This is a genomic window from Aeromonas sp. ASNIH4, from assembly GCF_002934425.1.
Lineage (GTDB): Bacteria > Pseudomonadota > Gammaproteobacteria > Enterobacterales > Aeromonadaceae > Aeromonas > Aeromonas hydrophila.
Window position 1 is genome coordinate 4,927,367 of record NZ_CP026217.1, and the last position, 42,634, is coordinate 4,970,000.

The window sequence follows — 42,634 nt, forward strand, 5'->3', positions numbered from 1 at the left end:
CCTGTGCGGCGTTGTCCACCACGCCGTCGTCGCCAGCCTGCAGCAGCAGCAGAGGCGTCTTGATGGCGCCAGCCTCGGCCACGGCGGCGTCCGCCCCTGTCAGCCCCTGATAGATCCAGTGGGCGGTGGCACCCCCCAACTTGATCTGCGGGCGCTGCTCATAGAGCTCGCGGAAGGCCTGATAGCGGGCTTCGCTGTGGCTCAGACCATTGTCGGCAAAGTCGTGGCTCTCGTACGGGCCCTGACCCGGGCCGTAGGGAGGCTCGCCCAGCCAGCCGCCGACCGTGCCGATGGTGGCTGCCAGCCCCTTGGCCAACCACTTGGGCAGGCCGCCGAGATTGATGCCCATCATGGGGGAGGAGAGCGCGGCCGCCTCGATATCATCGGGCCAGCGCTCCAGATAGCGGGCCGAGATGGCGCCGCCCATGGAGTGGGCCAGCAGGAACAGCTTGGCGGGTTGGTCCTGGGCGATGACCTCGTCATGAAACTGCTTGAGATCGAGTACATAATCGTCGAACTGGTCGACATATCCCTTCTCCTGGTCGGCCAGCAGCCGATCGGACAAGCCCTGGCCGCGGTGGTCGATGAGGTAGAGGCTGTAACCCTGACGCCACAGATCCCAGGCCAGCTCCTGATACTTGAGGTAGCTTTCGACCCGGCCGTTGACGATGAGGATGGCGCGATCGACCTTGGCCTGGCGCAGGGCGGCATAGCGGAGGGTGACCCCGTCCTTGCCCTTGAAGGCGCTCTCGACGGCGTGCTGGCGCCAGAAGTCGGGCAGGGTCTGCTGATGAAGGGTGGCGACGTCGGCTTCCGGCGTCAGCTGATAGGGATTGTTCACGGCGAGGGCTCCAGCAGAAAACAGGGTCAGGGCCAGCAGGGGCAGGTGGTTAAGCTTCATCAGCGTACTCTTCCGAGGGGTCATCTGATTGCTGGGCGGCCCAGCCCTTGCGGGTCAGCTGCATCTGCTGCCACCACTGCTCGTCCGCCAGGATTTCGCCGGCCGGGCCGAGCTGGGGGTAGGGCATCTCTTTCTCTTTGCAGAGCTGGGCATAGATGGGGTAGCCCCCCTCGAACAGTATGCTGTTCTGCTCCTCCAGGTCGAGCGGGCAGCCGCGCTGGTAGCAGCCGGCCAGTTCGCGCTGGCGTTGGGCCTCATAGAGGATGGCGGCGGCGGCCACCGAGACGTTGAGGGACTGCACCATGCCCACCATGGGGATGACGATATGGTGATCGGCCAGGGCCAGCGCCTCTTCGCCGATGCCGTGCTTCTCCTGGCCCACCAGGATGGCGGTGGGCTTGGTGTAGTCGATGGCGCGAAAATCTACCGAGCTATCGGAGAGGTGGGTCGCCAGGATCTGCATGCCGGAGGCTTTCAGCTCGGCCACCGCGCTGCCGATGTCCGGGTGCAGCTTCACGTCCACCCAGTTCTGGCTGCCGCGAGCGGTTCCCTTGCGCTTGTGGATCCAGGTTTTGGGCCAGACCGCGTGCACCCGATGGATGCCGATGGCATCGGCGGTGCGCACGATGGCGGCCAGGTTGTGCGGCTTGTGGACCTCTTCCATGCAGACGGTCAGATCGAGCTGGCGCTGGGCCAGCATGTCGGTGATGCGCTTGAAGCGTTCAGGAGTCATATCGGTTTCTATGTCGTGAGGTGTGTGCACGCATCGCTTGCATGCACAGGAGCAAATCGGGCTGGCGGGGCCAGCCTGTCGTAAATTCGTTCGACGCGTTTCGCTGTCATGTCGGCTCTGCCGGCACCGGGTTTGTCCACTCGCCAGGTTGAACGAGCGTGCCTGCGGCGGTGGGACAAGCTTGTCTCTTGAAAAGCAGCAGGCGGCTTGCGCCGCCTGTGGTCAGTTTTTCTGTCGGCTCACCTTGAGCACGTTCGGCATCACCCGGATCTTGCGCATGATGTTGGCAAGGTGGATCCGGCTCTTGGTGGTGATGAGCAGGGTGACCAGATAGACCCGGCCATCCTTCTCCTCGGTGCTGATGGCGTGAATGTTGGCGCCGGTGGCGGCAATCACGTTGGCCAGCTCCGCCAGGGCGCCCTGGTGGTTGACGATCTCGATGCTGATGCCGGTGCGGAACTCCTGTTCCTGCTCCTTGTCCACTTCCCACTGTACCGGCAGGTACTTGTCCGGTTCCTTGCTGTAGCCCTTGATGTTGCGGCAGGCTTCCTGGTGGATCACCAGCCCCTTGCCCGGGCTGATGTGGGCGATGATGGCGTCTCCCGGGATCGGGCGGCAGCAGTTGGCGAAAGTGACCAGCATGCCGTCGGCACCCTTGATCGGCATCTTCTTGCTGCTGGACTTGGGCTGTTCTTCCGGCGGCAGTTCATCCCCCAGCATGCGGCGCGCCACCATCACACTCATGGCGTTGCCAAGGCCCACGTCAGCCAGCAGGCCCTGCAGGTTTTCATGCTTGGTGTCGGCCAGCACCTGCTTGATGCGTGGCTCCGGGATGTCTTCGATGTTCTTGGCGCCGAGCGCATGGTTGAGCAGGCGGCGACCCAGCACCACCGACTCTTCGGTGCGCAGGTTCTTGAGGAACTGGCGGATCTTGGAGCGGGCCTTGGTGGTCACCACGAAGTTGAGCCAGGCCGCGTTCGGGCGAGCCCCCGGTGCCGTGATGATCTCCACCGTCTGGCCCGAGTGCAGCGGGCTGCTGAGCGGATAGGGGTGGCGATCGACCCGCGAACCGACGCAGGCGTGGCCAATGTCGGTGTGCACCGTGTAGGCGAAGTCCACCGGAGTGGCCCCGGCGGGCAGCTCCATGATGCGTCCTTCCGGCGTGAACACGTAGATCTCGTCGGGGAAGAGGTCGGTCTTGACCCCCTCGATGAATTCAAAGGAGCTGCCGGCACTCTGCTGCAGCTCGAGCAGGCTCTGCATCCAGCGCTGGGCGCGGATCTGGGCGGTAGTACCCGAACTGTCGCCATCCTGTTTGTAGGCCCAGTGGGCGGCGACGCCCTTGTCGGCCATCTGATCCATGAACTCGGTGCGGATCTGCACCTCCACCGGTACCCCGTGCGGCCCCACCAGGGAGGTGTGCAGCGACTGGTAGCCGTTGGTCTTGGGGATGGCGATGTAATCCTTGAAGCGGCCGGGGCGGGGCTTGTAGAGACTGTGCATCTGGCCCAGCACCCGGTAACAGGTATCTATGTCCTTCACCCTCACACGAAAGGCGTAGATATCCATTACCTCATGAAATTGCAGCTCTTTTTTCTCCATCTTGTTGTAGATGGAGAACAGGTTCTTCTCGCGGCCGCTGACCTGGGATTCGATACCAGCCTCGCGCAGCCGGCCCTCAATCTCGCTCTGGATGGAGTCGATGATTTCGCGGCGATTGCCGCGGGCGCGGCGCACCGATTCGCGCAACACGCGCGAGCGCATGGGGTAGAGCGCCTCGAAGCCCAGCTCTTCCAGCTCGTTCTTCATGGTGTGAATACCGAGGCGGTTGGCGATGGGGGCGAAGATTTCGAGGGTTTCCCGGGCGATGCGGCGGCGTTTGTCCGGCCGCAATGAGCCGAGCGTGCGCATGTTGTGGGTGCGGTCGGCCAGCTTGATCAGGATGACCCGGATATCCTGGGTCATGGCCATCACCATCTTGCGGAAGTTCTCGGCCTGGGCCTCCTTGCGATCGCGAAACTTCAGCTTGTCGAGCTTGGAGACGCCCGCTACCAGCTCGGCGACGGCATCGCCAAACAGCTCGGCCAGATCGGCCTTGGTGACAGGGGTATCTTCGATGACGTCGTGCAGCACGGCGGCCATCAGGGTTTCATGATCGAGGCGCATGTCGCCAAGAATGCGGGCAACGGCAACCGGGTGGGTGATATAGGGCTCGCCGCTGGAACGCATCTGTCCCTGGTGAGCATCACGGGCCACCACATAGGCTTGCCTGAGCTTCTCCACCTGCTCTGGTGGCAGGTAGGAACTGGCTATTTCTTTAAGATTTTCAAATAAATACAAGACAGTCCCCGCAGCGGTGAAACGGCAATCCGTGGATATAGAGGGTATAGTCCTGAGTTTGCGAGGTTTTCGAGCGGTTGTAAATGGGGGAGAACAGTCGGCACCCGGGCGGGCGCCGACTATAAGAAATAACTGACTTAACCGCGGCCTTCGGCGATGGCAGCAACGGCAGCCAGCTCGGCGGCTTCCTGCTCTTGCTGCTCGTAACGGTCCTGGGTGTCCATCACCTGGTTGTTCACCAGACCCAGTTCGATCTCGCGCAGGGCGATCACGGTCGGCTTGTCGTTCTCTTCGTCAACCAGGGGATCTTTGCCTTGAACCGCGATTTGGCGGGCGCGGCGGGCGGCGACCAGCACCAGGTCAAAACGGTTACCTACCTGTTTTACAGCATCTTCTACAGTAACGCGTGCCATGCAGGACTCCAGTGTTTGGGCTTTCTCGGTTTAAAAAAGCGGTGTTTAAAAATGACGCAAAAGTTTACTTGTTTTTGGCCTATTCTGCCAGTAGCTGTTGCAGCAAGTTTTGTTGGGCCTGCTGCTGCTGGCGCAATTCCAGCCGTTGGCACTCGATGACAGCCCTCAGCTGGAACAGTGCCTGCTCAAAGTCTTCGTTGATGATGACATAGTCATACTCGTCATAGTGCACCATTTCGGCAATGGCTTTCTCCATTCGGCCCTTGATCACCTCGGCACTGTCCTGGCCGCGGCCGATCAGGCGGCGCTCCAGCTCTTCGCGGCTGGGCGGCAGGATGAAGATGGACTTGGTCGGCATCTGTGCGCGGATCTGGCGGGCGCCCTGCCAGTCGATATCGAGGAACACGTCGATCCCCTGCGCCAGGCAGGCTTCGATGGCCGCGCGGGAGGTGCCGTAGTAGTTGCCGAACACCTCGGCCCACTCCAGAAAATCGCCGCGCTCGATCAGCGCCTTGAACTCTTCCACCTTGACGAAGTGGTAGTGCACCCCGTGCTCTTCGCCGGGACGGGTGGCGCGGGTGGTGTGGGAAATCGACAGCTGCATCTTGCCTGCGCTGTTGTGCTGGGTCAGCAAGGCATTGAGCAGGCTGGATTTACCCGCTCCGCTCGGGGAGGAGATGATATAGAGAGTGCCTTGTTGCGCCATGTCTGTACCTTTAAGCGAGACCGTGTTTTGGTTGTAGCAGAGGCCGCCGTCTTGTGCCCGAAAGGGAGACAGCCAAATCCGAAACGCGGAAAATTCTTGAATTAAGAGGGATGTAAAGGCGGCGAATTTTAACAGAAGGTGGCGGATAAAAAAACGGCCGGAATCATATTCCAGCCGATCAAAGTATTCGTAGCTTGCTGCGGGAGCGTCACCCACATCAGCCGCCATTCTGTCTGCCGCCGTGTGGGCGGGCCAGCAGATTATCCCTGCTTCACTGCTCGGAAATTCCGAGTTGCTGCCCGGCGGGCAGCTGGCGATCGGCGCAGAGCCGGTCGAAGGCGGCGATGACCCGCTCGCGGGTGATCTTGCTCATGGCGTCCGGATCCTTGAGGCGGGTGCGCCAGCCGAGCTCGGCCAGCGGTTTGCCGGTCTCTTGCTCGACCAGCTCCTGATAGACGCTGACCGCGTAGTCACGGCACAGATAGGGGCCGGTACGGTCCGGGTTGTGGTGGGCATAGAGGCCGAGCACCGGCGTACCCACCAGGGTCGCCATGTGGGTGGGGCCGGTATCGGGGGCCAGCACCAGGTTGGCCTCCTTGATCAGCGCCAGCAACTGCTTGAGGTTGGTATGCCCCACCAGATCCACCGGCTTGCTGTGGCTCAGCCGTTGAATGTCGGCGGCCAGATCCCGCTCCAGTTTGGCCGGCCCGCCGCACAGATAGACCTGAAAACCCTTGTCTGCGGCGTGATCCGCCAGCGCGGCATAACCGGCGGCAGTCCAGTTCTTGAATGCCTTGCTGGCGGCGGCGCAGATGAGCAGGGTCGGCTTGCCGTCAATCTTCTCTTTCGCCCAGGCCTGGTGCTCGGCGCTGATGGGCAGTTGCCAGTCCGGGGTCAGATCCTGGATGCCGAGCTCTTTGGCGAAGGCGAGAAAGCCGTCCAGTACGTGGGGCGAGGCGGGGGATGGCACCTTGTGATTGGTGAACAGCCACTGGCCGTCGCTGGCCCGCTCCCGATCAAACCCCAGTTTGACCTTGGCCTTGATGCCGAGGGTGGCGATGCTGGCCCGCATGGCCGCCTGCAGGTGCAGCAGGGCATCGAATTGGCGCCCCTTGAGGGTCTGCCAGAGCTCGCGATAGCCGCGCCAGCCCTTGCTCTTGTCGAAGGCGATGACTTCGACCCCGGGCAGATCGGCAAAAAGCGTCGCTTCAATCTTGCCGGTGATCCAGGTGATGCGGGTCGTCGGCCAGGCCCGCTGGATGACGCGCACCAGCGCCAGCGCGTGGCAGCAGTCGCCGATGGCGGAGAGCCGCAGGATGCAGATGGAAGAGGGCGGCGTTTGGAACAGCGGCATGATGTGGCGCAATGGTGGCAAAATGGATGGATGGCATTATGCAAACTCCCCCGTGGATTGTAAAATTGCGCACGACCGGCAGCCGGTGCCCCTGACAAGGCCCGTGTTGCCGTTGCCTGCCCTTGCCTTGTGTAGCCATGACTGACCGACCGGAATCGCCAAAAATGCAAATTCAGACCGAACACAACCAGATCTGCTGGTACGCCGAAGGGGCGTTTCGCGACCCTTCTCCCGAGCTGTTTGATCCGGCCTGGTGGCAGACACATCGCCAGGTGGTGGGGTCTTCCATCGGCCGCGGAGTGACCTGGTTCGTCAAGGATGAATCCCGCCACCTGGTGCTACGTCACTACTATCGCGGTGGCATGGTGGGCAAGGTGGTGCGGGATCGCTTCTGGTTCGAAGGGGTCGAATCGAGCCGGGCCATGGCCGAATACACGCTGCTGGCCAAGTTGAGCGCTCAGGGATTGCCGGTGCCGCGCCCGTTTGCCGCCCGGATGGCCAAGCAGGGCCCCTTCTATCGGGCCGACATCCTGATCGAGCGCATTCGTGGCGCCAAGGATCTGGTCGCCCTGCTCAAGCAGGGGCCGATCGCCGGCGAGGTGTGGCACAAGGTGGGCCAGACGGTGCGCCGGTTGCACGACGCCGGGGTCTATCACGCCGATCTCAACAGCCACAACCTGCTGCTCGACAAGGAGGGCAAGGTGTGGGTGATCGACTTCGACAAGGGGGCCATCCGCTCCCCCGGCAACTGGCAGCAGGCCAATCTGGAACGGTTGCTGCGCTCCTTCAACAAGGAGTCCCAGTTGCATACCAGTTTTCACTTCGTACCGGAGAACTGGCAGGCCCTGATGAACGGCTATCAAGGAAAAGCGAGCTGACCCTGTTGCTCGGCGCGAGAGCCAATGTTACTTATTGAGAAGGTCTTCAGATTCGGTGTCGAGGCGCTCGATGGACATGCTCAAGGCTCCCCTCTGGGAGGCAATTACCCGGTTTGATCTGGCGCTGATGGCGGATGCCATCGCCTTGCTGGAGGCAGGGCTCTGGAGCTGGAGCCCGCAGCAGGGCGTGCAGCGGGATCTCTCCTGTCTGCGGCTGTTGGGATTGAACGAAGCCGGTCTCGACGATCTTGGCTGGCTGGAGCGGGTGCACCCCGACGATGTGGGGAACCTGCAGGAGGCGCTGACCGCCTGCCAGAGCGGGAGGGTGGCCCAGATCCGGCTCGAATACCGCATCCTGCATCACGACGGCCACTATGTCCGGCTGGAGGAGCGGGCCAGGCGCGATGTTCACGGCCAGGTGCTGGGGGTGGTGCGTCTGCTCGACTCACAGACACTGCTGGTGGAGGAGCGGCACGGCACCGATCCCCTCACCGGGCTGGAGAGCCGCAGCCACTTCGAGCTGTTGCTCGATGAGCGGCTGGCCAGCGAGAGCGGCAGCTTCAGCTTGTTGCAATTCAGCGTCGATCACAGGGCCAAGATCCAGCAGCTGTTCGGCGAGGTCGCCTGCGATGCCATGCTGGCCAAGCTGGCCCGTATCGTGCGTCACGAACTGCGGCGGGAAGATCCCTTCGCCCGCTGGGACGAAGACGGCTTCATCCTGATGCTCTCCCAGACCGATCGGCTGAGCGGGCTCGAGATTGCCGAGCGGCTGCGGCTAGAGATCGCCGATGCCAGCCTGCTGCCGCAGCGCCCGGTGACCGTCAGCATCGGGCTGGTGCAGAGCCAGGCCGGCGAGCAGATCGATCACCTGCTGGCCCGGCTGGCCACCTGCCACGGCCAGGCCAGACGGGAGCACAACACCGTCGTCGGCTGATTTTTAGTCAGCGCTCACTTACCCCATGACGCTGGCATACCCAGAGGGAGGCCAGCATCAGCAGGCCGCCCAGGGTGAGCCTGAGCAGGTCGGTATCCTTGCCCCACAGCAGCAAATTGACCAGCAGACCCGCCGGGATCAGGGCGTTGTTCATGATGGCCAGCACACCGCTGCTGACCTGGGTCGCCCCCTTGTTCCACAGGAAGTAACCAAGCCCGGAAGCGCCTATCCCCAGCCACAACAGAATGCCCCACTGCAGGGTACTGGTGGGGTATTGCGGCGTGCCCAGCAGCAGCCAGGCGGGCAGGGCCACGACCAGGGCGCCCAGATAGAAGCAACCGAACACGGCGAGCTGGGGGGGCTGTTCCTTCTCCCGTGCCAGCAATACCTTGTAGCCGACCTGGCCGATGGCGAAGCAAATGTTGGCACCCTGCACCACCAGGAAGCCCAGCACGTAGCTCTCGGTCAGCCCGTCGAAGCGGATGACGGCCGCCCCCAGCACTGCCAGCAAGGCTCCCCACAGATAGGTGGGCTTGAAGCGCCGCTCCAGCAGGTCATGGATCAGGGTGACGTAGATGGGGGTGAAGATGGTGAACACCAGCACTTCCGGCACCGTCAGCAGCAGGAAGGAGTGGTAATAGAACAGATACATGATGCCGAGCTGGGTGGCGCCGAGTGCCATCAGCTTGACGACCAGATCGGGTCTCAGCCAGCGGCGGCGCAGGAAGGGCAGAAACACCAGGCTGGCGAGAGCGATGCGGGTCAGCACGGAGAAGTAGGCATCCACCTGGCCGGCGAGGTAGACACCGATCAGGCTGAAGGAGAAGGACCAGAGCAGGGTGACCCCTATCAAGTAGTTCATGTGATTGAATTGTCGTCAGTTGTCAATTTGGAGGGCGCTATGATGGCCGAGTTGGAAGGCGCGATCCAGCGTTTATGGGCGCTGTTGCCACAGATCGGAGCATTTGCCTTCGAGGCGAGCAACGGGGTGGGCTCCGCCACCGACTGGAACGGGCGGGGCGAGGGAGAGGTGACGGTGACCGATCACCAGGAGGGTTGGCTGTTTGCCGAGGCGGGCCGCTACACCACGCCCCATGGCCGGGTGCTGACCATGCACAACAGTTTCTGGTGGCGGCGCAGTGAGCGGGGGGTCTCGCTCTCTCATCTGCGCTACGAGCAGCCGGTGGTGTTGTTCGAGCTGCTGCCTCAGGCGGATGGTCGCTGGCTCACCGCCGAGCCCCACCTGTGCGGCCAGGATCACTACAGCGCCGAGCTGACGCCGACCGGGGACGGCTTTCTGCTCGGCTGGCAGATCACCGGCCCGCGCAAGAACGAGCGGCTGAGTTATCGCTATCGGGTGTGACGGGCGGCAGGACGGGGCAAGGTAGGCATAAAAAAACCGGCGCAGAGCGCCGGTAGAAGGGACAAATCGGAGGTTTTTTTGAAAAACGGTCCCAAAAACAGGAGAGATACACTCTCGTCACACATTCAGAGATGGATGTCAGGCACTCAGCGCATAGCTCAGCATGGCTTGCAGCTTGCTGTCGAAGAACCAGGGCAGCAGCACCATCAGCAGTCCGAGCAGACCCATCAGCCGCTGGCGATACTGCCAGCCGGCGATCACCACTAGGCCGCCGCAGAGCGTGGTCAGGATGCCTGACATAGGGCAGCCTCCCGCTGGACGCGGCGCTGCTGGGCCCACTGGTTGAGGGCGACCGAGCCCAGGATCAGGGCCAGTGCCACGCCGGTGGTGGACTGGATCTGTTCGCCGAGGAACAGGGCACCCAGCATGACGCCGAACAGCGGCACCAGGTAGTTGCTGAAGGAGGCGAAGGTCGGGCCCGCCTTCTGGATCAACGCCATGTAGAGGAAGTAGACCAGACCGGTACAGAACACCCCGAGCACCGTGACGGCGCCGATGGCATGCTGGCTCGGCATGGTGAGCGCGCTCAGATCGGTGACGAACGGCGCGGCCAGCAGCAGCTGGATGGCCGAAGAGATCAGGATGTTGCGTGCCACGATCACCGGGTGGTCCTTGGCGAAGCGCTTGATCATCAGCAGGCCGATGGCGAAGCAGCTGGCCCCGAACAGGATGGCCATGGCGCCGAGCAGGCCGGCATTCATGCCGCTGGCCAGTTTCGGCCAGAACAGCACCAGCACGCCGACGAAGCCGATGATTACGGAGACGAGACCGCCCTTGGTGATTTTTTCACCGGAAACCAACAAGGGTGCCATCAGGATGGTGACAAACGGGATACAACCCATTACCACGGCGGCGATGGCGCTATCCACATACTGTTGACCCCAGGCCACCATGATGAATGGCAGGGTGGCATCGAGCAGGGCGATCAGCATATAGGTACGCCACGGGGTGTGTTCGCTCTTGAGACGCATGAACAGGCAGAGCAGACCCAGGGTCAGGCTGCCACACAAGGCGCGACCCGCTGCCACCATGATGGGGGGCAATTCGGTCACGGCCTGATGCATGAAAATGAACTGGGAGCCCCACAACAGGCCTATCGCCAGCAACAACAGATAGCTACGCATTTTAATCTCCGATGTAATTCGCCTGCGCATTCTATGCAATCTGCTACTATGCCAAAAATGAATTGTCGTCATCCGACCATGGCCAATATCGATGGAACTGCCCCTTTCTCGCCTCGACCTCAACCTGCTCACCGTGTTCGACATGCTGATGCAGGAGCGCAACGTCACCCGTGCCGCCGAGCGGCTGCACCTCTCCCAGTCCACCGTCAGTCATGCGCTGGGGCGGCTGCGAACGGCGCTGGACGACCCCCTGTTCGTGATGAGCCGGCGCGAGATGATGCCGACCGAGCGCGCCAAGGCGCTGGCCGGCCCGGTGCGCCAGGCGCTGGCCATGCTGGAGCAGGGGTTGCGGCAGGCCAAGGGGTTCGACCCCGCCAGTGCGCGGCGGATCTTTCGCATCGCCACTCCGGGCTCGGTGGAACACGGCCTGGTGCCGGCGCTGGTGGAGCGGCTGCACCGGCATGCCCCGCACTGCCGGCTGGAGGTGTGCGAGCTGGCGGACAGCGACTACGAGCGGGAGCTGGAGAAGGGGGAGCTGGATCTGGTGATCGGCTTCGCCGATGCCAACCACCTCTCGCCCCGGCTGTGGCGCGAATCCTGGTTCAACAACCCGCTGGTCTGTCTGTCGCCCCTTGGCAGCGAGCTGCCGGATGTGCTGGGGCCGGACGATCTGGTCAGCCGGCCCCACATCCACACCTCCAGCTGGGGTCATAGCCAGGCCATGGTGGATCTCTGGCTGGCCCGCTTCGGGGTGGAGCGTGAGCTGGGGGTACGCCTGCCGAGCTTTATGGCGGTGCCGCCGCTGATGGCCACCGGCCGCTATCTGGTGGTGGTGCCCGAGATGATCGGGCGCCACTTCTGCCGCTACTATCCGCTGCGTCTGCACCAGCTGGACCCCGACATCCCCATCGTCTACCTGATGGCGGGCCACCCGCTCACCGCCCATGACGAGGCGATCGGCTGGTTCAAGGGGTTGTTGCACCGGCTGGCGTTCGAACGCTACGGCGCGGATGCGCTCGGCAGCCCGGCGCAGCGCGGGGCGGATCAGTTCAATCCGGCGAAGTAGTCGAGCCCCATCGCCCCCTTCACCTCGGCCAGCACCTCGTCGGTCAGGGCGCGCGCCTGCTCGGTGCCCTGCTGCAACAGGCGCAGCAGCTGGCGCTTGTCGGCGATGGCCGCCTCACGCCGCTCCCGCATCGGGGCGAGCAGGGTCTGCAGGCAGTCGTTCAGCACCTGCTTGCAGCGCATGTCGCCCAGCCCGCCGCGCTGGTAGTGGGCCTTCATCTCGGCCACCAGTGCCTTGTCGGGGTGGAAGGCATCCAGATAGGCGAACACCGTATTGCCCTCCACCTGACCCGGATCGCTCACCTTGAGGTGGTTGGGATCGGTGTACATGGCGAACACCGCCTGCTTGATCTCGTCTGCCGACATGCCGAGCTCTATGGTGTTGCCGAGGGACTTGGACATCTTGGCCTTGCCGTCGATGCCGGGCAGGCGGCCGGTGTCGCTCAGAATGGGCTGGCACTCGGTCAGCACCTCTTTGCCCACCAGAGAGTTGAAGCGGCGAACGATCTCGTTGGTCTGCTCCAGCATCGGCAGCTGATCCTCGCCCACCGGCACATGGGTGGCACGAAAGGCGGTAATGTCGGCGGCCTGGCTGACCGGATAGATCAGGAAGCCGGCCGGCAGGCTGCGCTCGAACCCTTTCTGCTGGATCTCTGTCTTGACGGTGGGGTTGCGCTCCAACCGGGCGACGCTGACCAGGTTGAGGTAATAGGTTGTCAGCTCGGCGAGGGCGGGCAGGGCGCTCTGCAGGCAGAAGGTGGTCTTGGCCGGGTCGAGGCCGGCGGCCAGGTAGTCGGCCATCACCTCCAGCACGTGATCGGTCACCTTGGCCGGGTTGTGACCGTTGTCGGTCAGCGCCTGCAGATCGGCGATCATCACGAACTGGCGATAATGGTGCTGGGCTGCGACGCGCTGGCGCAGCGAGCCGACGTAATGGCCGATGTGCAGCTTGCCGGTGGGACGGTCGCCGGTCAGGATAACGGGGTTGTGCATGTCACTCTCTCCAGTTGGGTGAGCCGGGAGGCGACAAAGGGATGAAAACAATGACCGCCTCTCGGCGGTCACGGTGTTTTCTTTGGGAAATCTTACATAGAAAAGCAGTGCCGCCTGTTTAAGAGCAGCACCACCAGTAGTTGTGATGGAATGAGGTCATATTCATGGCAAATCAAACTACGCCTGTTTAATCACTTCTGCAAGGGGACGACCAGCAGATCACAGGGCACGGTATTCATCAGCTGGCGCGCACTCGAGGTGAGCAGGCTCCAGAAGCTCTGGCGATGGCCGCACACCAGCAGATCGATCTGATAATCCCTGACTGCCTGGTTGACCCGCTCGCTCAAATCCCCGCAGATCACCAGCTTCTTCTCGATGGGGTAGTCCACCGAGGCCAAGAAGGCTTCCAGCTTCTCTTTCGCTTCGGCGATCACCTGATCCTGCACGTTGTCGATGTCGATATCGATCATCTCGGTGTAGAGATCCTTGAGGTCCACATCGACATGGATCACCGACAGCTTGGCGCCGTTGGAGCGGGCCCGGTCGACCGCCTTCTCGATCACCTTGCGGTTGTCTTCCGATAGGTCGATCGCGGCCAGTATGTGTTTGTAATAGGTTCCATTCATGGGAGTTCTCCTCACTGATCCTGAGTCCACTATACCAATGTCTGCTGAAACTAAAATGGTGTCCCTGGCACAGTTTTGGGATTTAAAAGAGTTTCTTATGGAGCTTGTCGCCCACGACAGCCAATAAACTGGCTATAAATCGAACAGGAGTTTGAAGTCGGTCACACCCACCGGCTTGCCCGCAGCCGGTGACAGGCATAGGATGTGCCCGTGCTTCGCAATGAACACAAAACAACAAAAAGCATCTGAATACCGCTTTGGGGAGCCTCGCGCTCCCTTTTGTTTTTCTGCCGCCTTCCCGCCGATATTCCGCCCGACATCAAGGTAATCCCGTCTCGCTTGGTTATGCTGTAGCCAGTTCCTTTGGCAGATCGTCGCCGGCCATTGAACACCGGCTCCCGGTTGGATACGGGTCGGTCTGCACTGTCATTTTGCGTATCGTATTGATTCCTTGGAGACTCCTTGATGATCATTCACCCACAGATCCAGGGCTGCGTCGCCCGCAACTGTCATCCCATCGGCTGCCGTGCCGCCGTGCTGCAGCAGATCGAGCGGATCCGGGCGGCGGGCCCGTTCAACGGGCCGAAACGGGTGCTGGTGCTGGGCGCCTCATCCGGCTTCGGGCTGGCGTCGCGCATTGCCCTGACCTTCGGAGCCGGGGCCGACACCGTCGGCGTGTCGTTCGAGCGGGGCCCCTCCGACAAGGGGCCGGGCAGTGCCGGCTGGTACAACAACATCTGGTTTCGCAAGGAGGCGGAGCAGGCCGGCCGCATCGCCATCAATCTGATCGGGGATGCCTTCTCCACCGGGATGCGCCAGCAGGCCATCGACACCATCCGCCAGCAGCTGGGGCAGGTGGATCTGGTGATCTACTCGCTGGCGAGCGGCATCCGGGTGTTGCCTGACGGCACGCAAGTGCGCTCCGTGCTCAAGACCACCGGCCGGCCATTCAGCGGCTGGGGGCTGGATCTGGAGCGCGATACGCTGGTGCAGCAGTCGCTGGATCCGGCCACTCCGGAGGAGATCCGCGACACCGTCACCGTGATGGGTGGCGAGGATTGGCAGCTCTGGCTGCAGGCGCTGCAGCAGGCGGATTGCCTCGCGCCCGGCGCGCAGACGGTGGCCTACTCCTATATCGGCCCCGAATCGACCTATCCCCTCTATCGGGACGGCACCATCGGTTATGCCAAGGAGCATCTGCATGCCACCGCCGAGACCATCAACCTGCAGCTGGCGGAGATTGGCGGCCACGCCTGGGTGTCGGTCTGCAAGGCGTTGGTGACCAAGGCGAGCGCCTATATTCCGGTGCTGCCGGTCTATCTGGGCCTGTTGATGGGGGTGATGAAGGAGCGCGGCGTGCACGAAGGCTGCATCGAGCAGATGCAGCGGCTGTTTGCCACCAAGATGTACGGCCCGCAAGGGGTGGTGGCCGACGGCAACCGGCTGATCCGGATGGATGACCACGAGCTTGACCCGGCCATTCAGGCCGCCGTCTCGGCGCTCTGGTCCAAGGTGACGCCGGACAATTTCCACGCGCTGGGGGATTTTGCCGGGCTGCGCCAGGACTTCATGCAGCTCAACGGCTTCGAGCTGCCGGGCGTCGACTTCGGCGCGCCGGTGGATCTGGCCTCGCTCAGCGAGCTGCTGCCCTAAGCCTGGGGGCTGAAGTCAGGCCACGCTGCTGGCCAGCGCCTCCGGCTGCTCCAGGTTGAGCGGCTCCGCGGCCAGGATGGTCTGGTTGCGGCCCTGGCGCTTGGCCTGATACATGGCCATGTCGGCTCGGTGGATGAGCTGACCCAGCTCGTCGTCGGCGGCCGAGCGACCGGCTACCCCGATACTGATGGTCATGCGGGGTGTGTCGATCTGACCGATGCGCTGGCGTAGTTGCTCTGCCAGATACCAGCAATCCGCCGCCGGCAGCGGCACCGCTACCAGAAACTCCTCGCCGCCCCAGCGCCCGACCAGTTGCAGGTCGGGTGCCCAGGATCTCAGCTCCCGCGCCAGCCGCTGAATAGCCCTGTCTCCCGCCTGATGGCCGTGGCGGTCATTGATCTGCTTGAAGTGATCGATGTCGATGATCAGCAGGGTGAGCGGGCCCTCTTGCTGCCACTGGGTGGCCAGCCGTTCCAGCAGGGCGCGGCGATTGGGCAGCTCGGTCAGCTGATCGAAGGTGGCCAGCTTGTAGAGGTGGCGCGAGCTGCGATGTAGCCGGTGGGTGGTGACGCCCAGCAGCAGCAGGGCGCTGGCCAGCAGGCCGACCAGCGCTAGCTGGTAGTGGCGGGCGCTCTGCTGATGCAGCAGCTGCTGGCGCTTGTTCTCGTTCTCCTGTTGCAGCACCCGGTTGCTGGCCTCGCTGCGGGCCAGGTCCATCTCGGCCTGGAAGGCGGCGGCATGCTGGCTCAGGGTCTGGTTGAAGTGCTGCTTGTAGTCGTTCACGTATTCATTGAGCGCCTGGTAGGCCTCGGGGTAGCGCCCCTGATCCGCCAGCAGGCTGGCCTGCAAGGCCTTGCTGCCGGCACCGGCAGGCCCCTGGGTGGTCAGCAGTTGCAGCGCCAGCTGCTTCTCGCCGTTGCCCTGCAGCGCCCTGGCCCGGGTCTCCAGCAGGCGCACCCCGGCTTCCGGGTAGCCCAGTTGCTGATAGAGCGCCTGCGCCTCGTCCAGGGCGCGCAGGGCGCCGGCCCAGTCGCGCTCGGCATTGAGCGCCATGGCCTGATAGCCGAGGATGATGGCACGGTAGTCCGGCGCCAGCGCCGGGTTGGCCAGCAGATTGTCCAGCAGCCGTCTGGCCTGGGCGGGGCGATCGGTATCGATATAGAGCCGCGCCATGTTGGCCCGGATGATGGTCTGGCTGTTGGGTTCGTCCAGCTGCACCATGCGCTGTAGCGCTTCCAGATAATAACTTTCGGCCTCCCGCGCCAGATTGAGGTCGGCGTAGAGGTTGCCGAGGGTCATCAGCAGGCGGGCGCACTGCAGGCTGGCGATGGTGGAGTCCGGTATCGTCTGCTTGAGGCGAAAGGCGGTCTTGAGCTCGGCGATCGCCGCACTGAGCTGCTGGGTACGATAGAGCGCGAGGCCGTTCAGGGCGTGCCACTCGGAGGTCTGCTGCGGATGGCCGGCGACGGCAGGTTTGAGCTGCTCCAGCAGGGTGAGCGCCTGATCCGGCGCTTCGGTATCCAGGGTGAGGGCGATCTGCTGCAAGCGGAAGTCGAGCAGGCGCAGAGTCTCCTGCTGGGCACTGGCCAGCCCGCGGGCACGGGCGTTGTCGAGCAGGGCTTGCGGATAGCGCCCCAGCGCGGCCTGGGCCAGGGCTCTGGCGTAAAACTGCTCCATGTCCTGCTGCGGGTTGGCGTCGAGGCGTTGCAGATAGCCGACGGGATCGCGCGCCGCCTGCAGTTCAGCCTCTTTCAGCAAGGAGGGAGTGGCCTGCAGCTGGGTCATCCAGAGCAGCGCCAGTGCCATTATGAATCTCATTGAATCCTTTCCCCGACCACTGGCGCCATCATAATGGCTGAATCCACCTACACCATGTTTCTTTGCTTCTCTATAACCGTATGGGGGATAGGATGAGGCGAAAAGCTGTCACAACTGAGAGCTCGGGCAGCGGTATCTGGTTGCTTCATAACGAAACTGTGGCGACAATCGTGACCAAATCACAGTGGAGAATCATCATGTTGGCCAAAGCCATGATCGAGAAGTTGAACGAGCAGATTAATCTTGAATTCTATTCCTCCAACCTCTACCTGCAGATGAGCGCCTGGTGCGAGGACAAGGGCTTCGAGGGGGCGGCCAACTTCCTGCGCCAGCACGCCGTCGAGGAGCGTCAGCACATGGAGCGCCTGTTCACCTACGTGAGCGAGACCGGTGCCATGCCGCTGCTGGGTGCCATCGATGCCCCTCCCCACGAGTTCAAGTCGCTGGGTGACATCTTCCGTACCACCCTCGAGCACGAATACCACATCACCAAGTGCATCAACGGCCTGGCCCACGTGGCGTTCACCACCCAGGACTACTCCACCTTCAACTTCTTGCAGTGGTACGTGGCCGAGCAGCATGAAGAGGAGAAGCTGTTCAAGAGCATCGTCGACCGTCTGTCGCTGGTGGGTGAAGACGGCAAGGGTCTCTACTTCATCGACAAGGAGCTGGCCGAGCTGGCCAAGGGCGCTCCTGCCAGCATCATGGATGGCAATGCCTGATAGTCGTGGACACTTAGTGTTCAGCCAGTACAATGACGGCCCCTCTCAACAGGGGCCGTTTTTCTTTGGATGAGTGAGTGATGATGAAGCAGTTTGATGTGGTGGTGATCGGCGCCGGGGCGGCCGGATTGATGTGTGCGGCCCAGGCCGGTTATCGGGGCCGCTCCGTGCTGGTGCTCGACAACGCCAAGAAGCCGGGCCGCAAGATCCTCATCAGCGGTGGCGGCCGCTGCAACTTCACCAACCATCAGGCCGGCCCCCACGCCTTCCTCTCGGCCAACCCCCACTTCTGCAAGTCGGCGCTGGCGCGCTACACCCAGCAGGATTTCATCGATCTGGTGGACCGGCACGGCCTGAGCTATCACGAGAAGACCCTGGGCCAGCTGTTCTGTGACGAGAGCGCCAAGGAGATCGTCGATATCCTGCTGACCGAGTGTGACTGGGCCGGCGTGACCCTGCAGTTTCAGACCGAGATCCTCGCCGTCAGCAAGAGTGACGAGGGTTTCGTGCTGACCACCAGTCAGGGTGAGATCAGCTGCCACTCGCTGGTGGTGGCCACCGGCGGCCTCTCCATGCCGAAACTCGGCGCCACCCCCTACGGCTTCAAGCTGGCGGAGCAGTTCGGCCTCAAGGTACTGCCGACCCGCGCCGGGCTGGTGCCCTTTACCCTGCATCAGGCCGAGAAAGAGGCCTTCGCCGATCTGGCCGGGGTCAGCCTGCCGGTGGCGGTGACCGCCGAGGATGGCACCTGTTTCAAGGAGGCCATGCTGTTCACCCATCGCGGTCTCTCCGGCCCGGCCATCCTGCAGATCTCCTCCTTCTGGCTGGCGGGGGAGAAGATCCACATCAACCTGCTGCCGGAGCTCGACATCGCCGCCACCCTCAGGGAGTGGGCCCAGGCCCATCCGGCGCAGGAGTTGAAAACCGTGCTGGGGCGCGAGCTGCCCAAGCGCTTCGTCGACAAGCTGGTGGAGCTGGGCCAGTTGGTCAGCAAGCCGATGCGCCAGTACAACGAGCGGGAGCTGGAGGCGGTAGCCACCCTGCTGGGGGATTGGCAGATCCTGCCCAACGGCACCGAGGGTTATCGCACCGCCGAGGTGACCCTGGGGGGGGTGGATACCAACGAGCTCTCCTCCAAGACCATGGAGGCGCGCAAGGTGGCCGGTCTCTACTTTATCGGCGAAGTGGTGGACGTGACCGGCTGGCTCGGTGGCTACAACTTCCAGTGGGCCTGGTCTTCCGGCTGGGTGGCTGGCCAGTACTGCTGATGGAGGCTGCTTCTATATCGTCGATGAGCGCGATAGCGGCCTTTGGGGGGCAACTTCCAGTGGGGCTGTAGCCCCGGCGGCTGGGTCGCTGGCCAGTATTGCTGACCTACCCTCGTTCTCATCCACTTCAGACGCGGCCGCTCAGGCCGCGTTTTTTATGGGTTACATCCCTCGCGGGGTGGCCCGCTATCCCTTTCTAAGGGTTGGCAAGAACGCAGTCAGCAAGCCGATGAGCGGCAGGTAGGCGCAGACCTGGTACACGGTTTCGATGCTGGTGGCATCGGCCAGCTGGCCCAGCAGGGCCGCCCCTATGCCCCCCATGCCGAAGGCGAAGCCGAAGAACAGGCCGGAGATGGTGCCGACCTTGCCGGGGACCAGCTCCTGGGCGTAGACCAGGATGGCGGAGAAGGCCGAGGCCAGGATCAGGCCGATGATGACCGAGAGTACCGAGGTCCAGAACAGGTCGACATGGGGCAGCAGCAGGGTGAAGGGGGCGACGCCGAGGATGGAGATCCAGATCACCCGCTTGCGGCCGATGCGGTCGCCAATTGGCCCGCCGAGCACGGTACCCGCCGCGACGGCAAACAGGAAGGCGAACAGATAGAGCTGGGCGCTGTCCAGCGACAGGCTGAACTTGTCCATCAGGTAGAAGGTGTAATAGCTGCTCAGGCTGGCCATGTAGAAGAATTTGGAGAACATCAGCAGGCCGAGGATGGCCAGCGACCAGCCGATCTGGCGGCGGCTCAGGCCATGGCCGAGGTGCGCCTTCATCCGTTTATGGAAGTTGGCAGCGTGGTGGCTGGACCAGCGCCCGACCAGGCTGAGCACGATGACGCCGACCAGGGCGAACAGCGAGAACCAGGCCGCGCTGCCCTGACCCTGCGGCACTATGATCAGCGCGGCGAGCAGCGGGCCTATGGCCGACCCCAGGTTGCCGCCGATCTGGAACAGCGACTGCGCCAAGCCAGGCTGGTTGCCGGCTGCCATGCGGGCGACCCGGGAAGATTCCGGGTGGAATACCGACGAACCGATGCCGATCAGCATGGCCGACAGCAGCACGGCACCGAAGCTGGCCGCCTGCGACAACGACAGTAAGCCGATCATCGTAAAGCCCATGCCGAACGGCAATGAATAGGGCATGGGCCGGCGGTCGGTGTAGAGGCCGATCAGCGGCTGCAACAAGGAACCCGTGAACTGGTAGGTGAGGGTGATGAGGCCGATCTGGGTGAACGACAGGTTGAGGCCGAGCTTGAGCAGCGGATAGATGGCCAGCAGCACAGACTGCATCATGTCGTTCAACAGGTGCGAGAAGCTGATGGCGGCGATCACCGGATAGGTGGTGCGATTCAAGGCGTCGTGCGCGGTAGCGGCGGCGAGTGGCTGATCGGTACTGAGGCTCTTTTCCATGAGGACGGGTTCTGTGAGTCTGGGGATGGCTTAACATGCCTGATCCCGACGCGTCTGGACACTACAAAGTGGGGCGGGAAGCGTGCTGTGAGCGAATGGGGCGAACGATCACGGATCGGCACTTGTACTCGGCGGGCGGCGGATTAGTATAGAAACCTCGTCGTCGCATACCCGCCATGGAGGGAACATGTTCGAAAGCCTGGGAGTCATCAATGTCTGGACCTACCTGGTCGGGCTCTTCTTCATCATCATAGCGCCGGGGCCCAACTCGATTTATGTGCTGCGCACCGGGGCGAGCCGCGGCGTGGGCTCCGGCTACCAGGCGGCCCTCGGGGTCTTCGTCGGTGACGCCATCCTGATCTTCTGCGCCTATCTGGGCATCGCCTCCCTCATTCGTACCACCCCGCTGCTGTTTACCCTGGTGCGCTACCTGGGCGCCCTCTATCTGCTCTATCTCGGGGTGAAGATCTTGCATGCCAACTTCATCGCCAGGCGGGAAGGGCAGGCGTCCGTGGTCGAGCACGGCGAGCGCTACTTCTCCAAGGCGCTCACCTTGAGCCTCACCAACCCAAAGGCGATCCTGTTCTACGTCTCTTTCTTCGTGCAGTTTGTCGACTTCAACTACGCCCACACCTGGGTCTCCTACCTGGTGCTGGCGAGCATGCTGGAGGCGATGAGCTTCGTCTATCTGACCCTGCTGATCTTCGGCGGCACCCTGATGGCGCGCTTCTTTGCGCGCAAGGTACGCCTCGCCAGACTCGGCAACGGTCTCATCGGCCTCTTCTTCATGGGTTTCGCCGCCCGGCTGGCCACGTTGTCATCCTGATGGCCAGGGCTCTGCCCAATCCCGGTCGCCCGCTTGCGAGCGGCTAGTCAGGCCAGCAATCCTTGCCAACCCGGATGAACCGGGATTGGTAGACGATCAGCTTCTGGTTGCCTGCCTGGCCGATCCTTGGGTTCTGGTAGGTTTCGCCGGGCAGCAGATATTTGCTGTCGGCCTCGCTGTCCGCCTGCAGACATCCCCGTTTCACCATGAATTCGAAGTAGGTGTTGCCGGTATTGGTGATGCTGCTCCTTGCCGGGTCCAGCTGGTATTGAAAACGCACCTGGCGCGGGCGTACCACCAGGGTCGATTGCAGCGCGAGTTTCATCTCCAACGCACCACGGCGCCTGGCCTGGCCACTTTCATCAAGCTGGGCCGCCGGTGACTCGGTGAAAGTGATGCGATAGTAACGCTCCTGACCATCCGCCGGCCCCTTGTAGTAGAGCTTGACGTTCTGCATGCGCTTGGCGTGCAGGGTGAAGCGCTTGGGGGCGAACAGCAGCTCGCCAGGCACCGTCGGAACGCTTGTTCCCGTGGCCGTGGGATTGCTGATTTTTTCCATCTGCACTTCGTAGACCTTGGGCGAGCCACTGTTGTTGGTGACGGTCCGGGCGATGAACTCTTCGTTCGGTGCCATGGCAATCGTCATGGCGCCGATGTCGATGGCCATGGCCTGTGAGCTCAGCGTGCCGGCCAGCAAGAGCCAGAAAATGCGATGCGTGTCGTTCTTCATGATCAGCGCCAGGTCCCTTTGATGGTAATGGTACCGCTTTGCTGTACTTCCCCTTCCCACAGGTCGTTGCCAATGGTTCGTTGCACCATGGGATCGGTCAGATCGAATTCCAGCGCCAGCTTGTAGAATCGGGTAATGCCTTTGCCGCTGACGGGGTCATTCCATTCCTGTGGAGGCTGGCTGTCCTGAATCCCCAAGCTGCGAATATCCAGCGGCGTCTGATCACAGCGGATCGCATGTCGGGAGGCTGTTCCATGGTTGGTCGAATCAAATACCAATCTCGTCGGTATAGGTACTGCCTGTTCGGGAACAGCCTGCCCTGCTGGGTAAAAAGTGCAGAGACCTTGATACGGAGCCCCGATATCTTGTGAAACGGTAATCTCAAGCATGTCTGCACTGATGGGCCCACTATCCGAGATATTGTAAGAGAAACTCAATATATCCTTGCCCACATTGCCTTCTCGGTAGGGATTGCTCACCCCCTCCGAGGATAGAATGGAAACACTGAAGTCCCGTGGTTTTATGATGATCTCGGTGGTGCCGCTGAATTCATAGAATCCACTTTCCGGCGCTTTGATATTTCGCATATTAAAGTTAATCAAATTTCTGGTGAGCTGTTCTTGTAATCCCAACCTGACCACTTGTTTGAAAAAGTTGCTTGATAGAAAAAGATAAATGGACGATTGCCCTCTAAGATAGCTGACATTGTAATCCGCACCTTTAAGAGCCCAGTTGGTCAGATTGGCACTCATCTGTACATCACCGCCAACAATGGCGCTGTTGAGTGCCGCATTTTTGATGTTGGTATAAATATACGGGTCTGAAAATGACTGGCTGCCATCCTGATTGAAGTCGTAGTCCAGAAAGCGGCACAGCACTCCATCTCGTGTACCCAGCCGATAATTCTCACAACCTTGTGAACCGGGTAGCACATAGGGAGCCCCATTGCTGTCGACGATCACTTCACTGATCGCATTGGTTTGTATGAAACGTAGATGTCCCGCTTTTTTATGCTGGGTCCGCTTGACGTACCAGGTCCCACTATCCTGATTGATACAGCGTTCCCCGGCCGCGGCATCATAGATTCTGGTGGTCATGCAAAGATTCATTTCTCGGTTCAAAATGCCCCCGGCAGGCATGGTGCGAAGATAGTCAAAGAAAGCGGAGCTCAATTTTGCATGGGCATATCCGGTGGCAGCCTTCATCAATCCGAAAAATCCGGTTTCATTTACTGAGGCGGGTTGATTCATCGCTTCTGCTGTCTGTGGATCACACCCCGCCCAGCTTTTTATGCAACGCTGATTGATATACGGATATTTAACTGGGCCGTTTTCCCACATATCGATGTTGTAGTTGGTCACTGTGTAGTTATGACCATTGTCTGCATATGCCAAACTGACCTGCCTGGAGTCAGTTGTCCATGCATTGCCACCCGTCAGGCGAGGGTCCAGATAATCGGTTGGTGTAATAAATAGATTGTGGTCTTCCTGGTTTTCAATAAACAGAAAATGGCGCAGATCAGCATCGACCAAATTATATTTTATTACTGCGGCACTGGCCTGCGAGGCCCAGCTGGTGGCAATTACCATCGCCAACAGCCATTTATATGCGGGATTCATCATCAGTACTCTCTCACCATGGCATAGGTGGGCAGCCCCTGGCAGGTAATAATGCCTACCCAGGCGGCGCCGCTGTGTTTTTCAAGATCGAGCTCGGCTTCACAGAAGTCATTCCCCTGGCGGAAAGTCAGCATGGGATTGGCTTTATCCACATCCAGCGAGAATTCACCCTCTTCGTTGGTCACCGTGGTGCCGATATGGTTGTCGATGCGGGCATTGGCCAGCAAGGAGCCGTCTTCCGCCCTGAGTATGCCGAAGACAGTCACCATCTCCTTGATGGTGCTGCTCGCATCCAGGGTGGCCACGTTGCCGGGAAACAGGGTGTAGCGCTGCTTGCCGGTATTGATGTCGTAGCTGTCTTTGCCCCGCTTGCTGTTGAGCAGCTCGATCTCGTACTCCCCGTAAGGGGGGAGGGCGAGGAAGGTCTGCTCGCCATGCAGGGGGTAATCCTGTCCGTTGACCTTGGCGAGCATCTGTCCTTGGCGATCGATCCCAGTATTGATGATCAAGCCGGCCCCCGAGGAGTTGCGGCTAGAGGCGACCAGTGAGTCCTCCGTCGTGACCAGGGCACCGCGCGCAATCAGGTTGCCATTCATGTCGCCACCATGGCCGCGGCCCAGCGTCATGGTGCCGCCGATGACCCTGTTCTCGAACCCGAGAGTGCCGGAGAGCGCCATATTGTGTTCATCACTGCCGTGCATCATGCGCGAGGCATTGAACGAGGCCAGATTGATGACGCCGTCCATGCGTTTCTGGTAATTGAGGTTGGCCGTGGTCTGGCCCTGCTCGTTGCTGCTCATGCCAAAGCTGAATAGGTTGTCGAACGGGATCGAGTAATCCAGCGTGATGCTCTTGTTGTTGAATCCGTTGAGCGTACCGCTGTCGCTCTGCAGGCTGGCGCGCAGCGACAGGTTGCCGAATTTGCCGGCATAAAGGTGCTGGTAGTAATCGGCATAGCTGCGATCGCTGTTCATCTGGCGGTCGTGCAGGGTGTTGAAGGTGAGCTGGCCGAGACCGCTGACCCAGCCACCCAGATTGAGCGTGATGCCGGCGGAGTAGAGTTCGGCGCTGCTCACCGTCAGGGCGCTGCCGGTCTCGAGTTTCTCCTGGCTGAGCCAAAGAGAGGCATTGTCATGGGCCTGAAGGGCAAGGCTGGATGCGAATCGCCACGATTGGTCGGAGGCCAGCATGGTTTGCAACTGGGCACTGACACGATCGGTTGCCTGCCAGTTTGCACGCGCTTCGCCTACCGCAGCATCCTTGAAGGCATAGGTTGTGGTGGCCAGTTCCAGAGTATCCAGCGAACGTGCCAGCGATACTCCCAGCAGCGGTGAATCACCGTTGTTCTGGGTGCCTTCCATCATGCCTCCCCACCATTGCCATCCCCACTCCTGAGTAAAGCCCAGACTGCCGCCCAGCTTGGTGACGCGCTGGGTCGTGGTGCTGGTCAGCCGTCCATCGACATAGACTTCGACCGTGACGTTGTAAACGCCACTGGGGAACGCCGAGGTGTCGATATTCTGGTTGCCGATGGCCAGGTTCTGCAGGCTGATCAGGCGATCCTCACGGTACACCCTGACCTCGCCATTGGCAGGCATGAAGACTTGTACCGGGGTGGTGGACGCGTCGGCCTTCTGTTTACGTGACTGGGCCTGGTTGCCATACGATGCCCCATAAATGCGGCCAGTACTCAGACCGGTCACCACCCCCAGCGTCTGCAGATCCCAGGTCGAGACCATGCCGGCCGCGATGCGGCGATCGTCAAGATCCCGCTCGTACATGGCACGATAGATGTCACCGCTCTGTTCTGGCTCCCCAAGGTTGTAGAGGGAGGCGCCCAGCGCCATGTGATGGGCACCCATCCCGACAGTACTGTCCAGTTGTAGGAAGTTGGAGTCGCTGTGACCGTTTTGCCGATTGCTGTTGAAGGAGTAGCCCAGATTGTAACGATGCACCCCGGTCAGGGCGTCAACGGTCGGGGTCAAGGTCACCCGGTTGTCCGGTTGCCTGGCCTGGCCGAATGCATCGCGTGAAACCCGAATCGTCAGCAACATGGCCACCAGGTCAAGCTGCATGCTGGCGTTGGCATCTATCTGCAAGCTGCCCTCGGCAGAAAACGCGCGCTTCTCTTCACTGGCGAGCATGGCGGTCAGCTGGTCGTTGAGCAGACCTTGCTGCTGGCCAGCACCAAAATCGATGTGCAGCAGATGCAGCTTGCCATCCTGCAGCAGCAGGGTGGCATTGCCGATCGGGTTATCGGTCAGGGTGTCGAGCCGGTTTTCTTCATCCGTGTACTGCAGACGAACGGGAACAGCCAGCCCTTCTGCCAGAGCCTGGGCAAAACTGGCCGGAATGATGACGTTGGCGATCTTGAGTGGCGCCGCGCTGTTGGCCGAGGCGGAGACCACCATCAGCAATGAGAGCGGCAACAAGCAGGTTTTCTTCAACATATCACGCACCATGGTTTCAGATTTCGGCAAAACAACACCGCCACTCGACCGGGTGGTGAAGGTAGTACCAGCACAAACGGGTTATTTGACGACGACGAATTCCTGACCCAGCCAGAGGCCAAGATGACTTTGCGGATCCTGCATATCGACTTTCTTGAAGCGGCGCTGCTTGCCGGGCAGGTCGTAGTAGGTCTCTTTGCACTGCGCCTGTGCCTTGCGGTCCAGACAGGGGCCGTAGGCCACGGTGCGGTAAGAGGCATTCCCCTGATTGCTCAACATTCCGTTTTGCAGGTTGTAGGCGAAGTGCTGCTGGCGTGGCGTGACCACCAGAATGGTGCCTATCTGGGCAGAGGTGGTGGCAACCGCCTGGCGGCGATTGTTGCTCTGGTCGTCCATCGACAGGGCTGTGTCCAGCCAGCGGATGCGGTAGTAGCGCTCCTTGCCATCCTGCGGTCCCTTGTAAAAGAAACGCACGTTGTTCTTGGCATGGGCGGGCAGCATCAGTCGGCTGGGCGAGAGCATCAGCTCGCCGGCCACTTCCATCGGGATCTCCTGGCCGCCCTCTTCGGGTGAAGAGATGCGGCTGACGGAGATGGTGACCAGCCTGGCTTGAGCACTGCCATTCTCGATCTCCTTGGCTACATCCTGGTTGCCTGCATCGATGAAGGTGGTGACGGAACCAACGTTGATGGCCTGGCTGACCCCGGGAATAAACAGCATCCATGCCATCAGCATTTTCAGGTTCATGGGAACTCCTGTGATTGCAAAGGGCCCCGCAGGGCCCCGAATACTGTGCGTCGCGGCAATTAGGACCAGTTGGCAACGAACTCGACGTTGACTTCCCCACTCCACAGGCCATCCGGCAGGGTCTCGAAAGCGGCTTCTGTGCCGTTGACGGTCGCGCTTTCGATGTTGAAGGTGAACGAGCCCTGGGCGGTGCTGCGCTGGGTGTCATCCTTGAAGCTGCTGGCCAGCGGAGAGAGGTTGCCGCCCGTGATGCCGGCAGCGGTATCGATCAGCGTGGTATAGGCGGTGGTACTGACGGGAGCACCTTGCCACAGCACGCCGACGTCGACGGTGGAGCCGCCGCTCAGGTGGTTCAGGGTGCCGCTCAGCTTCTTGGCCTTCAGCGTGAAGTCGGTGGCGCTGGCATCACCCTTGATGGCAACGTCGAACAGGCCGTTCACGGTGTTGAAACCCTTGATCCCTTCCGCGTATTGGAAAGAGAGGCTGTCGAGCGGCGTGACAACCAGCGCCGACTCGGTGTCCTTTTTGGCGGTTGCCTTCCAGGTGGCAATGGCCGGGGTGGCTTCCACGGCAGCCTGAGCGGCGGCAGCGAAGCCCAGTCCTGCAACAGTCAGCGCAATCAGAGTCTTTTTCATCTTGATATTTCCTACACATTTCCTGATGGGGGCATTTGCCACCCGTTTGATTTCACGCACCCAGGGTGCATTCCCTTTCCACCTTGCCGGACGGGTTTGTCCAGGCAATCTTGCCGATCGCCGAAGGGTAATGTTTCGTCAATCAGCTCATCTTTTCGCCGGCAAAGATACTGGACGGACCTGCTCGGATCGATTGAATGCTGTGTAGGAAAAGTCCTAAAAGATGGTTGTTGTCTGCAACTTAAAATAAGCCTTGTCCATTCTCTTATCAGGGTTTTTTGTTTTTCTTATGATTTTGATTTTTAAGAGTTTTGGTGCTTTTCTTATCTAGATGGCGTGTCCCTCTGACGGGGGAGGATGGGAGGGGTTGCCGTGTGGGAATGAGCACAAGGAAAAATAGAGATTCAAAAGAATATATAGCTCTGTAAGTATTTGATGAGAATAAATAAAAATATTAGATAAAAATGAATGAGGTGCGAAGAGAGGAGTCGTTACTTGAACTACGTAACATATCATTAATATTCAAGCGCCATATGGTACACGTGCTGACTTTGTAGTTAATATACGTTGAATCAAATGGAGTAATGGCAGGAAAGTATATGGCAAAAATATTGGTAGTAGATGATCACCCCGCCATCAGAATGGCTGTAAATATCCTGCTGCAGCAGGATGATCATCATATTGTTGCCGAAGTTGATAATGGTGTTGATGCAGTTTCGATGGCGCGGAAATATCAGCCTGATATGGTCGTTCTGGATATCGGGATTCCCAGGCTGGACGGTATTGAGGTGATCAAAAGACTGAAAGAGATGGATGCTGATATCAAGGTGGTCATATTGTCGGCACAAGCCACGCATCATATTATGGTGCGTTGCCTGCAAGCCGGTGCCAACGGTTTCATATCCAAGCTGGATGACCTTTCCTTGCTGAAAACAGTGCTGGTAAAGATAGGGAAAGGTCAGCTTTATTTCCCTCGCGATGTGATTGCTGGCGCCAAGAATGCCCATGAAGTCGATCGGAAAGATCTCTTGTCGGCACTCTCGGATAGAGAGATGAGCGTCTTGTTGCAGATATGCCAGGGGCACACCAACAAGCAGATTGCAGAGAGCATGCTGCTGAGCGAGAAGACGGTCAGCACCTACAAGAGTCGGCTGATGCAAAAGCTGAATGTCACCACCATGGTTGATCTGATCAGCCTGGCCAAGCGTCAAGAGTTGCTGTGACCATGAGGCATTGGTTTGCAGCTCTGCTGGTCTGTTGCTGCGCTTCATGGACTTCGGCTCATGAGCTGGCGGCGCCCTATCTGCATGTCTATGCGCGCAATGACAGCGAGTACCTTGAGAAGCAGACCCTGCCGCTGCATGCGGAAGATTGGCTGTGGTTGAGAAATCGTGGCCAGCTGGTGCTCGGTGTACCCATGCCCGACAATCCGCCGATGGACATCACCCTGCGTGCCAATGCTTACGAAGGCGTCACCGCCGACATTGTCGGCATGCTGAGTCATCTGTTGCGTGTCGAGATCGTCGTAAAGAATCTGCCGTCTCGCGCCGCGGCCATTGCTGCGCTCAAGCGGGGAGAGGTCGATCTGCTGAGCACCTCCAATGCCTATGAAGAAGAGCAACAATTATTGTTGACCGATAAATATATGCCGGATGATCCGGCCATATATAAGAATATTCACGTAAAGGAGCGTGATATAAGAACGGTGGCCGTCCCGGAGTATTATCTGCCGGCGCTGGATGTGATGCGCTACCTGCCCAAGGTTCAGATAAAAATGTATTCCTCTCGTTATAGCGCACTTTCTGCGGTTGCATATGGCCAGGTCGATGCCGTCATGCTGGACATGATTTCCGGGAACTTCATCGTCAATAAATTTTATCAAGACAGCATTCAATTACTGAAACCTCTTTATATAGACACCCATGGTTTTTCGTTTTCGCTGGAAAGAAAAAATCAGCGGCTTAAAAAAATCATCAATATTGCGCTGGATGAAATTCTGGAAGGCAAGCGGGAGGAAATTGCCAAACGCTGGAATGGCGGCGGCCTCTCTATCGGGGCCAGCAAGGTCGAGCTGACCAGCGAGCAGTGGGCCTGGCTGGGTCAGCAGAAAAAAATCCGGATGGCCGTCAACAGCGGGGTGCCGCCGCTGAGTTTTCTCGACATCAATGACACCTTGCACGGGGTGGTGGCCGATTTGCTGCAGGTGTTGCGAGCGAAGCTGGGGGTGGAAATAGAGGTGGTGCCGGTCAAGACGCCAGGGCAGATGTTGCAGTTGCTGGATGGTGGGCAGGTGGACATCGCGGTGTTGAGCCCATCGGAAGAGCGTCGCAGTCGTTACCTGTTCAGCCGTGCCTTTGTGCTCGACCCGCTGGCCTATGTGGTGGGGGTCCGCCATGAGGCGACGGCACCGGAGACGCTGCTCAAGACCGGTACGGTCGCCATTATCAAGGACTTCATCTCCGAGCAGGCGATAGAGGACGAGTATGGCAAGCTGACCAGCAGAAAGTTCGAACGGATCGAAGATGCGCTGCGCTGCGTGGCGACCGAGACCTGCGACGTGACCGTGTTGCCGTTGCGGGTCGCCAAGTACTACATCAACAGCAAGTTTCCGGACAGTCTGCTCATCACGGGAGAGTTGTTCGACTCCATCCCGATCGGGGCGGCGTTTGCCGTTTCGCCCAAGCAGCATATGTTGCGCGACATTCTGGATCGGGTGATTGCCATCATTCCGCCGGATGAGCTGGAGGGACTCTCCAATCGCTGGCGCGTCAGTACCCAGCAGGAGGCCATCACCTGGCAGGAGCTGGTACGGGAATTTGGCGGCATCATTGCCTTGATCATGCTGCTGACCATCTGGATCGGCCTATGGGGCCTCTCTTTGCACAAACAGGTGCGCCAGCGCCGGGCAGCCGAGATGGCTTTGAGTGCCCAGCTCAAGTTCATCGAAGATCTGGTGGACGGCACACCCCACCCCATCTATGCCAGAGATCGAGAGGATCGGCTGGTGCTCTGCAACAGCACTTATGCCAGCTTCTTTGGCGAGGAGAAGAGCCGTCTGTTGGGCTCCACCATGGCGGACGATGTGCAGCGCTGGCCTTTTCTGGCTCCCCTGTTCGAGGATTTGAGCACCGCGCGTACGGTGCGCTGTGCCAGGCAAGGGGATCATCGCCTCTCCATGGCGACGGGGTCCGTGGCCGTTTATCACTGGGTACAGCCCTACTATGACCTGGAGGGAAGTGTTCAGGGCGGAATCGGTGGCTGGATCGACGTGAGCGAGCGGCTGCGGCTGCTCGAAGAGCTGGCTCTGGCCAGTCAGGATGCCCAGGAGGCCAATCGTGCCAAGTCGACCTTTCTGGCCACCATGAGCCACGAGATCCGCACGCCCATGAACGCCATCATTGGTTTGCTGGAACTGACCCTGCGCCGCGATCGACTGCATGAAGAGGACAAGACCTCACTTTCCATCGCCCATGGTTCGGCCAGGGATCTGCTGAGCCTGATTGGGGATATTCTCGATATTTCCAAGATCGAGTCTGGCCGGCTTGAACTGAGGCCGGAACCCCATGAAATCACGGCGCTGACGGCCTCGGTGGTCACCGTATTCACTGCGCTGGCCAGACAAAAGAACCTGCAACTGGAACTCGCCGCCGGCGAGCCCCGCTGGGTACAGATTGATGGCATCTGCTACAAGCAGATCCTCTCCAATCTCATCAGCAATGCCATCAAGTACACCGAGCAGGGATCGGTGCGGGTCGAGTTGCAATCAAAAACCAGCGACGGCTGGTGTACCTTGCAACTGGTGATCCGGGATACGGGCATAGGGATTGCGCCTGCGGAGCAAGCCAGGCTGTTTCAGCCTTTTGGTCAGGCCAGGCAGCCCGAGCACATCCAGCGCTCCGGTACCGGTCTCGGACTGATGATCTCTCGCTCGCTGTGCGAGTCGATGGGAGGCTCGCTGCTGCTGGAGAGCGAGCCCGGCCACGGCACGTGCATCAGCATCGAGATGAAATTGCCGCTGGCGATCGCGGTCGAATCAGTCCCGCCCGTGGCATTGGGCACGATGACAGGGCATCACCGGCGACTGCGGGTCATGATAGTGGACGATCACCCCACCAACCGGCTGCTGGTCAGCCAGCAACTGGCATACCTCGGGCATGATGCCACGGCGGCCGAGTCGGGGGGCGAGGCGCTGGCACTGTTTGCCAACTCACCCTTTGACGTGATGATCACCGACTTCAACATGCCTGGCATGAGCGGCTTTGAACTGACCCGCCAGTATCGGGCTCTGGAGCTGAGTCGGGGTACGCATCGTTGCCTCATCCTGGGGTTGACGGCGGATGCCCGCCAGGAGCAGGTGAGCGAGGGGCTGACTGCCGGCATGGACGACTGCCTGTTCAAGCCGGTAGGGTTGGAAGAGCTGGAGCGCTGCCTGTGTCGCCACATGCAGCATGAGGAGCAGCGGGAAATCGAGCGCTGTGTGCAGGAGATCAAGCAGTGTCTCGGACCATTGACCGGCAATCAGCCTGCGCTGATGTTGCCCTTGTTGCATGAGTTTGTACGGGCCAGCGACGATGATCTGCTGGGTCTGCAACAAGCCGCAGAGGGTGGTGAACTGGCCCGTTTTCTCGACTATGTGCACCGTCTGAAGGGCGGGGCCAGGATCATGGGGGCGATGACGCTGGTTGCGGTGTGTGGTGAGATAGAATCAGGCGGGATCGCGCCGCAGGGATTGCCGAGGGCATTGCCGCAGTTGCAGCACGCCTACGGGATCGTCAGGCAGGCCATGATGCAAATGCAGGCCGAGCCGGAATGAAAATGAAGGCATGCCGGGCATGCCTTCATGGATGGTCAACCGTGCCAGTAGACCAGCAGTTCATAGGCCGCTTCACCGGTCTGGTCCGGTTTGGCGGCCGGAGCCAGATAGCTGAGGAAGTAGCGGGTGGCCTGGGTCAGAGGCAGGGCATGGTGTTGCGGCAGTGGCTGGCCGTTGAGCGCCAGCTTGAAGTCGGTGCCGACCTGATCGGGCAAACTGGCATACAGGGTGCGAGCCTGCAATTGGTAGGTGGTGTTGAAATCCGGATTGCTGAGGTTGATGGCCTCGGTCTGGACCGGGCTGGATGTGGAAACGGAATTGACCGGTTGCTGGCCTGGGTGGGTGAGCGAAATTTCCATCCCGGTGCTCTTGCTGGCGGTGGCAGGCCAGGTGAGCTGATAGGTTTGCGTGCCGGCCTGAGCCGCCATTGCGTAGCAACCAGCCAGTAGTGCCACCAGAACTCCTTTCTGAGACATATGATTATCTCCTGGATATCGAGGTTACCCCGCTGCCGGGGGTCACTCATCTATCGACCCGTCAGCGGCAAAGCTTAATCTGGAACCCACTATTCGGAATGAGCTGACACGGGATACGGGGTATGATCCCGCGCCTTGTCCTCCCTTTAGTCATAGATATGGAATCCCTGCTTTGCTCGAAAATCAGATGATGTTGTTGGCGGTGTTCGAACGGGCGGCGCTGATGTTGATGACCCTGTTCTTCCTGACCCGTACCCGGCCGTTCCAGCGGCTGTTCCAGAAGCGGGATCACACCCCGGCCGAGCTGGTGCTGGTGGCTGCCATCTTCTGCCTGTTTGCGGTGTTCAGCACCTACACCGGCATTCCGGTGGAGGGGGCCCTCATCAACGTGCGGATCATCGCCATCATCTCCGGCGGCATCCTGTTCGGCCCCTGGGTCGGCATTCCGGCCGGGGTCATCTCCGGTCTGCACCGCTATCTCATCGACATGGATGGCCACACCTCGATCCCGTGCCTCATCGCCAGCATCATCGCCGGCCTGCTCGCCACCTGGCTGCACTTGCGCTGTCGCAAGTCGCGGCTCTGGCTGTACGGCATTCTGGCGGGGATGTTGTGTGAAGGGCTCACCATGCTACTCATCTGGCTGTTGACCGAGCCCCATGCGGTGGGCGTCGAGATCGTCAGCCATATCGCCTACCCGATGATCGCCGGCGCACTCTGCATCGGCCTCATCATCAAGCTGGTGCAGGATCTGGATGACGAGAAGGAGCTGATTGCCGCCAAGCAGGCCAAGCTGGCGCTCGACATTGCCAACAAGACGCTGCCCTTCTTCCAGAACATCGATCGTCACTCCCTGAGCCAGGTCTGCGCCATCATTCGCAGCGAGATCAGCGCCGATGCGGTGGCCATCACCGATACCCGCGACGTGCTGGCCTATGTGGGGGTGGGCAAGGATTACTACGAGCTGGACGAGCACCACGCCATCAGCGACATGACCCAGCGGGCGGTGCTGCTGGACCAGATCATCATCAACAACGATCTGCGCCAGTATCACCTCTCCGATTTCCACTCGGTCATCATTATTCCGCTGCGGGAAAACGGCTCGGTGAGCGGTACCCTCAAGATCTACTACCGCCGCACCCACAGCATCACCAGCTCCCTCAAGGAGATGGCGGTGGGTCTCTCCCAGCTCATCTCCACCCAGATGGAGGTGTCACGCATCGAGCAGCTCAAGGAGATGACCCGCAAGGCGGAGTTCACCGCGCTGCAGAGCAAGATCAACCCGCACTTCCTGTTCAACGCCCTCAACGCCATCTCGTCGCTGATCCGCATCCGGCCCCAGCAGGCACGCCAGCTGATCGCCAATCTGGCGGACTACCTGCGCTACAACCTCAACAAGGGGGACACCCTCATCGACATCCAGGAGGAGCTGCAACAGGTGCGCGACTACGTGGCCATCGAGCAGGCCCGCTTCGGTGACAAGCTTGAGGTGGTATTCGAGGTGGACGACGTGCACATTCAGGTGCCGAGCCTGCTGTTGCAGCCGCTGGTGGAAAACGCCATCCTGCACGGCATCCAGCCCCGCAGCGCGCCGGGTCGGGTCACCATCGAGGTGAAGCAGCTGGCGGGCGGCATCCGGGTGGCGGTGCGCGATACGGGTTACGGCATCAGCCAGGCCGTGATCGACGGGGTGGCTGCCGGTCGGGTGGAGAGCCGCAGCATCGGTCTGATGAACGTTCATCAGCGGGTCAAGTTGCTCTATGGCGATGGCCTGCACCTCAAGCGGCTGGAGCCGGGTACCGAAGTGAGTTTCTATCTGCCGGATCAGGAGTCGATGCCATGCTGAGTGCCATCATGATTGAAGATAAGTGTGTGCTGCGAGAGGCGTTGTCATGCTGAAAGCCATCATTGTCGAGGATGAGTATTTGATGCGGGAGGTGCTGGCCTCTCCTGCGTTCTCTCAGGGGGCAATGCCATGCTGAAAGCCATCATAGTGGAAGACGAATATCTGGCCCGTGAAGAGCTGGCCTACCTGGTGGGGCAGCACAGCTCCATCGAGATAGTGGCGAGCTTCGAGGATGGGCTGGAGGCGTTCAAATACCTGCAGGATCACGAGGTGGACGTGGTGTTTCTGGATATCCAGATTCCCTCCATCGACGGCCTGCTGCTGGCCAAGAACCTGCACAAGTCGAGCCATCCGCCCCACATCGTCTTCGTCACCGCCTACAAGGAGTTTGCGGTGGAGGCGTTCGAGCTGGAGGCGTTCGACTACATCCTCAAACCCTACAACGAACCGCGCCTCATCAGCCTGCTGCAAAAGCTGGAGCTGGCGGGCAAGTCGCAGGCGGGGCAGGGGAGCGAGCCGGGCACGCCGCACAATCGCACCGTCAATCTGGTGAAGGGGGAGCGCATCATCGTCACCCCCTGCGAGCAGATCTACTACGCGGAAGCCGACGAGAAGCTCACCTATGTCTACACCCGCGATGATCGCTACGTGATGACCATGACCCTCAGCGAGTTCGTCAACCGGCTGCCTGCCGAGGGGTTCTTCCGTTGTCACCGCTCCTATTGCGTCAATATCAACAAGATCCGCGAGATAGTGCCCTGGTTCAACAGCACCTATCTCATCCGGCTCCATGACCTGCCGTTTGAGGTGCCGGTCAGCCGCAGCAACATCAAGGCGTTCCGTCAGCTGATGCGGCTCTGATTGTCATTCATTCCCGCCGATCTGCATTTCATGCCTTAATCGGTCGGCGGGAGTGGCGTCTTGCCTATAGTGGCCCCAGTTTCCTTAAGGCCATTGACCGAGACGCATCATGACCAAAGAGATGAATCGCACCCGCTACCTCACCCTGTTGGGGACCATCATCACCCAGTTCGCGCTGGGATCCGTTTACACCTGGAGCCTGTTCAACGCCCAGCTCTCCGACAAGCTGGACGAGCCGGTCAGCCAAGTCGCCTTCGCCTTCGGCCTGCTCAGCCTCTCCCTGGCGGTGGCCTCCTCCCTGGCGGGCAAGCTGCAGGAGCGGTTCGGGGTGCGCAACGTCACCCTGGGTGCCGGTGTGCTGCTCGGCATCGGTTTCTTCCTCACCGCCCACGCCAGCAACCTGGCGATGCTCTACCTCTGCGCCGGCATCCTGGTCGGTTTTGCCGACGGTACCGGCTACCTGATGACCCTCTCCAACTGCGTGAAGTGGTTCCCGGAGCGCAAGGGGCTGATCTCCGCCTGCTCCATCGGTGCCTACGGCCTCGGCAGCCTGGGCTTCAAGTACATCAATCTGCTGCTGCTCTCCAGCAACGGGCTGGAGACCACCTTCCAGCTGTGGGGGCTGATCGCCATGTCCATGGTGCTGGTGGGCGGCATGCTGATGAAGGATGCGCCCAAGCAGGCCGCTGCCGTGCAGCAGAGCGAGAGCCGCGACTTCACCCTGGCCGAGGCGATGCGCAAGCCGCAGTACTGGATGCTGGCGCTGATGTTCCTCACTGCCTGCATGAGCGGTCTCTACGTCATCGGCGTGGCCAAGGACATCGGCGAGAACATGGTGGGCCTGCCGGCCGTGGTCGCCGCCAACGCCGTTGCCATCATCGCCATGGCCAACCTGGGCGGCCGGCTGGTGCTGGGTATCCTCTCCGACAAGATGTCCCGCATCCGGGTCATCACCATCGCCCAGCTGATTACCCTGGCCGGCATGGCGCTGCTGCTGTTCGTGCCGCTCAACGCCAACCTGTTCTTCGTGGCGGTGGCCTGCGTGGCGTTCAGCTTCGGCGGCACCATCACCGTCTACCCCTCGCTGGTGAGCGACTTCTTCGGTCTCAACAACCTGACCAAGAACTACGGCGTCATCTACCTGGGCTTTGGTCTGGGCAGCATCATCGGCTCCATCGTGGCCTCCCTGTTCGGCGGCTTCATGGCGACCTTCAACCTGATCCTGGTGTTGCTGGTGGTGGCGCTGGTGCTCTCCCTCACCATCCGCCTGCCGGCGCCGGTATCGGTGGAGCGGGCCTGATCACCCGCCTGTCGCAGCAAGCAATGAAAAGACCCGGGCCTGACCCGGGTCTTTTTTTGTGCGCGGCTCATTACTCAGCGTGGCGGCAGCCCCAACAGCTGGCGTACCCGCTGGCAGGTCTCTTCCACCGTCGGCCAGTCGGCGGCGGTGATGGTGACATGGCCCATCTTGCGGCCGGGGCGGGGTTCCCCCTTGCCGTAGAGGTGCAGATGCACGCCGGGCAGTGCCAGCAGGGCGGCCCAGTCTGGCGTGCCGGCCTGCCAGAGATCCCCCAGCAGGTTGAGCAGCATGGCGGGGCGCACGGCGATCCGGGCGGGCAGCGGCAGATCGCACAGGGCGCGCACCTGCAGCTCGAACTGACTGCACTCGGCGTTGTCGAGGCTGGGGTGGCCCGAGTTGTGAGGGCGTGGCGCCAGCTCGTTGACCAGCAGCCTCCCTGCCACCAGGAAGAACTCCACCGTCAGCACGCCGACGTAGTCGAGGGCGGCGATCAGCTGCTCGGCGATGCGTCTGGCGTCGGCTTCCAGCGCTGGTACGTTGGCCGGGGAGCGGGTCTGATCCAGAATGCCGCCGCTGTGCCAGTTCTGCACCAGCGGCAGGGCACCGATGGCACCGCTCGGGCTGCGGGCCAGGGTCAGGGAAAACTCACCCTCCAGCGGCAGGCGCTTCTCCAGCACGCAGGGTACGCCGCTGGCGGCCAGCGCTGCCGGCAGCTGGTCGGCGGCCTGAATGGTCCACTGGCCTTTGCCGTCGTACCCCTCGCGGGCGGTCTTGAGGATGGCGGGGAAGAGAGAGGCGGGCAGCACCGGCAGCGGCTCGCCCGGCTGCAGGGTCTGGTTGGGGGCGACCGGGATGCCGGCTCTGCTCAAGAAGGCCTTTTCTTCGCGGCGATCCTGACAGATGCGCACGGCACCGGCGGCCGGGCGTACCGGCTGGTACTGCTCCAGCAGCGCCAGGGCGGTGGCCGGCACGTTCTCGAACTCGCAGGTGACGGCGGCGCAGCGGCTGGCCAGATCGTGCAGGGCGGTAGGGTCGTCATAGGCGGCAACAATATGGTGATCGGCAGCCGCGCCGGCGATGCTGGCAGGGTCGGGATCCAGCACCACCACCTTGTAGCCGAGGCGGTGGGCGGCCATCACGAAGTAGCGGCCGAGCTGGCCGCCCCCCAACATGCCGAGGGTGGCGGGTGGCAGTATCATGCCGGGTCCTCCAGGGTGAGGGCCAGCACCCGGTCGCGTTCGGTGGTGCGAAAGCCGTCGAGCTGCTGCTGGTAGCGGGGGGCATCGCCGTCTTGCGCGACGGAGAGCAGGGAGACCGCGAACAGGCCGGCGTTGGCGGCGCCCGCCTCGCCGATGGCGAAGGTGGCGACCGGTACCCCCTTGGGCATCTGCACGATGGAGAGCAGGGAGTCCATCCCCTTGAGCTGGCGGGTCGGGATGGGCACACCCAGCACCGGAATGGTGGTCTTGGCGGCCACCATGCCTGGCAGATGGGCGGCGCCGCCGGCCCCGGCAATGATGGCGCGCAGGCCACGCTCACGGGCGCTGGCGGCATATTCGAACAGCAGATCCGGAGTGCGGTGGGCCGAGACCACGCGCGCCTCGTAGGGGACGCCATGCTCCTTGAGGATGCGGGCGGCGGCCTGCATCACGGGCCAGTCGGAGTCGGATCCCATTACCAGGCCGATCAGGGGAGGGGTATTCATGGCTATGACTCCTTGCAGTCAAACGTTTGTCTCTGGTTGGCAAAAAGAGCCGGCAAGCCGGCTCAGAATTTTTCGGGTCGCACGATTTCGACCGGTTGCAAAAAGGCGACCATGGCATAGTCGGGGTAGTAGCGACTCTGCAGGTGGGCGAGCAGGCGTTCCGCCTGTTCGCGGCTGCAGATCGCCTCAAGCCGGATGTTGCCGCTCTCGCTCCAGCTGGCATTGCGCTCACCGTGGTCACCGCGGCCTCTGGCATCCGTGATGGTGTAGCCGCGTAGCCCCTCGCGGGTGAGAGTGCGCAGCAGGGTGGGTTCCAGGTTCGCTTCCGTGATGACGGTGAGCAGGGTGCGGATCTCGGTCTGCATGTGGCTACTCCGTGAAGTGGCGGGCCCAGCTGTGGTAGAGCGGGATCCCCAGCATGATGTTGAACGGGAAGGTGACCCCCAGTACGGCGCTGAGCGACAGGCCCGGATTGGCCTGAGGGACGGCGATGCGCATGGTGGCCGGCACGGCGATATAGGAGGCGCTGGCCGCTAGGGTGGCCAGCAGGGTCAGACCACCAAGGGAGAGCCCCATCAGCTGGCCGATCATCAGGCCCAGGCCGGCCGAGGCGAGCGGCATCAGCAGGGCGAAGCCGAGCAGGAACAGACCGTGGCGGCGCAGGTCCTGGCATTGGCGGGCGACGATGAGGCCCATCTCCAGCAGGAACAGCGCCAGCGCCCCCTTGAACAGGTCGACGAACAGGGGTTTGAGCGGAGCAATCCCGTCGGGCCCGGCCAGATAACCGATGGCCATGCCGCCCAGCAGCAGGGTGACCCCCTTGCCGAGGAAGGTTTCATGGGCCAGCCGGCGCCAGCGGGTCTGCCGGCTTATCCCCTGGGCCAGCACGATGCCGACCAGGATGGCGGGGATCTCCATCACCGCCAGGAAGATGGAGAGTTGGGATTCGACGCTGATGCCGCGCTCGGTCAGCCAGTTCACCCCGACCGCAAAGGTCGCCACGCTGACCGAGCCGTAGTGGGCGGCGGTGGCCGCGGCATCGGCCCGGTTCATCTTGAGGCGCAGCACGGCAAACCCGGCCAGGGTCTGCAGCATGCCGAGCAGGATCACCAGTGCCAGTTGCGGTAATAACGGTTGCAGTGATTGCTGCGCCAGGCCGACGCCGCCCTTGAGGCCGATGGCCAGCAACAGGAAGAGGGAGAGAGTATCGTAGAGCGCGGGCGGCAGCTTGAGCTCGGAGCGCACCAGACCGGCCAGCAGGCCAAACAGGAAAAAGAGTACAACAACATCCAGCATGGGAGTTCGCAGGAGGCAATTCACAGGGTGGTTGCATGCTAGAGTGCAAGATGTTTCGATAAAATCAGATTTTGATTGATGATTGTTCGGTAAAAACTGATAAGGGGCCCGATGCTCAACTACAAACAGCTCTATTACTTCTGGCACGTGGCGCGCAGCGGGAGTGTGACGCGGGCCGCCGAGCAGTTGCACCTCACGCCGCAGACCGTCAGCGGTCAGGTGGCCGAGCTGGAGCTCTCGCTCGGGGTGGCGTTGTTCAACCGGGTGGGACGGCGGCTTGCCCTGACCGCCGCCGGTCGCCAGGCGCTCGAACAGGCTGGCGCCATCTTCTCGCTCGGCGCCGATCTGGAGCATACCCTGCGCCATGCCAGCCAGGAGCTGACCATGCAGGTGGGGATCGCCGACTCCGTGCCCCGCACCCTGGCGTTCGAGCTGCTGGCACCCGCCATGGCGCTGGCCACCCCGTTGCGGCTGGTGTGCCATGAAGAACGGGCGGAGCAGCTGTTCAGCGAGCTGGCCAGCCACAAGCTGGACATGGTGCTGATCGATCGCCCGCTCCCCCCCGACAGCGGGGTGCGCGGCTACAACCACGAGCTGGGACGCAGCCCGCTGGCGCTGTTTGCCAGCCCCGAGCTGGCTGCTCGGGCACGGCCGGGCTTTCCCGCCTCCCTCGAAGGGCTGCCGCTGCTGATCCCGGGGGAGAAGTCGGCGACCCATGACAGCCTGCTGGCCTGGTATCGGCAGCAGGGCATCCATCCCCATCTGGTCGGCCAGTTCGACGATTCGACCCTGATGAAGTCGTTCGGCAAGGCGGGGATGGGGATCTTTCCGGCACCGCTGGCCATGGCCGACGAGATCGCGCGACTCTACGGTGTCGAACGGATTGCAACCCTGGCCGAGGTGACGCTCTCCTACTATCTGGTGTCGGCCGGTCGTCACCTCTCCCATCCCGGCGTACAGGCGGTGATGGAGGGGGCGAAGCAGCGGCTGGCTGCGCTGGGTGGCAAGAAATAGAAATCTGGATGGCTATACATCCACCTCTGCTCTGCCTATAATCCCTGCGCTTTGGCGCATCATGCTTAATAGGGAATCCGGTGAAAATCCGGAGCTGGCGCGCAGCGGTAAGGGGGAACGAAGCGACATCAGGGCACTGCCACAGGTGGGAAGCCGTCGCCGTAGGCCATCAGCCCCCCAGCCCGAAGACCTGCCAAAGTTCGTATTTCGGGCCGAGAGAAACCGGCCACGAAGTAGATGCTTACGCGAACTTAAGGATCTCTCATGTCCAAGAAATTATTGGCGGCTGCCCTGTTGCCAACGGCGGCTTTTGCCCAGACCACCATCCCCGTCAATCCTACCCTGGTCATCACCGCTAATCGGGTGGAGCAACCCATCAGCTCGGTACTGGCTCCCGTTGTGGTGATCGATCGCGCCGAGATCGAGTCCCGCCAGGTGCAGAGCCTGCCAGCGTTGCTGAAGACGCTGCCCGGTGTGCAGATCACCACTCTGGGTGGTCGAGGCCACATGAGCAGCCTGTTCATCCGTGGTACCAACTCCAACCATTCACTGGTGCTGATGAATGGGCGCCCCATCGCGGCCATGGTGGCCGGCACGCCGGATCTCAGCCAGATCCCGCTCGGCAATATCGAGCGCATCGAGTACATCCGTGGCCCACGGGCGGCCGTGTATGGCTCGGATGCCATCGGTGGCGTCATCAACCTCATCACCAAGACATCCGCCAAGAATGGCAGCGAGACCCACCTGAAGGGCGGTGTAGGCAGCAATGGCTACGGCCAGGGCCAGCTGCGTACCGTGCAGGCTCTGGGCCAGCAGACCGACATGAATATGATGATCGGCTACGAGCGCACCGATGGGTTCGACGTGGTGGCCAATGCCCAGCAGCCGGATCGGGATGGTTTTGACAGCCTGAACGGCCAGTTCGGACTGAATCATGCTTTCAACGGCGCATGGAGTGCCGACTTCAACGCCCAGAGCTATGACAACCAGACCGAAATGGATGATGCGTATCAGTCGGCCGATCAGAGCCGGGTGCAGGCGTTCCAGTACGATGGCGGCCTCAAATATCAGAGTGGCGCGCTGAGCAGCCGGCTGGAGGCCAGCTATGGCGAGAACAAGCTGAAGAGCTGGCTGGAGAGCAAAGGGGAGTCCAGTGCGGAGCCCATCCACACCGGGTTGACCCGCTTCTCCTGGATCAACAGCTGGAGTGGTGTCGAGGGGCTCAACCTGACCGGTGGTGCCGACTGGCAGCAGGAGCAGCTGAAATCCGATACACGCAGCTATGGTCAGGCATTCAATGCCCCGGATCGCGACAACACGGGTCTGTTCGTGGTGGGCAGCTACCGCTGGCAGGCCCTGCTGTGGGAGCTCTCTGGTCGTACCGATGACAACAAGCAATATGGCCGTCACAACACCTGGTCCGCTGCCAGCGGGCTGGATCTCGATGACAACCATAATGTGCGTCTGAGCTATGGCACTGCCTTCAAGGCACCGACCTTCCTCGATCTCTACTATCCGGGTTATGAGAACCCCGCGCTGAAACCGGAAGAGAGCAAGAATCTGGAGCTGGGCTTCAACGGTCGCTACACCGGTTGGGATTGGTCGCTGAACCTCTACCGCAACCAGATCCAGAATCTGATTGCCTGCCAAAGCGCGTCCTCTACCTGCCGACCGGACAACACCGACGCCGAGATCCGCGGTGTGGAAGTGGCGCTCGGTCTGGAAACCGGACCACTGCGGCACGATCTGAGCTTTGACTACACCCGTGCCGAAGACAAGAACGACGGGGATCAGCAACTGCTGCGTCGTGCCAAGCAGAAGGCCAGCTGGCTGACTCAGGTACAACTGGGCCCGGTCGATCTCTCCACCGAACTGCTCTATGTCGGCAAACGGGATGACAAGAACTTCAGCAGCTTCCCGGCGGAGCGGGTTGAGCTGGGTTCCTACACCCTGATCAA

General features: G+C 61.3%; 38 protein-coding genes and 1 riboswitch (2 of these 39 cut by a window edge). Of the genes, 15 read left to right on the forward strand and 23 right to left on the reverse strand.

Going from position 1 to position 42,634, the window contains the following annotated elements; genetic code table 11:
• The 6 genes from C2U40_RS23090 to C2U40_RS23115 form a co-directional block, all read right to left on the reverse strand.
• On the reverse strand, positions 1 to 901 hold the 5' portion of the coding sequence (locus tag C2U40_RS23090; RefSeq protein WP_103829158.1) for an alpha/beta fold hydrolase. It extends 140 nt beyond the left edge of the window; only the first 901 of its 1,041 coding nucleotides appear in the window; it begins with the start codon at positions 899 to 901; the stop codon falls past the left edge of the window.
• Entirely contained in the window at positions 891 to 1,634 is a 744-nt protein-coding gene (gene trmH / locus C2U40_RS23095; protein ID WP_024945900.1) for a tRNA (guanosine(18)-2'-O)-methyltransferase TrmH, read from the reverse strand. Before trmH ends, C2U40_RS23090 begins: the two co-directional genes overlap by 11 nt.
• Positions 1,635 to 1,856: 222 nt before the next feature.
• A complete protein-coding gene (gene spoT / locus C2U40_RS23100; RefSeq protein ID WP_011704079.1) occupies positions 1,857 to 3,974 on the reverse strand; it encodes a bifunctional GTP diphosphokinase/guanosine-3',5'-bis pyrophosphate 3'-pyrophosphohydrolase in 2,118 nt (705 codons plus the stop codon).
• A gap of 137 nt (positions 3,975 to 4,111) precedes the next feature.
• The gene (gene rpoZ / locus C2U40_RS23105) at positions 4,112 to 4,387 is read right to left on the reverse strand and encodes a DNA-directed RNA polymerase subunit omega (RefSeq protein WP_005307060.1); all 276 of its coding nucleotides are present in this window, start codon (positions 4,385 to 4,387) and stop codon (positions 4,112 to 4,114) included.
• Positions 4,388 to 4,466: 79 nt separating this feature from the next.
• Entirely contained in the window at positions 4,467 to 5,093 is a 627-nt protein-coding gene (gene gmk, locus C2U40_RS23110; protein WP_181014929.1) for a guanylate kinase, read from the reverse strand.
• Between the two features lie 271 nt (positions 5,094 to 5,364).
• Positions 5,365 to 6,447, reverse strand: a complete 1,083-nt coding sequence (locus C2U40_RS23115; protein ID WP_103828790.1) for a glycosyltransferase family 9 protein — start codon at positions 6,445 to 6,447, stop codon at positions 5,365 to 5,367.
• Between the two features lie 164 nt (positions 6,448 to 6,611).
• Between C2U40_RS23115 and C2U40_RS23120 the strand changes: the two genes are divergently transcribed.
• Complete coding sequence (locus C2U40_RS23120; RefSeq protein ID WP_011704082.1) at positions 6,612 to 7,325, forward strand: 3-deoxy-D-manno-octulosonic acid kinase; 714 nt, start codon at positions 6,612 to 6,614, stop codon at positions 7,323 to 7,325.
• A gap of 70 nt (positions 7,326 to 7,395) precedes the next feature.
• On the forward strand, positions 7,396 to 8,259 hold the full coding sequence (locus tag C2U40_RS23125; RefSeq protein WP_199773231.1) for a GGDEF domain-containing protein: 864 nt from the start codon (positions 7,396 to 7,398) through the stop codon (positions 8,257 to 8,259).
• Between the two features lie 7 nt (positions 8,260 to 8,266).
• Here C2U40_RS23125 and C2U40_RS23130 read toward each other — a convergent pair whose 3' ends face one another.
• Positions 8,267 to 9,121 carry a carboxylate/amino acid/amine transporter gene (locus C2U40_RS23130; RefSeq protein ID WP_103828786.1) on the reverse strand — a complete coding sequence of 285 codons (855 nt, stop codon included), beginning with the start codon at positions 9,119 to 9,121 and terminating at the stop codon, positions 8,267 to 8,269.
• Positions 9,122 to 9,163: 42 nt separating this feature from the next.
• Between C2U40_RS23130 and C2U40_RS23135 the strand changes: the two genes are divergently transcribed.
• Positions 9,164 to 9,622: a DUF6314 family protein gene (locus tag C2U40_RS23135; protein ID WP_103828789.1), complete on the forward strand. Its 459-nt coding sequence runs from the start codon at positions 9,164 to 9,166 to the stop codon at positions 9,620 to 9,622.
• 138 nt (positions 9,623 to 9,760) lie between these two features.
• On the opposite strand, the gene C2U40_RS23140 is transcribed toward C2U40_RS23135, so the two are convergent.
• Entirely contained in the window at positions 9,761 to 9,922 is a 162-nt protein-coding gene (locus C2U40_RS23140) for a hypothetical protein (RefSeq protein WP_016348904.1), read from the reverse strand.
• Complete coding sequence (locus tag C2U40_RS23145) at positions 9,907 to 10,806, reverse strand: DMT family transporter (RefSeq protein WP_181014928.1); 900 nt, start codon at positions 10,804 to 10,806, stop codon at positions 9,907 to 9,909. The genes C2U40_RS23140 and C2U40_RS23145 overlap by 16 nt, the downstream gene beginning before the upstream one ends.
• A 91-nt stretch (positions 10,807 to 10,897) precedes the next feature.
• Between C2U40_RS23145 and C2U40_RS23150 the strand changes: the two genes are divergently transcribed.
• Positions 10,898 to 11,872: a LysR family transcriptional regulator gene (locus C2U40_RS23150; protein ID WP_103828784.1), complete on the forward strand. Its 975-nt coding sequence runs from the start codon at positions 10,898 to 10,900 to the stop codon at positions 11,870 to 11,872.
• Here C2U40_RS23150 and trpS read toward each other — a convergent pair.
• Both trpS and C2U40_RS23160 read right to left on the reverse strand, forming a co-directional pair.
• Complete coding sequence (gene trpS, locus C2U40_RS23155; protein WP_103828783.1) at positions 11,851 to 12,864, reverse strand: tryptophan--tRNA ligase; 1,014 nt, start codon at positions 12,862 to 12,864, stop codon at positions 11,851 to 11,853. The genes C2U40_RS23150 and trpS overlap by 22 nt on opposite strands.
• Before the next feature lie 191 nt (positions 12,865 to 13,055).
• Positions 13,056 to 13,490, reverse strand: coding sequence for a universal stress protein (locus C2U40_RS23160; protein WP_010635648.1), 435 nt, complete (start codon positions 13,488 to 13,490; stop codon positions 13,056 to 13,058).
• A 465-nt stretch (positions 13,491 to 13,955) separates the two neighbouring features.
• On the opposite strand from C2U40_RS23160, the gene fabV reads away from it, so the two are divergent.
• Entirely contained in the window at positions 13,956 to 15,143 is a 1,188-nt protein-coding gene (gene fabV, locus C2U40_RS23165; RefSeq protein ID WP_103828782.1) for an enoyl-ACP reductase FabV, read from the forward strand.
• Positions 15,144 to 15,158: 15 nt separating this feature from the next.
• Here fabV and C2U40_RS23170 read toward each other — a convergent pair whose 3' ends face one another.
• On the reverse strand, positions 15,159 to 16,949 hold the full coding sequence (locus C2U40_RS23170; protein ID WP_103828781.1) for a GGDEF domain-containing protein: 1,791 nt from the start codon (positions 16,947 to 16,949) through the stop codon (positions 15,159 to 15,161).
• A 209-nt stretch (positions 16,950 to 17,158) separates the two neighbouring features.
• On the opposite strand from C2U40_RS23170, the gene ftnA reads away from it, so the two are divergent.
• Both ftnA and C2U40_RS23180 read left to right on the forward strand, forming a co-directional pair.
• On the forward strand, positions 17,159 to 17,683 hold the full coding sequence (gene ftnA / locus C2U40_RS23175; protein WP_016348910.1) for a non-heme ferritin: 525 nt from the start codon (positions 17,159 to 17,161) through the stop codon (positions 17,681 to 17,683).
• 83 nt (positions 17,684 to 17,766) lie between these two features.
• A complete protein-coding gene (locus C2U40_RS23180; RefSeq protein WP_181014930.1) occupies positions 17,767 to 18,951 on the forward strand; it encodes an NAD(P)/FAD-dependent oxidoreductase in 1,185 nt (394 codons plus the stop codon).
• Positions 18,952 to 19,137: 186 nt separating this feature from the next.
• Here the strand turns inward: C2U40_RS23180 and C2U40_RS23185 are convergent, their stop codons facing one another.
• Positions 19,138 to 20,358: an MFS transporter gene (locus tag C2U40_RS23185; RefSeq protein WP_103828779.1), complete on the reverse strand. Its 1,221-nt coding sequence runs from the start codon at positions 20,356 to 20,358 to the stop codon at positions 19,138 to 19,140.
• 187 nt (positions 20,359 to 20,545) lie between these two features.
• Here C2U40_RS23185 and leuE point away from each other — a divergent pair, with 187 nt between their 5' ends.
• Positions 20,546 to 21,184, forward strand: a complete 639-nt coding sequence (gene leuE / locus C2U40_RS23190) for a leucine efflux protein LeuE (RefSeq protein WP_103828778.1) — start codon at positions 20,546 to 20,548, stop codon at positions 21,182 to 21,184.
• 43 nt (positions 21,185 to 21,227) lie between these two features.
• On the opposite strand, the gene C2U40_RS23195 is transcribed toward leuE, so the two are convergent.
• The 5 genes from C2U40_RS23195 to ecpA form a co-directional block, all read right to left on the reverse strand.
• A complete protein-coding gene (locus C2U40_RS23195) occupies positions 21,228 to 21,914 on the reverse strand; it encodes a fimbria/pilus periplasmic chaperone (protein ID WP_181014927.1) in 687 nt (228 codons plus the stop codon).
• Positions 21,915 to 21,916: 2 nt separating this feature from the next.
• On the reverse strand, positions 21,917 to 23,533 hold the full coding sequence (locus tag C2U40_RS23200) for a hypothetical protein (protein ID WP_103828788.1): 1,617 nt from the start codon (positions 23,531 to 23,533) through the stop codon (positions 21,917 to 21,919).
• A gap of 2 nt (positions 23,534 to 23,535) precedes the next feature.
• Entirely contained in the window at positions 23,536 to 25,983 is a 2,448-nt protein-coding gene (locus tag C2U40_RS23205; RefSeq protein WP_233768801.1) for a fimbrial biogenesis outer membrane usher protein, read from the reverse strand.
• 81 nt (positions 25,984 to 26,064) lie between these two features.
• A complete protein-coding gene (locus C2U40_RS23210) occupies positions 26,065 to 26,730 on the reverse strand; it encodes a hypothetical protein (RefSeq protein WP_103828775.1) in 666 nt (221 codons plus the stop codon).
• Positions 26,731 to 26,789: 59 nt separating this feature from the next.
• Entirely contained in the window at positions 26,790 to 27,365 is a 576-nt protein-coding gene (ecpA, locus tag C2U40_RS23215; protein ID WP_011704100.1) for a common pilus major fimbrillin subunit EcpA, read from the reverse strand.
• Between the two features lie 599 nt (positions 27,366 to 27,964).
• On the opposite strand from ecpA, the gene C2U40_RS23220 reads away from it, so the two are divergent.
• On the forward strand, positions 27,965 to 28,588 hold the full coding sequence (locus C2U40_RS23220) for a response regulator transcription factor (RefSeq protein WP_024945884.1): 624 nt from the start codon (positions 27,965 to 27,967) through the stop codon (positions 28,586 to 28,588).
• A 2-nt stretch (positions 28,589 to 28,590) separates the two neighbouring features.
• On the forward strand, positions 28,591 to 32,178 hold the full coding sequence (locus C2U40_RS23225) for an ATP-binding protein (RefSeq protein WP_103828774.1): 3,588 nt from the start codon (positions 28,591 to 28,593) through the stop codon (positions 32,176 to 32,178).
• Positions 32,179 to 32,213: 35 nt separating this feature from the next.
• Here C2U40_RS23225 and C2U40_RS23230 read toward each other — a convergent pair whose 3' ends face one another.
• Positions 32,214 to 32,654, reverse strand: coding sequence for a hypothetical protein (locus C2U40_RS23230; protein ID WP_103828773.1), 441 nt, complete (start codon positions 32,652 to 32,654; stop codon positions 32,214 to 32,216).
• 172 nt (positions 32,655 to 32,826) lie between these two features.
• On the opposite strand from C2U40_RS23230, the gene C2U40_RS23235 reads away from it, so the two are divergent.
• From C2U40_RS23235 to C2U40_RS23245, 3 genes are all read left to right on the forward strand, one after another.
• The gene (locus C2U40_RS23235; protein WP_041216141.1) at positions 32,827 to 34,500 is read left to right on the forward strand and encodes a sensor histidine kinase; all 1,674 of its coding nucleotides are present in this window, start codon (positions 32,827 to 32,829) and stop codon (positions 34,498 to 34,500) included.
• 129 nt (positions 34,501 to 34,629) lie between these two features.
• Positions 34,630 to 35,361 (forward strand): LytR/AlgR family response regulator transcription factor, encoded by a 732-nt coding sequence (locus tag C2U40_RS23240; protein ID WP_103828772.1) that lies wholly within the window; start codon positions 34,630 to 34,632, stop codon positions 35,359 to 35,361.
• 109 nt (positions 35,362 to 35,470) lie between these two features.
• Positions 35,471 to 36,661 carry an L-lactate MFS transporter gene (locus tag C2U40_RS23245; protein ID WP_016348936.1) on the forward strand — a complete coding sequence of 397 codons (1,191 nt, stop codon included), beginning with the start codon at positions 35,471 to 35,473 and terminating at the stop codon, positions 36,659 to 36,661.
• 74 nt (positions 36,662 to 36,735) lie between these two features.
• Here C2U40_RS23245 and C2U40_RS23250 read toward each other — a convergent pair whose 3' ends face one another.
• The 4 genes from C2U40_RS23250 to C2U40_RS23265 form a co-directional block, all read right to left on the reverse strand.
• The gene (locus tag C2U40_RS23250; RefSeq protein WP_103828771.1) at positions 36,736 to 37,860 is read right to left on the reverse strand and encodes a 5-(carboxyamino)imidazole ribonucleotide synthase; all 1,125 of its coding nucleotides are present in this window, start codon (positions 37,858 to 37,860) and stop codon (positions 36,736 to 36,738) included.
• Positions 37,857 to 38,366 (reverse strand): 5-(carboxyamino)imidazole ribonucleotide mutase, encoded by a 510-nt coding sequence (gene purE / locus C2U40_RS23255; RefSeq protein WP_103828770.1) that lies wholly within the window; start codon positions 38,364 to 38,366, stop codon positions 37,857 to 37,859. Before purE ends, C2U40_RS23250 begins: the two co-directional genes overlap by 4 nt.
• A gap of 62 nt (positions 38,367 to 38,428) precedes the next feature.
• Entirely contained in the window at positions 38,429 to 38,731 is a 303-nt protein-coding gene (locus C2U40_RS23260) for a P-II family nitrogen regulator (protein ID WP_005306985.1), read from the reverse strand.
• A gap of 4 nt (positions 38,732 to 38,735) precedes the next feature.
• On the reverse strand, positions 38,736 to 39,662 hold the full coding sequence (locus tag C2U40_RS23265) for a sodium-dependent bicarbonate transport family permease (protein WP_181014926.1): 927 nt from the start codon (positions 39,660 to 39,662) through the stop codon (positions 38,736 to 38,738).
• A gap of 111 nt (positions 39,663 to 39,773) precedes the next feature.
• On the opposite strand from C2U40_RS23265, the gene C2U40_RS23270 reads away from it, so the two are divergent.
• Together C2U40_RS23270 and C2U40_RS23275 are read left to right on the forward strand one after the other, a co-directional pair.
• Entirely contained in the window at positions 39,774 to 40,676 is a 903-nt protein-coding gene (locus tag C2U40_RS23270; protein ID WP_039214084.1) for a LysR family transcriptional regulator, read from the forward strand.
• Positions 40,677 to 40,711: 35 nt separating this feature from the next.
• A riboswitch (cobalamin riboswitch) is annotated at positions 40,712 to 40,888 on the forward strand.
• Between the two features lie 52 nt (positions 40,889 to 40,940).
• A protein-coding gene (locus C2U40_RS23275) for a TonB-dependent receptor domain-containing protein (protein ID WP_103828768.1) crosses the window boundary here: on the forward strand, positions 40,941 to 42,634 show its 5' portion. Its footprint extends 142 nt past the window's final position; 1,694 of the gene's 1,836 nt are visible here — the first part of the coding sequence; the start codon lies at positions 40,941 to 40,943; its stop codon lies beyond the right edge, outside the window.

Coding starts and splice junctions, on each gene's coding strand:
- trmH (WP_024945900.1), bottom strand. CDS start 1,634: ATGACTCCTGAACGCTTCAAGCGCATCACCGACATGCTGGCCCAGCGC.
- rpoZ (WP_005307060.1), bottom strand. CDS start 4,387: ATGGCACGCGTTACTGTAGAAGATGCTGTAAAACAGGTAGGTAACCGT.
- gmk (WP_181014929.1), bottom strand. CDS start 5,093: ATGGCGCAACAAGGCACTCTCTATATCATCTCCTCCCCGAGCGGAGCG.
- C2U40_RS23115 (WP_103828790.1), bottom strand. CDS start 6,447: ATGCCGCTGTTCCAAACGCCGCCCTCTTCCATCTGCATCCTGCGGCTC.
- C2U40_RS23120 (WP_011704082.1), top strand. CDS start 6,612: ATGCAAATTCAGACCGAACACAACCAGATCTGCTGGTACGCCGAAGGG.
- C2U40_RS23125 (WP_199773231.1), top strand. CDS start 7,396: ATGGACATGCTCAAGGCTCCCCTCTGGGAGGCAATTACCCGGTTTGAT.
- C2U40_RS23130 (WP_103828786.1), bottom strand. CDS start 9,121: ATGAACTACTTGATAGGGGTCACCCTGCTCTGGTCCTTCTCCTTCAGC.
- C2U40_RS23135 (WP_103828789.1), top strand. CDS start 9,164: ATGGCCGAGTTGGAAGGCGCGATCCAGCGTTTATGGGCGCTGTTGCCA.
- C2U40_RS23140 (WP_016348904.1), bottom strand. CDS start 9,922: ATGTCAGGCATCCTGACCACGCTCTGCGGCGGCCTAGTGGTGATCGCC.
- C2U40_RS23145 (WP_181014928.1), bottom strand. CDS start 10,806: ATGCGTAGCTATCTGTTGTTGCTGGCGATAGGCCTGTTGTGGGGCTCC.
- C2U40_RS23150 (WP_103828784.1), top strand. CDS start 10,898: ATGGAACTGCCCCTTTCTCGCCTCGACCTCAACCTGCTCACCGTGTTC.
- trpS (WP_103828783.1), bottom strand. CDS start 12,864: ATGCACAACCCCGTTATCCTGACCGGCGACCGTCCCACCGGCAAGCTG.
- C2U40_RS23160 (WP_010635648.1), bottom strand. CDS start 13,490: ATGAATGGAACCTATTACAAACACATACTGGCCGCGATCGACCTATCG.
- fabV (WP_103828782.1), top strand. CDS start 13,956: ATGATCATTCACCCACAGATCCAGGGCTGCGTCGCCCGCAACTGTCAT.
- C2U40_RS23170 (WP_103828781.1), bottom strand. CDS start 16,949: ATGGCACTGGCGCTGCTCTGGATGACCCAGCTGCAGGCCACTCCCTCC.
- ftnA (WP_016348910.1), top strand. CDS start 17,159: ATGTTGGCCAAAGCCATGATCGAGAAGTTGAACGAGCAGATTAATCTT.
- C2U40_RS23180 (WP_181014930.1), top strand. CDS start 17,767: ATGAAGCAGTTTGATGTGGTGGTGATCGGCGCCGGGGCGGCCGGATTG.
- C2U40_RS23185 (WP_103828779.1), bottom strand. CDS start 20,358: ATGGAAAAGAGCCTCAGTACCGATCAGCCACTCGCCGCCGCTACCGCG.
- leuE (WP_103828778.1), top strand. CDS start 20,546: ATGTTCGAAAGCCTGGGAGTCATCAATGTCTGGACCTACCTGGTCGGG.
- C2U40_RS23195 (WP_181014927.1), bottom strand. CDS start 21,914: ATGAAGAACGACACGCATCGCATTTTCTGGCTCTTGCTGGCCGGCACG.
- C2U40_RS23200 (WP_103828788.1), bottom strand. CDS start 23,533: ATGAATCCCGCATATAAATGGCTGTTGGCGATGGTAATTGCCACCAGC.
- C2U40_RS23205 (WP_233768801.1), bottom strand. CDS start 25,983: ATGTTGAAGAAAACCTGCTTGTTGCCGCTCTCATTGCTGATGGTGGTC.
- C2U40_RS23210 (WP_103828775.1), bottom strand. CDS start 26,730: ATGAACCTGAAAATGCTGATGGCATGGATGCTGTTTATTCCCGGGGTC.
- ecpA (WP_011704100.1), bottom strand. CDS start 27,365: ATGAAAAAGACTCTGATTGCGCTGACTGTTGCAGGACTGGGCTTCGCT.
- C2U40_RS23220 (WP_024945884.1), top strand. CDS start 27,965: ATGGCAAAAATATTGGTAGTAGATGATCACCCCGCCATCAGAATGGCT.
- C2U40_RS23225 (WP_103828774.1), top strand. CDS start 28,591: ATGAGGCATTGGTTTGCAGCTCTGCTGGTCTGTTGCTGCGCTTCATGG.
- C2U40_RS23230 (WP_103828773.1), bottom strand. CDS start 32,654: ATGTCTCAGAAAGGAGTTCTGGTGGCACTACTGGCTGGTTGCTACGCA.
- C2U40_RS23240 (WP_103828772.1), top strand. CDS start 34,630: ATGCTGAAAGCCATCATAGTGGAAGACGAATATCTGGCCCGTGAAGAG.
- C2U40_RS23245 (WP_016348936.1), top strand. CDS start 35,471: ATGACCAAAGAGATGAATCGCACCCGCTACCTCACCCTGTTGGGGACC.
- C2U40_RS23250 (WP_103828771.1), bottom strand. CDS start 37,860: ATGATACTGCCACCCGCCACCCTCGGCATGTTGGGGGGCGGCCAGCTC.
- purE (WP_103828770.1), bottom strand. CDS start 38,366: ATGAATACCCCTCCCCTGATCGGCCTGGTAATGGGATCCGACTCCGAC.
- C2U40_RS23260 (WP_005306985.1), bottom strand. CDS start 38,731: ATGCAGACCGAGATCCGCACCCTGCTCACCGTCATCACGGAAGCGAAC.
- C2U40_RS23265 (WP_181014926.1), bottom strand. CDS start 39,662: ATGCTGGATGTTGTTGTACTCTTTTTCCTGTTTGGCCTGCTGGCCGGT.
- C2U40_RS23270 (WP_039214084.1), top strand. CDS start 39,774: ATGCTCAACTACAAACAGCTCTATTACTTCTGGCACGTGGCGCGCAGC.